Origin of the sequence: Bacillus sp. COPE52 (genome assembly GCF_003355115.1) — a bacterium.
GTDB lineage: Bacteria > Bacillota > Bacilli > Bacillales > Bacillaceae_G > Bacillus_A > Bacillus_A toyonensis.
The window spans coordinates 1,681,857-1,724,524 of the sequence record NZ_CP031292.1 but is presented as its reverse complement, the minus strand read 5'-3'; the positions used below and the strand labels follow the sequence as shown (position 1 = coordinate 1,724,524).

Annotated in this window: 43 protein-coding genes and 2 pseudogenes (1 of these 45 only partly in view); 16 read left to right on the top strand and 29 right to left on the bottom strand. The window is 34.1% G+C overall.

All coding sequences use genetic code 11. The features are described from left to right. Together DPQ31_RS08800 and DPQ31_RS08795 are read right to left on the bottom strand one after the other, a co-directional pair. Positions 1–266 (bottom strand): annotated as a pseudogene (locus tag DPQ31_RS08800) (lyase family protein); the annotation flags it as partial. A gap of 24 nt (positions 267–290) precedes the next feature. Then, positions 291–1,562 carry a cation:dicarboxylate symporter family transporter gene (locus DPQ31_RS08795; protein ID WP_000713298.1) on the bottom strand — a complete coding sequence of 424 codons (1,272 nt, stop codon included), beginning with the start codon at positions 1,560–1,562 and terminating at the stop codon, positions 291–293. A 376-nt stretch (positions 1,563–1,938) separates the two neighbouring features. On the opposite strand from DPQ31_RS08795, the gene pyrH reads away from it, so the two are divergent. Beyond that, positions 1,939–2,679, top strand: a complete 741-nt coding sequence (gene pyrH / locus DPQ31_RS08790) for a UMP kinase (RefSeq protein WP_001248057.1) — start codon at positions 1,939–1,941, stop codon at positions 2,677–2,679. A 53-nt stretch (positions 2,680–2,732) separates the two neighbouring features. On the opposite strand, the gene cls is transcribed toward pyrH, so the two are convergent. The 6 genes from cls to DPQ31_RS08760 form a co-directional block, all read right to left on the bottom strand. After that, positions 2,733–3,944 carry a cardiolipin synthase gene (gene cls / locus DPQ31_RS08785; protein WP_208731794.1) on the bottom strand — a complete coding sequence of 404 codons (1,212 nt, stop codon included), beginning with the start codon at positions 3,942–3,944 and terminating at the stop codon, positions 2,733–2,735. Positions 3,945–4,054: 110 nt separating this feature from the next. After that, the gene (locus tag DPQ31_RS08780; RefSeq protein ID WP_208731793.1) at positions 4,055–5,200 is read right to left on the bottom strand and encodes an ABC transporter permease; all 1,146 of its coding nucleotides are present in this window, start codon (positions 5,198–5,200) and stop codon (positions 4,055–4,057) included. 1 nt (position 5,201) lies between these two features. Continuing rightward, positions 5,202–6,311, bottom strand: coding sequence for an ABC transporter permease (locus DPQ31_RS08775; RefSeq protein ID WP_208731792.1), 1,110 nt, complete (start codon positions 6,309–6,311; stop codon positions 5,202–5,204). Positions 6,312–6,348: 37 nt separating this feature from the next. Then, complete coding sequence (locus DPQ31_RS08770; protein ID WP_064449823.1) at positions 6,349–7,287, bottom strand: ABC transporter ATP-binding protein; 939 nt, start codon at positions 7,285–7,287, stop codon at positions 6,349–6,351. 136 nt (positions 7,288–7,423) lie between these two features. Further along, on the bottom strand, positions 7,424–8,524 hold the full coding sequence (locus DPQ31_RS08765; protein WP_208731791.1) for a sensor histidine kinase: 1,101 nt from the start codon (positions 8,522–8,524) through the stop codon (positions 7,424–7,426). A 4-nt stretch (positions 8,525–8,528) separates the two neighbouring features. Continuing rightward, a complete protein-coding gene (locus tag DPQ31_RS08760) occupies positions 8,529–9,167 on the bottom strand; it encodes a response regulator transcription factor (RefSeq protein ID WP_208732089.1) in 639 nt (212 codons plus the stop codon). 220 nt (positions 9,168–9,387) lie between these two features. On the opposite strand from DPQ31_RS08760, the gene DPQ31_RS08755 reads away from it, so the two are divergent. The 4 genes from DPQ31_RS08755 to exsE are packed head-to-tail and all read left to right on the top strand — an operon-like array spanning position 9,388 to position 12,389. Continuing rightward, positions 9,388–9,933 carry an RNA polymerase sigma factor gene (locus DPQ31_RS08755; RefSeq protein WP_255258374.1) on the top strand — a complete coding sequence of 182 codons (546 nt, stop codon included), beginning with the start codon at positions 9,388–9,390 and terminating at the stop codon, positions 9,931–9,933. Further along, on the top strand, positions 9,930–10,373 hold the full coding sequence (locus DPQ31_RS08750) for a hypothetical protein (RefSeq protein WP_000972343.1): 444 nt from the start codon (positions 9,930–9,932) through the stop codon (positions 10,371–10,373). The genes DPQ31_RS08755 and DPQ31_RS08750 overlap by 4 nt, the downstream gene beginning before the upstream one ends. Beyond that, positions 10,366–11,436 (top strand): hypothetical protein, encoded by a 1,071-nt coding sequence (locus DPQ31_RS08745; protein ID WP_001039103.1) that lies wholly within the window; start codon positions 10,366–10,368, stop codon positions 11,434–11,436. The genes DPQ31_RS08750 and DPQ31_RS08745 overlap by 8 nt, the downstream gene beginning before the upstream one ends. Next, positions 11,433–12,389, top strand: coding sequence for an exosporium protein ExsE (gene exsE / locus DPQ31_RS08740; RefSeq protein WP_208731790.1), 957 nt, complete (start codon positions 11,433–11,435; stop codon positions 12,387–12,389). Before DPQ31_RS08745 ends, exsE begins: the two co-directional genes overlap by 4 nt. Before the next feature lie 32 nt (positions 12,390–12,421). Here the strand turns inward: exsE and DPQ31_RS08735 are convergent, their stop codons facing one another. Further along, positions 12,422–13,669, bottom strand: coding sequence for a DUF445 domain-containing protein (locus tag DPQ31_RS08735; protein ID WP_000058290.1), 1,248 nt, complete (start codon positions 13,667–13,669; stop codon positions 12,422–12,424). Between the two features lie 158 nt (positions 13,670–13,827). Then, positions 13,828–15,162: a D-serine ammonia-lyase gene (locus DPQ31_RS08730; RefSeq protein ID WP_208731789.1), complete on the bottom strand. Its 1,335-nt coding sequence runs from the start codon at positions 15,160–15,162 to the stop codon at positions 13,828–13,830. Between the two features lie 149 nt (positions 15,163–15,311). On the opposite strand from DPQ31_RS08730, the gene DPQ31_RS08725 reads away from it, so the two are divergent. Further along, entirely contained in the window at positions 15,312–15,857 is a 546-nt protein-coding gene (locus tag DPQ31_RS08725) for a helix-turn-helix domain-containing protein (protein ID WP_000427659.1), read from the top strand. 51 nt (positions 15,858–15,908) lie between these two features. On the opposite strand, the gene DPQ31_RS08720 is transcribed toward DPQ31_RS08725, so the two are convergent. From DPQ31_RS08720 to DPQ31_RS08695, 6 genes are all read right to left on the bottom strand, one after another. Further along, positions 15,909–16,589, bottom strand: coding sequence for a prolipoprotein diacylglyceryl transferase family protein (locus DPQ31_RS08720; protein WP_208731788.1), 681 nt, complete (start codon positions 16,587–16,589; stop codon positions 15,909–15,911). A 17-nt stretch (positions 16,590–16,606) separates the two neighbouring features. Then, a complete protein-coding gene (locus tag DPQ31_RS08715; protein ID WP_000733179.1) occupies positions 16,607–17,161 on the bottom strand; it encodes a TlpA family protein disulfide reductase in 555 nt (184 codons plus the stop codon). A gap of 19 nt (positions 17,162–17,180) precedes the next feature. After that, entirely contained in the window at positions 17,181–17,894 is a 714-nt protein-coding gene (ccdA, locus tag DPQ31_RS08710; RefSeq protein ID WP_000990446.1) for a cytochrome c-type biogenesis protein CcdA, read from the bottom strand. A 54-nt stretch (positions 17,895–17,948) separates the two neighbouring features. Continuing rightward, positions 17,949–18,761: a M56 family metallopeptidase gene (locus DPQ31_RS08705; protein ID WP_097999710.1), complete on the bottom strand. Its 813-nt coding sequence runs from the start codon at positions 18,759–18,761 to the stop codon at positions 17,949–17,951. A gap of 1 nt (position 18,762) precedes the next feature. Continuing rightward, complete coding sequence (locus tag DPQ31_RS08700) at positions 18,763–19,179, bottom strand: BlaI/MecI/CopY family transcriptional regulator (protein WP_000495072.1); 417 nt, start codon at positions 19,177–19,179, stop codon at positions 18,763–18,765. Between the two features lie 97 nt (positions 19,180–19,276). Then, positions 19,277–19,675, bottom strand: a complete 399-nt coding sequence (locus tag DPQ31_RS08695; protein ID WP_140158541.1) for a DUF3942 family protein — start codon at positions 19,673–19,675, stop codon at positions 19,277–19,279. 392 nt (positions 19,676–20,067) lie between these two features. Here DPQ31_RS08695 and DPQ31_RS08690 point away from each other — a divergent pair, with 392 nt between their 5' ends. Next, entirely contained in the window at positions 20,068–20,766 is a 699-nt protein-coding gene (locus tag DPQ31_RS08690) for a peptidase E (protein WP_208731787.1), read from the top strand. A 134-nt stretch (positions 20,767–20,900) separates the two neighbouring features. Here DPQ31_RS08690 and DPQ31_RS08685 read toward each other — a convergent pair whose 3' ends face one another. Continuing rightward, a complete protein-coding gene (locus DPQ31_RS08685; RefSeq protein ID WP_208731786.1) occupies positions 20,901–22,310 on the bottom strand; it encodes an MATE family efflux transporter in 1,410 nt (469 codons plus the stop codon). A 97-nt stretch (positions 22,311–22,407) separates the two neighbouring features. Then, positions 22,408–23,172, bottom strand: a complete 765-nt coding sequence (locus DPQ31_RS08680) for a DUF2087 domain-containing protein (protein ID WP_199631604.1) — start codon at positions 23,170–23,172, stop codon at positions 22,408–22,410. Between the two features lie 668 nt (positions 23,173–23,840). On the opposite strand from DPQ31_RS08680, the gene DPQ31_RS08675 reads away from it, so the two are divergent. After that, positions 23,841–24,227, top strand: coding sequence for a PH domain-containing protein (locus DPQ31_RS08675; RefSeq protein WP_208732088.1), 387 nt, complete (start codon positions 23,841–23,843; stop codon positions 24,225–24,227). Between the two features lie 106 nt (positions 24,228–24,333). On the opposite strand, the gene fumC is transcribed toward DPQ31_RS08675, so the two are convergent. Beyond that, entirely contained in the window at positions 24,334–25,722 is a 1,389-nt protein-coding gene (fumC, locus tag DPQ31_RS08670) for a class II fumarate hydratase (RefSeq protein ID WP_208731785.1), read from the bottom strand. Positions 25,723–25,913: 191 nt separating this feature from the next. Here fumC and DPQ31_RS08665 point away from each other — a divergent pair, with 191 nt between their 5' ends. Continuing rightward, complete coding sequence (locus DPQ31_RS08665) at positions 25,914–26,624, top strand: SDR family NAD(P)-dependent oxidoreductase (protein ID WP_208731784.1); 711 nt, start codon at positions 25,914–25,916, stop codon at positions 26,622–26,624. Between the two features lie 16 nt (positions 26,625–26,640). Next, complete coding sequence (locus tag DPQ31_RS08660; protein WP_208731783.1) at positions 26,641–27,021, top strand: MerR family transcriptional regulator; 381 nt, start codon at positions 26,641–26,643, stop codon at positions 27,019–27,021. Positions 27,022–27,060: 39 nt separating this feature from the next. On the opposite strand, the gene nhaC is transcribed toward DPQ31_RS08660, so the two are convergent. From nhaC to DPQ31_RS08640, 4 genes are all read right to left on the bottom strand, one after another. Beyond that, positions 27,061–28,464, bottom strand: coding sequence for a Na+/H+ antiporter NhaC (gene nhaC, locus DPQ31_RS08655; protein ID WP_000843971.1), 1,404 nt, complete (start codon positions 28,462–28,464; stop codon positions 27,061–27,063). 333 nt (positions 28,465–28,797) lie between these two features. Beyond that, positions 28,798–29,457 carry a class I SAM-dependent methyltransferase gene (locus DPQ31_RS08650; RefSeq protein ID WP_001104662.1) on the bottom strand — a complete coding sequence of 220 codons (660 nt, stop codon included), beginning with the start codon at positions 29,455–29,457 and terminating at the stop codon, positions 28,798–28,800. 112 nt (positions 29,458–29,569) lie between these two features. After that, positions 29,570–30,454 (bottom strand): TIGR03943 family putative permease subunit, encoded by an 885-nt coding sequence (locus tag DPQ31_RS08645; RefSeq protein ID WP_208731782.1) that lies wholly within the window; start codon positions 30,452–30,454, stop codon positions 29,570–29,572. 13 nt (positions 30,455–30,467) lie between these two features. After that, on the bottom strand, positions 30,468–31,460 hold the full coding sequence (locus DPQ31_RS08640) for a permease (protein ID WP_176281000.1): 993 nt from the start codon (positions 31,458–31,460) through the stop codon (positions 30,468–30,470). A 168-nt stretch (positions 31,461–31,628) separates the two neighbouring features. Here DPQ31_RS08640 and DPQ31_RS08635 point away from each other — a divergent pair, with 168 nt between their 5' ends. After that, positions 31,629–32,816: a GTP-binding protein gene (locus tag DPQ31_RS08635; RefSeq protein ID WP_087970129.1), complete on the top strand. Its 1,188-nt coding sequence runs from the start codon at positions 31,629–31,631 to the stop codon at positions 32,814–32,816. 38 nt (positions 32,817–32,854) lie between these two features. Here the strand turns inward: DPQ31_RS08635 and DPQ31_RS08630 are convergent. Beyond that, positions 32,855–33,167, bottom strand: a pseudogene (locus DPQ31_RS08630) (DUF3784 domain-containing protein). A gap of 167 nt (positions 33,168–33,334) precedes the next feature. Here DPQ31_RS08630 and DPQ31_RS08625 point away from each other — a divergent pair. Both DPQ31_RS08625 and DPQ31_RS08620 read left to right on the top strand, forming a co-directional pair. Continuing rightward, positions 33,335–34,300, top strand: coding sequence for a DMT family transporter (locus DPQ31_RS08625; protein ID WP_208731781.1), 966 nt, complete (start codon positions 33,335–33,337; stop codon positions 34,298–34,300). Between the two features lie 16 nt (positions 34,301–34,316). Further along, complete coding sequence (locus DPQ31_RS08620) at positions 34,317–34,991, top strand: GntR family transcriptional regulator (protein ID WP_199631601.1); 675 nt, start codon at positions 34,317–34,319, stop codon at positions 34,989–34,991. Between the two features lie 52 nt (positions 34,992–35,043). Here the strand turns inward: DPQ31_RS08620 and fbpA are convergent, their stop codons facing one another. Next, positions 35,044–35,214 carry a Fur-regulated basic protein FbpA gene (gene fbpA, locus DPQ31_RS08615; protein ID WP_000098300.1) on the bottom strand — a complete coding sequence of 57 codons (171 nt, stop codon included), beginning with the start codon at positions 35,212–35,214 and terminating at the stop codon, positions 35,044–35,046. A 193-nt stretch (positions 35,215–35,407) separates the two neighbouring features. Next, a complete protein-coding gene (locus DPQ31_RS08610; RefSeq protein ID WP_199631600.1) occupies positions 35,408–36,307 on the bottom strand; it encodes a cation diffusion facilitator family transporter in 900 nt (299 codons plus the stop codon). 211 nt (positions 36,308–36,518) lie between these two features. Between DPQ31_RS08610 and DPQ31_RS08605 the strand changes: the two genes are divergently transcribed. After that, positions 36,519–37,592: a WD40/YVTN/BNR-like repeat-containing protein gene (locus DPQ31_RS08605; protein ID WP_208731780.1), complete on the top strand. Its 1,074-nt coding sequence runs from the start codon at positions 36,519–36,521 to the stop codon at positions 37,590–37,592. Between the two features lie 40 nt (positions 37,593–37,632). On the opposite strand, the gene DPQ31_RS08600 is transcribed toward DPQ31_RS08605, so the two are convergent. Next, positions 37,633–38,733, bottom strand: a complete 1,101-nt coding sequence (locus tag DPQ31_RS08600) for a DUF4179 domain-containing protein (protein WP_199631598.1) — start codon at positions 38,731–38,733, stop codon at positions 37,633–37,635. Then, positions 38,730–39,296 (bottom strand): sigma-70 family RNA polymerase sigma factor, encoded by a 567-nt coding sequence (locus DPQ31_RS08595; protein WP_098054887.1) that lies wholly within the window; start codon positions 39,294–39,296, stop codon positions 38,730–38,732. The genes DPQ31_RS08600 and DPQ31_RS08595 overlap by 4 nt, the downstream gene beginning before the upstream one ends. A gap of 270 nt (positions 39,297–39,566) precedes the next feature. Between DPQ31_RS08595 and asnB the strand changes: the two genes are divergently transcribed. Continuing rightward, positions 39,567–41,390: an asparagine synthase (glutamine-hydrolyzing) gene (gene asnB, locus DPQ31_RS08590; RefSeq protein ID WP_199633621.1), complete on the top strand. Its 1,824-nt coding sequence runs from the start codon at positions 39,567–39,569 to the stop codon at positions 41,388–41,390. 45 nt (positions 41,391–41,435) lie between these two features. Here the strand turns inward: asnB and DPQ31_RS08585 are convergent, their stop codons facing one another. After that, on the bottom strand, positions 41,436–42,263 hold the full coding sequence (locus DPQ31_RS08585; protein ID WP_002047737.1) for a PP2C family serine/threonine-protein phosphatase: 828 nt from the start codon (positions 42,261–42,263) through the stop codon (positions 41,436–41,438). 124 nt (positions 42,264–42,387) lie between these two features. Between DPQ31_RS08585 and DPQ31_RS08580 the strand changes: the two genes are divergently transcribed. Then, positions 42,388–42,668, top strand: the 5' portion of a protein-coding gene (locus DPQ31_RS08580; protein ID WP_000651923.1) for a MarR family winged helix-turn-helix transcriptional regulator. The gene runs 130 nt beyond the window's last position; only the first 281 of its 411 coding nucleotides appear in the window; it begins with the start codon at positions 42,388–42,390; the stop codon falls past the right edge of the window.

The following is a 42,668-nucleotide window of genomic DNA, read 5'->3' as shown; positions in this document are numbered from 1 at the left end:
TCTAGAATTTCTTGAGCAGCTTCTGCGATCGCGCCGCCTTTATTCAATTCCAATCTACCTACATCTGTATTTGCAAGTGCTGCTGCTTTTTTTACAACTGCGAATGCTTGAATTAAACCTTCATGAATTTTGTAACCTGTAATTGGGAAGTTTTCTACTGCACGCATTGTTTGTACGCCGTAGTATGCATAATTTGGTACTTCTTTTTCACCTAAAAAATCTTTTTCAATTCGCACACCATTTTTAACTTCAGTTAATGTTGCCATGATTATTCACTCCTTAACGATTTCTTATGCTGCTTTTGTTTCTTTGACTGTTTCTACATATTGTTTTGCTTTCTCATTATCGAATTCGCCTTCCCACTTCGACATAACAATGGCCGCTAATGCATTTCCTAATACATTGACAGATGAGCGAATCATATCTAAAATGCGGTCAATTCCCGCAATTAACGCGATACCTTCTAGTGGTAACCCCATTGAACCTAACGTTGCTAATACAACAACGAACGATGCACCTGGAACTCCCGCCATACCTTTGGATGTTAACATGAGAACGAATAATAACGTTATTTGCTCCGTCAGTGACATGTGTACACCATACATTTGTGCAACAAACAATGCCGCTAACGCTTGATAAATAGCCGATCCAGTCAAGTTAAATGTATAACCTGTCGGAATTACGAAAGAGGCAACTGCCTTTGGACAACCGAACTCTTCCATTTTTCTCATTATATTAGGTAAAACAGCTTCTGAACTTGCTGTCGTAAATGAAAGAATAAGTTCTTCTTTTAAAATTTTTATTAATGTAAAAATGTTTACGCCAACCATTCGTGCATTAATACCTAATACAATCACAACGAATAGTATAACAGTTACGTATACAGCTAGCACTAGTTTTCCTAACGGAAGTAGTGTTGCTACACCAAATTTCGCAACCGTAACAGCAATTAATGCGAATACACCGAATGGTGCAAACTTCATAACTTGATTTGTAACCCAAAACATTGCTTCGAGTACACCTTCAAAAAAGTTAAAGACAGGCTTTCCTTTTTCTCCAATTGCCGCAACTCCTAAACCAAATAACACGGAGAAGAATATAATCGGTAATAAGTCACCTTGTGAGATAGATTCAAATACGTTTTTCGGTACAATATGAACAATCGTTTCAGCAAATCCTTTCTTCTCTGTTGCATCTGCAGTTTGTTTATAAGAAGAAATATCACTTTGCTGTAAATTGCTCATATCAACGCCAGTACCTGGTTGGAATATATTCGCTGCAAGTAATCCCATTAAAATAGCAATCGTCGTAATAATTTCGAAATAAAGAATTGTCTTACCGCCCAGTTTCCCAAGCTTTTTCATATCTCCCACGCCAGCTACCGCAACAATTAATGCTGAAATAACAATTGGTACTACAATCATCTTAATTAAATGAATAAATATATCCCCAATTGGTGTGATATAAGAAATCGCCGTTTTATTGCCATAAAAGACTGCCCCTACTACAATCCCTAAAACAAGCGCGACAAAAATTTGTGTTGCCAATCCGAATTTTTTCATTTATGTTCATCCCCTTCATGCGAACGCTTTCAATTTGAATTTATAAAAGCTACTCACACATCATATAAGCGAACCTACAAAATCATACAAAAACCTACAAGTTTGTCACAAAAAATTCAAATATTTTTCTTCTATTTTTCATTGACACCATTTTGTTAAAAAACGATAAAATATACTTGATAAGTAATCAGATTGTTTCGTATAATCAAAAAGATATATACTTAAAACAAATCGAAATGAAAAGGAGTGGATAGTATGAAAAACTACACAAAGCAATTCGTCCTATCTTCTTCTTTTCTTTTTCATTTTCTTAAAAAGGAACAAAGGCATTCGCCTTTGTTCCTTTTTTATTGCGATCTATATAGGGGGAATTGTTATGAGACCATATAAAAGAGTTTTAATAAAACTAAGCGGCGGCGCTCTTGCCGATCAAACTGGAAATAGCTTTAACTCCAAACGATTAGAACATATCGCAAACGAAATTTTATCCATTGTTGATTTAGGTATCGAAGTATCCATCGTTATCGGTGGCGGTAACATTTTCAGAGGTCATCTAGCTGAAGAATGGGGAATTGATCGTGTAGAAGCTGATAATATTGGTACGTTAGGTACGATCATTAATAGCTTAATGCTCCGCGGTGTTTTAACTAGTAAAACAAATAAAGAAGTACGCGTTATGACTTCCATCCCTTTTAACGCAGTAGCTGAACCATATATTCGCTTGCGTGCAGTCCATCATTTAGATAACGGTTATGTCGTTATTTTTGGAGGCGGTAACGGGCAACCTTTCGTTACGACAGATTACCCAAGTGTACAGAGAGCAATCGAAATGAATAGTGACGCCATATTAGTCGCAAAACAAGGAGTAGACGGTGTCTTTACAAGTGACCCAAAACATAACAAATCAGCGAAAATGTATCGAAAGCTGAACTATAACGATGTTGTTAGACAAAACATACAAGTCATGGACCAAGCCGCTTTATTGCTTGCTCGGGACTACAATTTACCAGCACATGTCTTTAACTTCGATGAGCCTGGGGTGATGAAGAAAATATGTTTAGGGGAACATGTGGGGACGTTGATTAATGATGATGTTTCGATGCTTGTGCATGAATAATAGTTATTTCTCATGAAAAGGGTGTCTATAAAAGACACCCTTTTCATTAACCTTTATAAATAAAAATCAGCCAATCCCCCCAACTTCTCCTTACAACGCTCCCAAAATGATAACTTCTCAAAAAATTCTTTCGTCATTTCTTTCGAATCATGAAAATCTTGCGTTAACGCCTCATTCACTTCTGAGACCATAGATCCACCATGAATATACAAATTCATCTCATCATTAATATAGAAGCTACGTGCAGTAAAGTTCGTTGTACCGATAACAGTTAATTCATTATCAATTAACATTAACTTCCCATGAAACATCCCTTTTTTATACCCATATACAGTAATCCCATTATTAACAGCTTGACGTATGTATGGATACGCCGCTTCTTTTATAAGAGGTAGATCTGGTTTATATGACCAAAGTATTTTTACTGTAACACCACGCTTTTGTGCTGCGATTAAAGCATTCATTAACTCTTTATTTTTCGCTATAAAATACGGCGTCGTAATGACAACCGAATGCTTTGCTTGGTTTATTAACTCTACATATTTTTCGGCGACGTTATGCCCATTGTAACTGGCCATCGTATGTAACGTGTTCCCTTTACTAGCTTTATTCGTACTTCTCTTTATATTTTCTTTCGTATCTCGTTTCCAATCTAAAGCAAACTGTTCTTCTAAATCTTTTGCTCCTTCTCCTTTAAGCCGCACATGATAGTCACGCCAATATCCAAATCGCTTATCTTTTCCTAAGTACTCATCTCCTATATTAAAACCACCTGTATATCCAATCTCCCCATCAATTGTCGTAATACGGCGATGATTACGATGGTGAAGTGAATAAAATCCGAATGGCAATTCAGGTTTTCTACTATACGTAAAATGTACACCACTTTCCCGCAATTCATTTATCATCTTTCCTTCAAATGATAAATCATTAATGCGATCAACTGATAAATAGACGTTTACTCCTTCTTTTGCCTTCTCTTTTAATAAGTTTAAAAACGTATGGCTACTTTTATCATCCGACAAAATAAAAAAATACGTGTAAATAGATTGCTTTGCTTCTCTTATGTCAGTAAATAACTGTTTATAAAACGACTTCCCTTTTACATATAATTGAAAATCACTATAATGAGGTGCATACTCTGTCGGCATGTTTTTCCCAGCTTCCATTTTCCTACCTAAGGTAACATCGATATGCATCCATATTAAAATAAAAACGAAAATAGCAATAACAATAGAAGTAACTCGCAATATTTTTTTAATCATTTTGATTTCCTTCCGATCATTTTCTTTCCACCTTTCTATTTTGTCATTCAAGTTTAGATTTCATGCTTCATACAAAAAAGGATGTGACTTAACGTCACATCCTTTTCACATTAAACAAAATTCCTCGCATCATTATTTCTTCCAAACTTATAAATAGCAATTAAGAAGAATGCGACCGCAAAGGCGAATAAGATTAAAATATTTAAATACAACTCAGAGAATGGAATTCCTTGTTGTATTTTTGATACTGTATCTAACAACCAGCGTTGTGGAAGAAAATCAGCTACTTTTTGTACCGCTTTCGGCATAATGTCATACGGAAAATAACATCCAGCCAGTAAACATGTCGGTACAATAATCATATTTTGCAGTGCATTTGCCGATGCTGAGTTTTTCGAAAAAGCGACAAGGACTAACGATATTCCAATCGCTATTAAAACAAATAGCATGAGTACACCAATCATCACTATGAAAGGCATATTGATATTCGTATGAAATACATTCGTCAGGAATAAGATTGTAATTAGAATTTGTACTGTTAGTATCATCATATTTACCCCGACATTAGATAATATAAATTTCTTTCCATCTATCGGCGTTGATAATAGTCTAAAATACGTTCTATTTTCTTTTTCTTTTAAAATATAACCTGATAAGTTCGCTGCTGAAAATAGCATAAACATAATAAGATAACCCATCGTTTGGTTTGTCATATCTTTATTTTTCGAAGTATCTTCTAGCGTCTCCGTTTTCATTTTAAATGAACCTTTTTGATATCCTGCGTACATACTATCAAATGCACTTTGATCTGTTCCTGCTACTTTACTAATAGCTGCTACATTATCAATATAGTTGTATAAATAAGATTTTATAAATCCTGTTACTTGATCACCTTTAATCGATGAAATTTCAATATGCTCTGGTTTCCCTTCTCGAACACTTTCGGAAAAACCAGCCTCTAACGTAATCACACCATCAAGTTTTTTGGAAGTGAGTTTTTCTTCTACTTCAGACTCCTTAACCTTACTCACATTTACATGATTTAATCCTTCTAAAAACTTTATCGTATCATTTGCTATCGGCTCATTTTCTTTATTTACAATCCCGATATTTAACGTGCCTTGCCCCGCATTTCCGTATATCGAAAAAGAGATGAGCGTTCCGATTATCGGCAAACTAATAATAATGAATAATCCTTTTTTATTTTTCAAAAGAACAGTTAGTGTTTTTTGTATAAGCCATAAAATATCTTTCATACTATAGCCCCTCCCGTCTGCGTAATGCAATAATCGCAATGATTAAAAAGAGTGCTGAAATTCCAAGGTTTAAAGATATTACCGGTAGTGCAGCTCCTACATCATTCGCATAAATAATTTTCATAACAGCTGTATTTGCCCACGTTAATGGTGATAAATTCGTAACGACATTTTCTTCTACTACAAAGTATGCTCCGCCAAAAATAGAAGCTAATTGCACTATAACTAAAACAATTGCTCTAGATGCTTCACCTGTATTCGTAATATACCCGATCCCTAAACCGAAGCTAATTGCCAGAAAAACCTCTGTTAATAAAATAAGAAATATAATTCCAAGATGGTCGCCCCAATTCGCTTGAAAAACAAATTTACTAAATAACATGACGAGTAATATGCACAGGGCATTTGCTACTAGACTACCTAGCACCTTCCCAATGAAAATTTCAGCCTTACTTATAGGTGCAGCAATGAGACGATCTCCTGTTTTACGTATTCGTTCTCCTCGAATTAAAGAACTCGCTCCCATCGCAGCATATAGTGCAATCATCGTCGTCATTACAACCGCATAATAATCCATAGAACCTGGTTTTTTCGCAGCTTGTAAAGATGTTTCTTTTATATAATCATTATGATTTCCGTTTGAAATAACTGCGCTAACCTTACTAGGATCTACTTTTGCAACTTCGACCGCTACATTGTACTTATCAACAAATGTTGTAAGCATTCCCTCTACAATACTTCCCTCTATACTACTTCTGTCACTTCCGTAAAATTTCGCACCATCTTTATTTAACTCTACATAAGCAGCATATTTATTTTGCTTCACTGCCTCTTTCCCATCTATACCTTCAGAAGCTTTTTTAAAATGAATGCCCGATTTATCGACTTCTTTCGTAAATGTTTCAAATGATTGAGAAAACGTGCTACTCGCTTCGTCTTTGTATAGCACTTGAATATCTTTAATAGAATGACTATCACTATTAAATGCATTCGTTAACGCTGTTCCTAACACAAGCATAAGCACAATAGGAAATGCTAACATAAGAACTAAAGTTCTTACGTCCCTGAAATCTCTTTTAATATGCATAACTGCAATATTGAAGATGTTCAATTGATGAACCTCCCTTTACCTTTTCTTCATTTACCTTTTATTTATCTCGTAAGTTTCTTCCAGTCAACGTAAGGAATACTGTTTCTAAGTTCGGAGCCTGCTCCTCTAACGAACGAATTTCAATGTCATGATTAATGAAATGCTGAATAATTTTATTTAAATTATTTACTCCTGCATCCGAGTTTACCTTAATTACGTTCTCTTCAATTTGAACAGCTTTCACACCGTTTATCTCTTTTAATTTTTCTACATCTAAATTTTCTACTGATTTTACTTCAATCCAAATGTCTTTCGTATCGGTAATAATCGCTTTTAACTGTTCTTTCGTTCCTTCTGCAATTACTTTACCGTGATCAACAATTGCTATTTTCGTACAAATTTCTTCTACTTCTTCCATGTAGTGGCTCGTGTAAATAATGGTACTTCCCATTTCATTTAATTTTCGAACAGACTGGAGAATATAGTTTCTTGACTGTGGATCAATTCCAACTGTCGGCTCATCCATAATAATTAACTTCGGTCTATGAGCGATTGCACAAGCGATATTCAGTCTTCGTTTCATCCCACCAGAAAAGTTTTTCGGGTAACTTTTATGTTTATCACTAAGCCCTACAAATTGAAGTGCTTCCTCTACTCTCGCTTTTAGCTCGGCTCCTCGTAATCCATACAATCCAGCAAAGAATTTCACATTTTCATAGGCAGTTAACTCTTCATAAATCGCAATATCTTGCGGAACGATACCAATATTCATTTTCGCAAATCGATTATGTTTCTTTATATTTTTTCCTAGTATGCTAATTTCACCTTCATTACTTCTTAGCAAACCAGCAATCATATTAATCGTTGTACTCTTACCTGCACCATTTGATCCTAAAAAGCCAAATATTTCTCCTTCTTTAATAGATAAAGACATATTATCTACCGCGATGAAATCACCAAATTTTTTCGTTAAATTTTTAATTTCTAATGTATTCATCATTTCACCCCTATTTCGGTTTCTCTGCTTTTAGTATAAACAAAAAGAATGAACCTGCTCAGTGCAGAAGTTCATTCTTTTCACATGAGATTATTCACTTTTTTCATATGAGATGATTCATCCTCGTCCCATTCTTTTATATCGGCAGCAACATTGTTACTGAAAAACCACTTGTCCCATCTACAATAATTTTTCCATTTACAGATGCTGTTCGCTCCTCCATCCCCATAATACCGAGACCTTTTTTTACAAGTGCTGCACCTTTTCCGTTATCCTTCACTTGCACTTTCACCATCTTGTTAAGTACATGAATATCGATTGAAATGACTGTCGCATCAGCATATTTCATCGCATTTGTTAATGCCTCCGTAACATTTTCACCGATAATCTTCCACTGAATCGGTGAAATCATATCTAAATTCCCTTTATATACGAAAGGAATATTTACATCATGCTTACCGGCAAATTCCTCTATGAATAATTTCATACGATGAATACCAATTTGTTCAGTTGGTGGCTTCATATTTTTTAATGTAATCCGAATACTTTCAATTCCATCTTTCGAAATATGAATGGCATTTTGTAATAACTCCGCAGATTTTTCTTTATCTATTTCAAGCAATCTCTTTGCTGCTTCCATTTGAATAAGCGCACCTGTCATCGAGTGACCGATTTTGTCATGAATTTCTTGAGATAGTCGATTCCTCTCTTCTAACTTAAACGTGTACTCTGATTGTCTTATGTATTCTTTATTTTCATGTAAGCTTTTCGTCAGTCGCTGCATATCTTTTCGCATCTTATCATTTTGTGATTCCAGCTTTACTACACGCGATATATATCGATCTGCCATAGTTAAAACGAGAAAAGAAAATGCAACAATTAATCCATACGTCATTCGAATATTTTCATCTGTAATAATAATAGGTATCATCATAATGATAAAAAGTTGCCATTTCTTCTCTATATAATGAAATGTCACTTCGTATACATTCAAAGGTAAAAACAAAATAAAAAACGGATGAACCTTCCATGTCAATAACATAACTACACCAATTGACACACAAGTTAATATTTTTTTGTACGTATCTTTTTTAAATATAGAGATCAGCACGTTTATAGAAAGATATAAAAGCAAAGTAAGTATAACCCACGGTAAGTTCGTAACGTTTGAATGGATGTAACTGAACACAATATATATAAAGACAATTAATTTACTTACAATTAACCAAAATTCCATATCATTAATCTACTTTCCCTGTTAAGTAATAAATCGCGATTTGTGTGCGATGTTCAAGTCCAGTTTTCCCTAAAACTGATGTAATATAGTTTGCAATCGTTCCTTCTGATATAAAAAGTTGCTTCGAAATTTCTTTATTCGAGAAACCTTTCGCAATTAATGCGATAATACTAAGCTCTCTTTCTGTAAAAAGACTTGTATCTATTTTACATTCTTCCTCTTTACTTTCCATTAAATTAGATTTAATTTTATCAAGTACTACATCTTGCATAACAGTCTGACCGTTATACACTCCTTTTATCGCATCACGAATACGTTCCGGATCATTATTTTTTAATAAATAACCTTTTGCTCCGTTTTTTACTGCGTCCAATATATATTCATCATCATCAAACGTCGTTAAAATAAGCGGCTTCGTTTTCGTCTCTTCACAAATTAACTTTGTCGCCTCTACCCCGTTCATGTTTGGCATGCGGACATCTAAAAGCACAATATCGACTTCATGTTTCTTACAATATGCTACAGCTTCTTTTCCATCATTTACAGTATCTAACACTTCAAACTCTTCGTATGTATTTAAAATAATTTTCATGCCTTCTCTAATAAAAGAATTATCATCTGCTATTAATATTTTAATTTTCATGTTTGTTAGTATGGACGTCCTCCTACTAACATTCACATCCTTTCTCCGCGTAACATTTCCTCTTTGCTCATTATATACTCCTTTTTACCATTTTTTCACACCTTTTTTCATATAGCCTCCTTTCTAAAAATATATTATTCTTTTTTTACAACATGTGTAGGGTGACTTATCATTTCTTACGTCTATATAATAGAATGCGTCAAAAAGGAGGGAGAGACCCATTGAGGAAAAACAATTAATTGAAAAAGCACAGCAAGGAAGCGAACATGCTTTTCGTATCCTTGTACAAACGTATCGTCATTATATTTTTCAAGTTATCTTTTCTATTTTAAGACATGAAGAAGATGCGAAAGATGTTACACAAGAAGTATTCGTAAAAATTCACGCCTCTCTCCCAAATTATCAATTTCGCGGATTAAAAACGTGGATGGCGCGTATTGCCACCAATCACGCTATTGATTATAAAAGGAAGAAAGCTAGAGAACACGAAGAACTCTCCTTATGTAAAGAAACTGAGGAAAATATAAAATCCTCTCATAACATTGAAGCTTTACTATTGACGAAAGAGCAAAAATTACTCATTGCTCAAAAACTAAGAGAACTTCCTGAAAATTACCGTGATGTCGTTCTCTCGCATTATTTAGAAGAAAAAAGTTATCAAGAAATTGCTTTGCAGGAAAACATCGAAGTGAAAACAGTCGAAATGAAACTGTATCGGGCAAGAAAATGGATTAAAAAACATTGGAAGGAGGAAGAGTTTCTATGATGCATTATTCAAAAGAAGATTGGCGCAATTATACATTAGATTTTATAGAAAGCAATGAACGTGAATCTATGGAAGAACATCTTTTTGAATGTGATTATTGTTTAGCACTTTATATGGAAAGTATTGATGAACAACATGAAAACCTTCCAATGATAAATGATGATTCATTTACGAACGAAGTTATGACGCAAATTAATTTTGAAACGCTACAGTCTAATGAATATATAAAAACAAACTCACTAAAACGCACAATTATTCACTACATAATTGCGACTGCGGCTACAATTATTTTTATGGTAAGTGGTTTATTCCAATATATTTTTACAGCGACATCAAATTTCGAGAAATCTTCAAAACATAACGAGTCTTCTATCTCACAACAAATTGTAAACAAATCGGTAGACACATCAACAAAGGACGGAGGTTCAAAGCATGAATAAAAACCCCTTTTTAGCACTTGTATTAGGGCTAATTCCTGGGCTTGGACATTTATATTTAAAGAAGTTTGGACGGTTTATTTTATATAGCGGAGGGGCTGTATTTCTATTTATCTTTGCAGCATTTTGCACAATAGCATTAGGAGAGCGTGATATTGCTTTTCTTTCTCTATTTTTACTAGTCGTGTTATGGGCGATCAATTTATTAGATTTAGTTATCACTATTATTAATCAATCGAAAAAACAAGCGGCCGGAGAATTTACAGAGTCCTCTAAAGAGAGCGAACGATTTTATATCATTCTTCTATCAATTATCCCTGGACTTGGTCATTTTCAATTAGGACTTATGCAACGTGGCCTTACATTTTTAGTAGCTTGTACAGGAATCGGAAGTATGATCATTTTCGTTGCCCTTTTAACATCTCAAGAAAGTTTCCTTATCTTTCTCGTGACGTTACCTGTTTTATGGATTTATAATTTCTTCGATGTTGTTCAACAACTACAGAAAAAAGAACGCGGAGAGCAACTAGATGACCGTACTATTTTTGAAGAGTTTGAAGAGCACCGAGAACAAGGAAAGAAAAATAAAACATTCGCTTCCATTTTAGCGATGTTTCCTGGAGCAGGACATATGTATTTAGGCTTACAGCGCCGTGGTCTTCAGCTTATGGCAGCCTTTTTACTATCCATTTATTTGCTCGACTTATTAAGACTTTCTGCGTTTTTATTTTTAGTACCAATCATTTGGTTCTATAGCTTTTTTGATGCGTTACAGCAAACTGCAAAATACGGAAAAGAACGTGTTAATGACGAACCTATCATAGATTATTTTATAAATCATCAAAGATGGATCGGTATCGGATTAATTGTATTAGGTGGTTATTATTTATTAGATCAAACAGTCCTTCCTATTTTGAATGACTATTTTGCAACTATATTTAATATTCATCTTAGCGAACTATATTATCGCTATTTCCAAACGTCTATCGTTGCTCTCCTTTTAATTGGCGGCGGCTTTAAATTGTTACTTGGAAATAAAGAAAATAAAGGTGGTACAAACGAATGAGAACATGGCGCGTTGGAACATTCTCAATGGGGCTTTCCATTATTACATTAGGTTGCTTCTTACTATTTTCAGTCATTAAAGGCACCCAAGTATTGGATACATTAACAGCATGGTGGCCTGTTTTACTTATTATACTTGGCGCTGAAATTTTACTATACCTTCTATTTTCTAAAAAGGAACAATCATTTATTAAATATGATATTTTTAGTATTTTCTTTATCGGCGTTTTAGGAAGTGTTGGAATTGCTTTTTACTGTTTATTATCTACTGGATTACTAGACGAAGTTCGTCATTCTATGAATACAACGAGGCAAACGAGTAATATTCCAGACGGACCACTTGATATACCTGAATCTATCAAAAAAATCGTAGTAGATGCAGGACATCAGCCTCTAACGATAGAGGGAAATAATACAAATCAAATTCATCTTTTGGGAACGTATGAAATGACGACGAAAGCAAATGAAAAACTCGATTTAAAACGAGATGATTTCCTTTCCGTTCAAACGGCTGGAGAAACGATGCATATCACATTAAAATCATTACCTGTTCAGCATACGTTATTCAACTCGGCACCACAGGTGAAACCAACGCTTGTTCTTCCGCAAAATAAAAATGTGGAAATCCGTGCTTCAAATAACGAACTATCTCTTTATCCAGGTCAATTACAAAATAATTGGTTTGTACAAGAAAGCTCAAGAGTGTCTGTCCATCTTGCAAAAGAGAGTGATGTATCTTTAACAGCAGTAACAAATCAAAAAGAAACACATGGAAACACACCTTGGGAACAAGTTGAAGATTTAACGAAAAAAGAAAATAATACTTCAGAAGAAAATCCAGAATTAATCGACCGAGAACATTGGTATAAAAATTCGATTAAAACTGGAAATGGAACGTACAAATTAAATATTGAGAAAGCTTATAATTTGAATATGAACGTTATCGAAAAATAAGAAAAACCTTCCACAAATGTGGAAGGTTTTTCTCATATAATCGCTTTAATTCCTTCTAAAATTAAGCCAATCATAAATCCGCAAACAGCCCCGTTCACTCGGATCCACTGCAAATCTTTACCGACGTTATTTTCGATCATTTCAATTAATGTTTTATCGTCTAGTTTATCAAGGTTTTCTTGTACAAGTTTTCCAATTTTCGAATGATTCTTTTCAACAAGTGTGACAACTTGCTTTTGTAACCAATCTTCTATTTTTTGAACCGTCACTTCGTCTTCTTTTATTTTATTCATTTGCGTTTGTAAAAATGGAATAACATATGTATCAGCAAATTCTTCTTTGTTTACAAAGGTAACTGCTCTTTGTTGTACTTGCTCCAGCATCTCTTTTATTTTGTCAGTAGCATCCCAATTCGCAATCCATTTTTCTTTCCAATTTTCTAATTCCTGTAGTAAAGCTTCATTTTCTTTTACATTTATAATTTCTTGGCGAATTTTTGATAAGATAAGTTGTCTTGTGCCATTATCTGCATCTTGTAAGCTGTTAATATTGCTAATAATAAATTTCTGCAAAATGCCGCCAATTTTATCTTCATCTACAATATTCATAAACGATTTCAAAGTAAACTGTAAGAATCCATCTACTTTTATGTTTTCCATCGCCTTCATACCTAAGCTTCCAAGCTGGTAACGAGCTTCATCTTGCGCTGTCCAATCTTTCACTTTTACTAATATGTAATCAAGTGTCTTTTCATCATATTCTTGCACAACTAATTGATCAACAAGCACTTGTAAGATGTTACTCGTATTAATTGTATGCAAATATGTTTTAAGTTCTTTTTCAATAATAACAGCTAACTTTTCTGTATCTATTGAAACAATCGCTTTTTCAGCAATCGTTACAATTCCCTTTTTCACAGCATCAGACTGCATTTCTCTCTCAGCAATTTGTAGCACCATTTGCGCTAACTGCATTTCTTTTACTTTATTCGTAATACTTTCTTTCGTCAGCCACTCATTTTCTAGCGTGTGAATGAGCCCTTTCGTTACTCGTTTACGGTTTTTAGGTAACAAAGCTGTATGCGGAATTGGGATTCCCATCGGATGACGAAATAATGCTGTAACCGCGAACCAATCCGCAAGTCCGCCAACTAACCCAGCTTCAAATCCCCCTTGTATAATCTCTCCAGCTATCGTTCCTTGAAAAGGGATAGAAGCAGCAAAACCTACTCCCATAACCCCAAGCGAAATACCCGCTATATATTTAGTCTGTAATGACATCGTATACACACATCCTCTTATTATGTAAAATAAAGCTGTTTTGTTATATTTATTCGATATTAGTAATCCTTCATATCTATACTATAAAGAACTATTGTGAAAATAACAAAGATTTTTATGTACATGAAAAAATGAGGCTACAACTAGCCTCATTTTCCTTATATTATTAATCCCAAACCTTTCTTATAATACCCATTCATCACATCTTCTGGAACCATGCTCCCACCAGTTCCCCACACAATATGAGTACCTTTTTTCACCGTCTCTGTTAACTGTTGCTTTTGTAAATACTCGTTTTCATTTTTACATACATTCACTGGCCCAACCATACCAGCTAATGCAGAAGGCTCTAAATTAATATTTTCCTTATCAGCCAGTTCTTTTAATAATCTATATAACTCTTCATCACTTACTGTGTAATTTCCGTTCAAAAATGGTTCTATCGTTTTACCGACAAATCCAGACGGTCTTCCTACTGCCAGTCCGTCCGCGTCTGTTATATTATCAATCCCGATATCTTGAACGGCGATTTTATCATGAAGTCCTGTCATTAACCCGAGTAACATACATGGAGAATGTGTTGGCTCTGCAAAGAAACAATGGACGTTGTCTTTATACAATAACTTTAAACCAAATGCTACTCCGCCAGGTCCCCCACCTACTCCACACGGAAGATAAACGAATAAAGGATGTTCTTCATCTACTATAATCTCTAACTCTTCTAATTGCTTTTGTAAACGAGATGCTGCTACTGCGTATCCTAAAAATAAATCATGTGAGTTTTCATCATCTACAAAATGACAGCTAGGATCTGCATCTGCTTGCTGACGCCCCTCTTCTACTGCTTTACTATAATCAGCTTCATATTCAATAACATTTACACCTTTATTTCTTAATAAATCTTTTTTCCATTCTTTTGCGTCTGCTGACATATGGACAGTTACGTTAAAACCTAGTTTCGCACTCATAATCCCAATACTTAGCCCTAAATTACCTGTAGAACCTACCGCAATTGAGTATTTTGCAAAAAACTCTCTACATGTATCACTATCTAAAATAGAATAATTATCTTCCTCTGTTAACATTCCATGCTGCAGAGCTAATTGTTCAGCATGTTTCAACACTTCATAAATCCCGCCCCTAGCTTTAATTGATCCTGATATTGGAAGATGACTATCACATTTTAATAGTAATTTTCCTAGTATAGGTTGCCCGTAATTTTTCTCTAAAGACTGTTTCATTGAAGGTATCTTCACTAAAGGCGATTCTATAATACCATTCGTTTCTTGCGTTTCAGGAAAAACTTTCGCAATATATGGTGCAAAACGCTTTAATCTCTCTTCCGCGTCTTTGACATCTTCTTCATTAAGTGGTGAAGCTGTTATTGCTGTTTCATATTTTTCTATATTCGGGTTTATCCAAAATATTTCTTCTGTTGCAATAAGCTTGTTAACTAATGGATACTCTGCTTTTAATACCTCTATTTCCTTCATTCCGTTTCCTCCTCATATCCTTGTAGCTTGCTATACAATAAATTATAATTAAATTAATTTTAATATAGTTTAACATAAATTATTCATTTTAGTTAATTTTAATTTAATTTATTTAAATATAATTTAATAATCATTAAGGAGAATGTTTTATGGAAAATATAGATATTGGTAAAAAGATTGAAAAGCAAAGAAAAGAAAAAGGTTTAACTAGTAAACAACTAGCAAATATGGCTGAAATTACACCATCTATGTTAAGTCAAATTGAGCGTGGTTCTGCTAACCCTTCCATTCAAACGTTAAAGGTACTCGCAAAGGCACTGGATGTTCCAACATTTAGTTTTCTACTTGAAGAAACAAATACAGACGATTTAATCGTGCGCTCTCATAAACGAAAAAAAATGATTATCGATAATTTATCATATGAAATGCTATCGCCTGATTTCACAGGTAATTTAGCAACAGCAATTATGACTGTTCCCCCAAATACTTCTTCATCAGATAATATTCTAGAACATAAAGGTGAAGAATTAGCATTTGTATTAGACGGAACAATTACATTGTATTTAAATGAAGAAGAGTACACATTAGAAACTGGTGATAGTGTAAAAATACCTGCTTATTTAAAGCATAAATGGGTAAATCAATTCGAGAAAAATGCAATTGTCTTATTTTCTGTTACCCCGCCGATTTTTTAATATATAAAATAAAAATAGCCACGCACGGATACTCTCCGTACATGGCTATTTTTATTTTTTCGGCATGAACAAAATGCCTAAACTAATAACACAAAAACTAAGTATTTGCTGTATTGACAGGCCAAATAGAACCGAGTTTTGTTCACTAATAAGCGAAATAACAATATGAGCAGTCCCCTCACAAATTAGAAAAACACTTATATTTTTTCCAGTTCCTAATCTTTCATTTTTCATCCATAACAAACCAATTACACAAAGGGCGGGGATGATCTCGTATGCGAAAATAGGATGATATAAAAATGTAGATTCATATATTTTCATTCCCCATGGTAGTGTCGTTTGTACACCTACTTCTCGATGGAATAGAAAATAAAAGATACTGCTCACGCACAATGCAAAAGGCAATGTATCAAGTAAAATACGAAGCGAAAATTGCTCCTTTTTACTTTTCCAAACAATGTATGCACTCGCAATTATGCCCCCTATTAAAATGTGCTGCATGCTTCCTACAGCTAGTAATGCTTGCAATGGCGACCTAAAAGCCCATACTGGATTTAAAATTGCCGGTGCAAATTTCCATACAAATACGATAATAAGAAACGCATTTGTTACAGCATCCATCATTTTTTCATACGGTACATTTTGATGCTTCATCTTTCGTTTCATCAGCATAAATCCAAATAGACTTCCAATTATAAGAGATACGGGTTGTAACCTCATGATCCACTCCATCGCTGCAAAATCCCCTCTTAACCCTCAATTAATTTTTGAAATTTCTTTTCTAATTGATCTGGAGGTAATACCCCTCGTACATGATCTACTATAATTCCATCTTTATTAACAAAAAATGTCGTTGGTAAAGAAAATACTTTATAATCTAATCCAGCTACTCCATCCATATCTAGAAGAACTGGAAACTCAAATCCATAGCGATCCGCAAATGCAGTTGCTTCTTGTACTGGGTCACTAACAGTTGCATTTACTGCAAAGATTTCAATATCCTTTTTATATTTGTCATAAAAACGAACTAAGTCAGGTGCCTCCATTTCACATGGTCCACACCACGATGCCCAAAAATTAATAATATATGGTTTTCCCTTCGCATCATTTAGCGAATACAACTTTCCATCTAATCCTTTTAATGTTATATTTGGTGCTTTAAATCCTATTTGTGGTAATACTTCTTTCTCTTTTAACTCCGCTTGTTTCGCTTTTCTTTCCTTTTCTTCTTTCTTTGAATTATAAAAGTTAACACCCGCCCAAACGAGTGCTCCTACTAATATAATAGCAATTAGTTTCTTCACTTTTCTTCCTCCTCATTTTTTAAAATCCTGTAAATCCACCAAATAGGCGAATAAAGAACGCTGTAATTTTCGTCATTTGATTTGTATACAATAAAACACCTGTTACAATCATCATTACGCCGCCAATTTTCATCATGACATTGGCATATGTAACAATCCACTTTACCTTTCCGATAAAGAATGCCATCACGAAAAATGGAACTGCAAATCCAAGCGTATACGCTGTAATATAAAGAAGTGCCCCTTCAGGATTCGTCGCACCAAGCATGAGTACAGCTGAAAATATCGGCCCAACACATGGCGTCCATCCCGCTGCATATGTCATACCGACTAATATCGAACGAATATATCCAGTCGATTTACTTCTATACTGCACCTTTTTCTCTGCCATAAGCCACTTAGGCTGAAACAATCCAGTCATAAATAACCCCATCAAAACAATAAAAACCCCACCAATTTGTTGAATCAATTTTTGGTTAGATGAGAATGTTATTCCAATCCAGCTTACCGACAAACCTAACGCATAAAATATAACCGAAAATCCAATCATAAAAAATACGGTATGTATAATCGCTGATTTTTGCATAATCCCACGATTCTCTTTTAAATCTTGAATTGAAACACCTGTAATATAAGATAAATAAGATGGATATAGAGGTAAAGAGCATGGCGATATAAATGACAATACTCCCGCCCCAGCTACAAGCCAAATTGTTAAATCTGCTGCGTTCATTTTTTTCCCCCTAAAAACACTACACCTAGTAGTGTTAATTGTTAAAAAAAGAGGCTATATGCACTCTCCGACAATAAGTACAATCGACATACAGAATAAACCTAGCGTTACATATACCGAATTTGTATGTAACGGGATAGTAAGCTTCACAACTTTTTCATTTAACACTTGCTCAATTCGTAAATTTATTGCTGTTTTTGCAAATGAAGCTGTCACACATCGATTTTCCATTGTCTTTATTTTAATTAATTTTAATAACGCGCTACCTAACTCGAATGAGGATTTCATTTTTTGCATCGCATATTTATCTGCTGCTAACTCTTGATACGTATGGTATCGCTGTAGCAGCCCTTTTAGTATCGGGATGTACAACATTCCTTCTGCTAATAACGTAAAACAAAATAATTTTAGTGGATCCCGATTGTTTTGATGATATTCTTCATGAAAAACAATCGCATCAATTTCTTCCTCTGAAAACGTGTGAAGTATCCCTTCTGACATGACAACTTTCGGACGAAATAATCCAATTGTAAATGCTGCAATTTCCTCGGTCGGTAATATATATATTTGTTTTCCTTTTCTAATAAAAGGTACAAGTACTTTTTGTAATTTTTTACTATAGAAAAATTGCCGCCAAACTTTTTTGCACACTATCAGTACAGTAAGTAATAATAATCCAGCTATTATGATACGAATCAACGATAGTTCTTTCATATGTTTTTCTAACTGAAACAAGCAAAACTTTGAAAGAAAGAACGCCTTATTTTGAAAAAGAAATGGATATGTAACGTAATACGTTAACATACAAAAAAAGAGAGTACTAACAATTACTGCTAACAATACGATTTTACGCATTTGCCATTTCATTTTATCGATCCTCTTTTTTTAACTGACTCAATTTATCTTCTAATTTTTTTAGTAAAGTCGGATCAGCCTGCTCTAACTCATCTAACATATGATTTACAACTAAATCTCCAAATTCCCCCATTAATTCCTGCGTCATTTTCTTCGTTTGATTGGATAAGAATTCTTCTTTTGTTTGTACAGCATGATATATGCCACTTCTTCTCACAGTCTGTTTTTCTAAGTGTAGTTTCTCTACTAACCTGTTCATAACTGTCATAACAGTATTAAAGTTCACCGGTGATTCTTCACTTAATTTCTGCTGTACTTCTTTAATGGTAATACCTTCAGTGGACCAAACAATCTCCATTATTTTCGCTTCAAGCGGTCCAAAGAAGTGATTTAACCCTTGCTCATTTAACTTATAATTTTGAGTAAACATAGTATGGCTCCTTTCACACTACAGATTGTAGTACAAATTAAATGAAAGGTCAAACACGAATAGTATAAACTGCTATCCACTAATTATGAATATCCATTCATTGTAAACCTAACTTCTCTCCAAATGTATCAAAGAGATACTGCTCTAATATTTGTACACTAAACTTCTCATTACGCCCAAGTGCAAATAATTCCCGATTTTTCGCTACGATAGTGTCTAACGGAATAGCTACATTATCCACTATTTTTGTAATTTCAATTATATTACTTTTCACATTGACTTCCGTTTTAAATTCAACGTTCTCCAATACTATATGTGAACGTCTTCCTGATGCAAAAAAAGTAAAGTTAGGATTTTTAACGACGCCAATTTCACTCTCTAATGCATATAAATAATGAAAAATTATATCTCTATGTCCATCTTTTATTATTTTTTCATCCTTCTCATCATCTAAGTATTCTTTCAACTTCGTTGTAAATTCAAATCGAAAATCCACTTTTTTCACGCTCCTTTTTTCATTCTATACCGAATAAATATATTAATATAATTTTACCATATTGCAATACAAGTTCCTATAAAAAGTAAAAAATACGTTTGTAAAATCCCTAGTATTTCCGACGCCTTTATAAAATATATACACTCATTCAATATTAATTAATGAGTCGTTATATCCATTTAACCATATTGTTTCCATATTTTGAAACAATAGTATGCAATATTATATATCAATAAACTGTTTCTAATTCATCACTCTATATAGTCATCGTTCCCTTTACTATTCCAATATATTTAAACTGTATTTTCTCTTTATTCATTACATTAGAGAAGGAATGTAACTCTCTTCTATCGAATTTTTACATAACAAAAATGATTAGGTGGTGCTTTACTATGAAATTAGCTGTCATTGGTGGTGGTGATTTACAAGATTTAAATCACTTTCATATTAATGAACGACTTATAGAATTAACAAATAAACAGTACCCAAAAATATTATTCATTCCAACAGCCAGTCATGATGATGAAAGCTATATAAAATTATTTTTAGACACGTTTGAAAACCAATTCCATTGTGATGTACAAATTTTACGTACTATAACCGATACACCTTCTAAGTATGAAATAGATGAGATGATTCATTCAGCCGATTTCATTTACCTTGGTGGTGGAAACTATGTTGAAATGCTTACACAATGGAAAGAACATAAACTAGATGAGAAATTACTATTGGCTCTCGAGCAAGGAACACTCATTGCAGGGTATAGTGCTGGTGCTATGTGTTGGTTCACATCTAGTATTCGATCAGATTATGAAGGTTCTGGTTATGTAGAAAGTAACGGATGGGGGATTGTTAACAAAAGGTTTTGCCCACATTATAATCAATTAAATAGAATGAATGCTTTTCATTCCTTTTTACAAAATCACCAAGGTAATATAGAGGGGATTGCACTAGAAGATGATTGCGCTTTATATATTACAGAAGAATCCTTTGAAATTATCGGTGCACCAGAAAAAGCGTGGGAGTTTTATATGAGTGATAGAAAACTTATTAGACAACATTTTGATATCACTTTAAAAAGCTATTTATAAAGTGAAACTTTAATCAGTGGGAGTTTTCTTCATCCCCACTAATTATTAGCCCTCATCAATCAGGCTTTTGCGAGATAAACATACGCTTCAAAAAAATGTCCCTAAGTATAATAACTTAGGGACATTTTCACTATTTAACTAACTAATCGTGTAATTCGTTTCTTCTGCCATGAAAGCTTATAATATGCATACTGTAATATGAGACTAACAATAAATGCTGCTGGGTATCCAATCCATATCCCTTCAATTCCAAGGCTTGTATGGTAAGAAAGATAATATGCTACTGGTACTTCAACTAGCCAAATTGATACAACACCAATAACAGTTGGCCATAATACTGTACCACTCGCTCGCATTGTCGCACTAATAATTTGTGCATGACCGAAAATTAAATAACTCCATAATGTAATCATAACTAAACTATGAGCAATATCAATTGTAGTTTGACTCGTTAAAAATAGTGATAAAATGTCTCTTGAGAACAAGTAAATAAGAGATATTAACACACCACCGATAACATAGTTCATAATAATTCCAGCTTTTACAACTTTCTGCAATCGATCAAATTGATTTGCACCAATTGATTGTGCCGCAAAAATAGAGACTGTAATGCCAAGGCTAACCGCTGGCATTTGTACATAACTGGCAACTTGATTCACGACGCCATAAGCAGCTGTTGCATCCGAACCATAACGATTTACAAACGCGATTACCGCAATTTCTGATAATGAAACTAATATCATATTAATACTCGCTGGAATACCGAGTCGTAGCAATAGCTTTAACAACTCACCATCCATTCGAAGGTATTTCCTTACCGTTCCATCTAGTTGTAGTGGATGATTTTTCTTCTTTAAATACACTAGCATGACAATAAACGTAATAACTGTCGATATAACAGAAGCATATGCTGCTCCATACACATCTAATTTCGGAGCTCCTAACCAGCCAAAAATAAGAATTGGCAATACGATCATATTTAGCGCTGTACTTACAATTAAAAAGTAAAATGGCGTTTTAGAATCTCCTGTCCCTCTCATAAATGTTGTGTATGCAAAATATAAAAATAATACTGGCATCGATATAAATAAAATTCTTGCATAATGTACACTTATTTCAATTATATTTTCTGGCGTTCCCATTAGACGCATAATATCCATTGCAAAAATACTGCCTATTATCGCCAATGCAACTCCGATAATAAACGTAAATGTAAGTGTCGTACCAACGATAGCTTTTAAACGATCTTCATTTTTAGCGCCAAACGCCTGACCAATTAAAATAGAACTACCCGACCCAATTCCAATTACGAATGAAACGAGTAGGAAAAATAAAGGAAAGAATGCTGATATAGCTGCTAAATCATTGACACCAAGCCATCTCCCTACTACGACCATACCAAATAATTGTCCAACTGATTGAAGTACATTACTTAATAATAACGGTACTAAAAACATAGACATCGATTTCCAAATCGGTTTACTCTCACTTTCTAACTTATGTGACTCCACACCTTCTTTATTGTTATCTGTAGGTGGTTTCAAATTTCATTTCTCCTTTTATTAAAAATCTTTTTTCCATCTCTATCTCTTTGTATAGTTGTTATAATGATTTGCTTCTATTCATTTTCTTTCCGCATTATTATAACTTCACCCAATATTGACTTCCATCTACTGTTCTATCTAAAAATCCATATTCAATTAAATATCTTCTTAAAGTCACGAAATCTGGATATACATTTTCTAAAATTGTATTCACTTCTTTTTCGGAATACTTTTGATTACTATCAAACTTTTTCACTAAGTGACGTAATATAATTAATTTACGCTTTTGCTTCTTCGGAAATTTAGAAAGCTGTCCATCTAATCCATCTATAAAATGAGTTTTTAATACTTCGTCATTTTCTTCTTCCGTAATATTGTATCGATCATCCACCATCGTTGCTGTTCTATGAATTGGTACAAATTTCGTTTGTACCTTCGATTTTTCTTCTGATAATTCCATTAACGCTAAAAATACTTTTGCTTGCTTCATCTTCTCTCGCAATGTAAAACGATGATTACGAATCGTCGATGTGCTACCGCCGTCCATCTCTTTTACAATTTCTTTATCATTCAGTCCCATATGGAAAAACTGAACCATCTTCTTTTGTAAATCGGTTAAACCAGTAAACTTCTTATCAAGATTTAATAAATAATCAAACATAGACGTATGCTCACTATGCATATGCAATTGGACAAACTTCTCTGCTTCATACAAAACTTGATTATGTTGATAAATAACTCCCTTAATAAACGCTTCTCCACATGCTAAACAAATATACTCCTCTGCTTCCTCATCAAACACATACCCTTTTTTCAATTCCTCTACCGACGCATCCCAAAACTTCTCTGAAATATCGTTCACACTAAACACTCCTTCAAAATGTTTATTAAAAAACAAACGAATTACAATTACGTTTATTATCACTTCATCATCTTAACATACATAAATCAGACATTTCAATGTTTCGTTTACCTATTTTGCAAACTTTTATAAAATCATCTATAAATTTCTCAAATAACCGCTAACTATAATGAAATTATTATTCCATGGAGAAACTGTAATAACTTAATTAAAGTGATATCCGAAATGAAACAAACCCTCTATTTACCCCCTATCAAATATTCCATTTTAACTACAAAAAAGGCGCTTCCTTTTATGGAAGCACCCTTTCATCTTTTATATTTTTTGTAAACAACCTCTACTAAAACTTTACTTGTCTCTATAAATACATGTTTTCGGTTTCCATCCTCAACCATTTTATTTGAACAGCCACTCATAATCATTATACAACTAAATATGACTAGCGCTACATTTCTATTCTTATAAGCCACTTCATGCCACTCCACTATAAAAAAACTTCATTTACATTTATCCTATCAAAAAATTTTACACGAATAACAAACCCAAAAAATATGCAATCTTGCATATTTTCGCGTTTCATTAAGATATTGTGATTTAATTTATTTGAAGAACACTTTTATCGAGGTGACTTACTTGAAATTTAAAGCAAAAAAAATCCATTTCACGTCATTTTCATTATATTATTTATAATTATTTTTTTCATTTCACTATTCTTCCAAAATGAAAATTCTATTTTTTTTACTCTTATGATGCTGTTAAATATCGTGAATCTTTCTTCATTCTATTTTTCACACTATAATATAACGAAATCATCAATTGTTGTAAAACACGGGTTCATACTGTGCACTGAAATTCCATTTGAAGACATTCGTCACATTAAATACTCTGGCAAAAAACTCCGTTCAGAAAAATGGACTCGACAGCAATTAGAAATTGATTACAATTTATTTGATTCCGTGAAAACTTTCGTACCACAAGACGAAGAAAAATTCATTTCACTCTTAAAAGAGAACTGCCCACATATAAAAGTAATCCATTCGACCACTACCAAATAATATTTCAGAACTTACAGTTGTGCAGTTGAAGAAAACATAAAAAGGGATTAAAATTTATATGTAAAAAAAAGCCCAGATTCGAAATTTCGAATCTGGGCTTCTTCTATTATTCTTTTGGAGCGATCATTTTTTTCGGATCTACAATTTCGTCAAATTGCTCTTCTGTTAATAATCCCGATTGCAATGCTGCCTCTTTTAAAGTTAAACCATCTTTATGAGCATGTTTTGCAATTTTCGCTGCATTTTCATACCCAATATGAGGGTTTAATGCTGTAACAAGCATTAATGAACGATTCACGTTTTCGTTAATTACTTCTTCATCCGCTTCAATACCAACTGCACAATTATCATTAAACGAAACAATTGCATTTGCTAATAAGTGCGCTGATTGTAAGAAGTTATAAGCAATAACTGGTTTAAATACGTTTAACTCAAAATTCCCTTGGCTCGCAGCAAATCCGATTGTTGTATCATTTCCCATCACTTGCGCCACAACCATTGTTAACGCCTCACTTTGTGTAGGGTTTACTTTACCTGGCATGATCGAGCTTCCTGGCTCATTTGCTGGAATAATAATTTCTCCAAGACCACTACGTGGACCACTTGCAAGCCAACGTACATCGTTAGCAATCTTCATTAAATCAGCCGCTAATGCCTTTAATGCACCATGAGTATATACAACTTCATCATGGCTCGTTAATGCATGGAACTTATTTGGTGCAGAAATAAAGTTCTTACCTGTAAATTGGCTAATTTCCTCAGATACCATATCACCAAATTTAGGATGAGCATTAATACCCGTTCCAACTGCAGTACCACCAATTGCTAACTCTTTCATATATGTATTGCTCTCAGCAATCATACGCTCAGTTTTTTCAAGCATACGGTGCCATCCACTAATTTCTTGTCCCAAAGTTAACGGTGTTGCATCTTGTAAATGTGTACGACCGATTTTTATAATATGTTCAAATGCAGTTGCTTTTTCTGCTAAAGTTTCTTTTAACTTCGTAATTGCTGGTAATACGTGATTTTCTACCGCAATTACACATGCTACATGAAGCGCTGTTGGAAATGTATCGTTTGAACTTTGAGACATGTTCACATCATCATTCGGATGAATATGTACGTCAGATCCCTTTTCTTTCAAAATTTGATTCCCGCGGTTTGCAATTACTTCATTCACATTCATGTTAGATTGTGTACCACTACCCGTTTGCCATACGACAAGTGGAAAATGCTCATTCCATTTCCCTTCAATCACTTCATCAGCAGCTTCCACAATTGCTTTTGCTTTCTCTTCTGATAACTTCCCTAGTTTTTGATTGCTAAGGGCCGCACTTTTCTTTAAAATCGCAAATGCTTTTACAATTTCAAGCGGCATTTGCTCTGTTCCAATTGGGAAGTTCTCTTTACTTCTTTGTGTTTGCGCTGCCCATAATTTATCAGCCGGAACTTTTATTTCTCCTAATGTGTCTCTTTCAATTCTGTACTCCATTTTTTCATCCCCTTGAAAATTTAATACCTACATTTCTTATATTAACAGACTTCCCTTCAAATGATAAGAATTCTCACTCGTATATATAAATATTTGATATTTATTTTTTAAAATTCCTCTTGACCTAAACTTAAGTTTAGGCTGTATCCTTTCCATTGTGACCTACTAAAAAGATACTGGAGGAATTCAATATGAAAAAATACGCTTTTGTAACAGGTGCAAATAAAGGAATTGGATATGAACTCGTTCGCCAATTAGCAGAGAAAGGCTATCACGTATTTTTAGGTGCTCGCAATGAACAACTTGGTCAAGAAGCTGTGAAATCTTTAAATATTTCCAACGTTTCTTATGTTCAAGTAGATATTTCAAATTCACAATCCATTCAAAAAGCAATGAAAAAAATGTATGAAACGACTGATCACTTAGATTTACTAATCAATAACGCAGGTATAGCACTAGACTTCAATATGCTACCTAGCAAATTAAATATTGAAATTTTACGTCAAGAATTTGAAATTAACTTTTTTGGAACTTTCCAAATGATGCAAGCCTTTTTACCATCATTAAAGAAGTCAAACAACAGCAAAATAATAAATGTAACAACTGACATGGCTTCACAAACAATGTTCGCTAATGGTGAAACACATCCAATTAATGCTTTAGGATATAATTCTTCAAAAACAGCTATTAACGCTTTAACATTAGCTTTTAGCAAAGAATTTTGTACTAACGGTCCAGCAGTTTTCGGGGTAACACCTGGTTTTACAACTACCGACCTTAATGGAAATGCACCTGGTGGCCATACAACCAATGAAAGTGCTAAGATTATTATTAAATATGCATTAAGTGAAACAAACTATAATGGTAAAATATTAAATAAAAACGGAATTATACCCTGGTAACAAGAGGATGAATCACATGTATTATACAATTGGTCAAGTCGCCAAAATGCACCACTTAACTATTTCTCAAATACATTATTACGATAGACAAGGACTGTTCCCTTTTCTTCAAAGAAATGAAAAAGGAGATCGAGTTTTTAACGAAGAAGCACTCAAATATTTAGAGATGATTTTATGTTTAAAAGAAACTGGTATGCCTATTCAAAAAATAAAACAATTTATCGACTGGTCCATGGATGGAGAATCTACTACCCTTCAACGATTAGAATTAATGAAACAACAAAAGATAAATGTTTTACAGCACATTCAAGATACTGAAAAGAACTTAAAAAAGATACAACAAAAAATCACTAAATATGAGCATGAAATAACCTCAATAGCTCAAAATACAAAATAAAAAATCACCTTCTACAATGTGTAGAAGGTGATTTTTCATTTATGATGCTTGCTTTCCTTTATCCGCATCATCTACATACCAAATGAACTTGCCTGTATATCCGTAAATAACTGCTAAAATTAACGATACAAAACTTAACCACATAAATGGAATATATGATAACGTTGCTACACCTAAAATACCAGCCATAAAAATACCATTATCCGACCATGGAACCATACCTGAAGTTAACGTTCCACCTACTTCTGAGTTACGTGCTAATACACGACGGTCTATTTTTAGTTTATCATAGCTATCTTCCATAATTTTCGGCGTTAAAATAAGTGATACGTACATCGCACAACCAAATACGTTCGCTAAAAATGCAACGATTAATGTAGACAACGTTACATTACCTGCAGAATTTAATTTCTTCTCAAATTTCGATACGATTACTTTAAGAACACCTAGCTTTTCAAGTAATCCACCAAAACCTAAGCCAAATATAATAACGGCTACTGAGCCAAGCATACCGTTAATTCCACCACGGTTTAATAACTTATCGACAAACTCAACACCAGATTGAATTGAGAATCCATTATAAGCTGTTCCAATTGCCTCTCCAAAGTTCATCCCTTGGAAAAGAGTTGCCCAAATTGCACCGATTAAAGCTCCCATTGCAATTGTTGGCATCGACGGTTTCTTCATTGCTAATAGAACGATAACAATGACCGCTGGAACAAGCATCCATATTTTAATATCAAATTGCTTTAATAAAGCTTCTTTTAAAAACTCTACTCGGTTCAAATCTACATTATCCCCGCCGTACATCCAGCCAGCTACAGTAAACATAATACTAGTAATAATATACGCCGGAACGTCTAATACAAGCATAGCTCGAACGTGAGCAATAACATCTACTTTTGCCATAGAAGCTGCAAGAACTGTACTATCAGAAAGTGGTGATAATTTATCTCCGAAATAAGCTCCCGAAAGAACTGCACCAGCAACAAGCGGAAGTGGTAATCCAAGACCTTCACCAATCGCCATCATAGCTATACCAGCTGTTCCAACTGTTCCCCATGATGTTCCTGTCGCGATAGAAGTTATGGAACAAATAATTAAAGTTGCCAGTAAGAATATGCTTGGGTGGATAAATTCTAATCCATAATAAATTAATGTTGGTACAACCCCACCAGCAATCCACGTCCCAATTAAAGCCCCTACTGCAACTAAAATAAGAATTGCTTCTAATCCATTAGAAATTCCTTTTGTAATTGCATCTTGCAATTCTTGATAACGAAATCCTAACCTTAATCCAAGCGCAATAACTAAAAACCATGAAATAAACAGCGCTAATTGAATTGGGAGATCAAAAATCGTTTGGAAGGAAAAGACGACAGCAAGAAATAGCATTAAAAGAACGATAATTTCTGGTATCGATGGTAATCTTACACTTTTCATTTTTTTCTCTCCTTACAAGTCGATAACATGATGTATGTCGTCTTACATGTATGTAGTATACAATTAGCGAAGACAAAACAAAATTTTCATATTATTTCGATTTATTTTTCCAGTATAATATATTGGACACCTTTTCTATTGTAAAAGTAGATGTTACTTTTCGCAATGGAAAATATAAAAAATGTTACATTTTTATTTAGATAGAATAATCTAAGAATAACTTTTTTAATATTTGCCACAATAAGATTTTTTACTATTATCTTCACCTTTTAAGGACTACCATTTTTCTCCCCCAAAAAAGCACACATCATTAAAATGATGCATGCTCCACTTTTATTTATACAAATTTTGTATTTCTTCTTTATTTTTAAGTATCTCCGAAAACTTATCACTACACCCTTTTGGAAATAATACTCCGAGTCCATATGAATGTCCAAACTGAAAATGAGGGTGCTTCGCCTTGATCTCATCCCAAAACTTATACACGCCAAAATCACCACTTCTCACTTCAATATCATGAAATAATACAATACCGTTTTTGGCGACTTTAGGTAACCACGTTTTATAATCATGAGAAACAGCTTCATACGTATGGTAGCCATCAATATGCAAAAGATTTATCGTTTCATCTTGAAACTGATCTATAGCATCATCAAAAGTAGACCGAATTAATTTTCCTATATTAAGGTAGTTAGCGCTCACAACTTTTTCTACTATTTGAAAAACCCCTTCTCCATATGGACCTGTATGCCCATCTCCAGCCCAAGTATCTACAGCAAAACATTTTGTAGTTAACCCACCATCTTTTACTCCCTGACAAAAACTGAAGAAGGAAGCACCTAGATGTGTGCCTAACTCAACTAAAGTTGCTGGTTTTTCAAATCGTACTAAGTCATATGCGAAATTTAAATGCCCACTCCACGCAGATTGTGACCGAATAATAGGACTAAATTTTTCAAAGTCAAACGATGGTTTATGAGTAACCCAGTTCATTGCATATCTCCTTATACACATATTTTTAACAAACCAAATTACTCTTATCTTTATTTTTTTATCGTCATGATTATGATTCTATTTCATGAAAATATAAAGAATTTATTCTTTTCTATTGAGGTAAAGCATCATATACATATGGGTCAGTTGGCTTATTAATTTTCTCGATTTTGCTTACTTTTACAAGTGGAAAGACTGTTCCTTTATATGTCGTTTCATCTAATAATCCTGTTATTTCCACCCATGTTTCTTCTGGAATTTTTTCAACGTTTCGCCCAGTGACAATCATCCCCCAGACTGATGCATCCGCAATACAACAAGTTATGCCATATCGAGCCACTACTGCTTTATTACCCGTCACATCTTTATCCTTATATATAAACCCTAAGAATGTAATTTCTTTCCCTTTAAACCAATTAACATTTTGACCAATTACATTCATTGTTTGAACATAATCCTTATCCTTTACTTGTAGTTTACTCTGTCCTAACATACTTTTTACTACTTGCTCTTCCGTTTCATAAGTCGTTGATAAATTTGATGTTTCTTCTGGATCAACTGATACTTCTCGCCCATCAAAATTAACCTGTTTCCCCTCTTTTTCGTTCCTTTCCAGACTTCTCGCCTGTACACTTTGATTCATACCCCTTTTTCCTGCTAAACTTCCATCAATTGTTACACTTCCAAAGAGAAAAGCACTAACTATCGGAACAACAAATAAAACATATACAAAGAAACTTTTTATCCCTGATTTTGATGTTTTATGATGTTTACAACAATTACAATCATGCTGTTTTTCTCTTCCATCTCCCCAAACTTGTACAGTACCCAAAATTAAAATTACTACAAAAGCTATATACGTAAATTTGATCATTTTTGGAGCGATAAAATTATAAATATTCCCTGTTACAAGTAGTTTAAATAAGAGCATTGCTAAACCAATTAAAATAATGCCACGTATATAGCGATGATACGCCTTCTGCTCCTCTTTCTCCATTCTTTCTCACCTCCTATAACATTATGATTTGCACGATGGTATACACAGATACAATGACAATTCCCATCAAAAAGAATACAAATCTCTTTTGAAAATACGCAAATAGCATTAACGTATTTTTCATATCAAGCATAGGCCCAAGCGCAAGAAATGCGAGAAGTGCCTTTACCGAGAAAACATGTCCAAAAGATGCCGCTATAAAAGCATCGGCTGCAGAGCAAATTGATAAAACATAACCAAATCCCATCATAATAACGGGAGCAATTACTTCATTATGTGCTACTGCATCCAGTACATTCCGATCAAAAAACGTTTGAAATACACTTGCTAAAAAAGCACCAATCAATAAATACTTACCAGTATCAAAAAACTCATCTACAGTGTGATTCATAACATCTTTCCAACTCTTTTTTTTGCTTGTTTGAACTGAAACCTCTATGTCTTTTAAAACATTTCTTTCGCGATAGCGAAAATACACAATTAGACCTATGAATAGAGCAACTAGAATTGTTATCCCAAAGCGTGCATATACAACGTAATCATTTTTTTGAAACGCATATACAGTAGATAAAAGAACAACTGGATTCATAATGGGTGCACTCAGTAAAATAACAATGCCTACATGAAGTGGTAACCCCTTTTGAATGAGCCTTCTTACAATTGGTATAATGACGCATTCACACATTGGAAAAAGAACTCCCACAAATACTGCTGGAATCATTGCAACAATCGGAGATTTCGGCATTATTTTTTGAATCATATCTTCCGTCACAAACACTTGAATAAATGAAGAAACAATTACCCCTAATAAAATAAAGGGGATTGCTTCAAAAATGATACTTAAAAACACCGTATTCACATTCAACCATTCTTGCGACATATTTTTGTGCAAATTTACTAGACTTGTAAAATCTACAAAAAATAATAAAAAGAGAAACATAGCGATAAGAGCTATGCCTACTAATTCTTTTGAAACTCTATTAAAGACCAAGCTTCTCGCCTCCATTTTATTTATTTGTAAACATGCGCTTGTCCAAATGTTTCATACTACAGCATAAATTTTATAGTCTATTTCTGTTCTTAAATCGTAATCATTATGATTTATTATTGATTTTTCCTTTCCCATCATTTATTATAAAACGTAATGGTTACGATTTAAAGGAGAGATTATTTCATGAAAAAAGTACCTATCACTGTATTAAGTGGTTTTTTAGGATCTGGAAAAACTACCTTACTACATCACATTTTGACTAATAAGAACAACTTAAAAGTAGCTGTTATCGTTAATGATATGAGCGAAGTAAACATTGATGCGTCCCTTATAAAAAAAGGTGGTTTTTCACGCACAGAGGAAAAACTAGTAGAAATTCAAAATGGTTGTATTTGTTGTACACTACGAGAAGATTTAATGATAGAAGTGAATCGTCTTGTTGAAAATGGTGATATTGACTATATTATTATTGAATCTTCTGGTATAAGTGAGCCTATTCCAGTTGCCCAAACCTTTACTTATACAGATGAAGTTCTTAACATTGATTTAACGAAAAATTGTCACCTCGATACGATGGTTACAGTTGTAGATGCACATAGATTTTGGGATGATTTTGCAGATGGAGAAAGTTTGCTAGACCGAAAACAGGCAATCGATGAAACTGATACTCGGGAAGTTATTGATTTATTAATAGATCAAATTGAGTTTGCAAATGTAATTATTCTTAATAAGATAGACCTACTAGAAAAAGAAGATGTGATAGAACTCCATCATTTACTAAAGAAATTAAATCCTAGCGCCAAGGTTATTGAATCTTCATTTAGCAAAGTACCATTGCAAGAAGTTTTAAACACAAATTTATTTAATTATGAAGAGGCCAGTCAATCGGCTGGCTGGATGCAAGAATTAAATAGTGACCATCATACACCTGAAACGGAAGAATACGGTATTCATTCCTTTGTGTACCGTCGTAAATATCCTTTTCATCCTGAACGCCTTATGAATTGGCTAGAAAAATGGCCATTAGATGTTGTAAGAGCGAAAGGATTTTTCTGGCTCGCCTCTCGTAATACTATGATAGGGCTTCTATCACAAGCTGGTTCCTCTATTACAATTCAAGGTGCTGGTGAATGGATAGCGGCATTACCTGAGGCGGAAAAAAATCAAATCATTACAGAAGAACCAGAAGTATTGAAAAACTGGGATGAACAATATGGAGATCGAATAACTGAACTCGTATTTATCGGAATTGACATGGATCGTTCTTTAATTGAACAATCATTAGATAGTTGTCTATTAACAGAAAAAGAAATGAAACAAGATTGGAATAACTTTGTTGATCCTATTCCAGCTTTTACTTATACTTCATAACAAAGTGAAAAAAGGCTTCCGTAGCATGGAGCCTTTTTTCACTTTGTAGTACTCTTATTTAACATATTTGCTTTCATAAGAAACACCATTGTACCGAAAACAATTAAGGTAGCATATACGACACCAACTACATCACCTATTTTTTCTAAGCCAAACGGTAATAGTATAGTAGCAACTCCGACTATATAGGAAAATACTCCTGAAAGCTTCGCTAATTTATTTTTATCTCCAACAAACGTTTCTTCTTGATATCCTGCCAACAAAAACAATCTCTTTTTCACATGTATTTGATACCCTAAAAAAAATGATAAGTAATCCAACAAATAAACAAACCAAAAATCCTGCTAGCATTTCAATACCACCCTCTCTACAATATTTTACCACGTACAAAAAAAATTTCGTCTCCATTATTAATAACTTTTCATCTAATTAGAAGTTTCAGTTTATTGATGCTCTTTTTTGTGATATATTGCATATTGTATCCAATATATATTTTTGGAAGGAGGATTATATGTCTTATGGATCCAAATCGATTAAAAGGAATTATAATGGTTATAATCGGTGCTTGTTTATGGGGCTTGTCCGGAACAGCTGCGCAACAACTTTTTCAATATGAAAATGTTTCAACCGAATGGTTAGTTACGATCCGTTTGCTTATATCTGGGGTTATTCTACTCATTATTTCATCATTCGGAACGAGAAAAAAAGAGATTTTTACCATCTGGAAGCAAAAATCCGACGCTAGTAAAATGATTTTGTTCGGTCTTTTCGGCATGCTTGCTGTACAGTATACGTACTTCGCCTCTATTAAAGAAGGAAACGCTGCTGTTGCAACTTTGTTACAATATTTAGCCCCTATATTTATCACTGTATACTTACTTTTCAAATGGAACGTTCGTCCATCAAAAATTGATTATATTTCAATTACACTCTCATTAGTAGGGACTTTTCTCTTATTAACAAACGGGTCTATGCATAACTTAGCTGTATCTACTCCAGCTATCGTTTGGGGCATTTTATCTGGACTATCTCTTGCATTTTATAGTTTGTATTCAAAAAAATTGTTAGAAAAGTGGTCTTCATCTGTTATCGTTGGCTGGGGTATGATTATTGGGGGTATTGGTGTAACGATTTTACACTTTGTTTCCACAAACGAATTCATTTTATTATCCACTATAAAGTATGTAAAACTAAGTACCCTCCCGCTCATTACATTTGTAGTCATTTTCGGGACACTCATAGCATTTTATTTATACTTAGATAGTATAAGATACCTTACGCCGAAAGAAACAACGTTATTTGGTTGTACAGAGCCGCTCGCAGCTATTATTTCTTCCGTACTTATTTTGCACGTACCGTTTCAATCTTTTCAGTTATTAGGTGCTTTTTGTGTCATTGTAATGGTGCTTATATTAAGCCAAAAGCCGGATGAAGGAAAACCGAAGCTAAAACTTATGAGTAGAAAAAAACAAAACATACAATGAAAGGATTGAATTATTTATGCCTGTCCCTCAAAATTATAAAAAACCTGGAAGAGTTTCCGCAAAGTCACTCGTTTTAACCCAACTACAAGATTGGATTATAGAAGGTGTATTACAACCAGATGAAAAAATTAATGATGGGGAATTGGCGGAAGCACTAGGTGTAAGCAGAACACCAGTTAGAGAAGCTTTACAAATTTTAGAGCTTTCTGGGCTAGTAGAAATGATTCCCGGTCAAAAAACGAAAATTGCTCCTATTAAATTAGAAGACGTATCTATCATTTATGAGACGCTGGCCGGTCTTCACTCAATTATAGGAAAACAAGCACTTCAAAAAGTTACAGATTCTGATATTAAACTACTTTCCGAGATAAATGATACTTTTCAACAATCTATACATGAAAAAGATTCAAAAAAAGCTTTAAAACTAGATATACAATTTCACAATACAATTACTTCTATTGCTAAAAACCGATATATTGAACCTTTTCTAGAAAATATGCAGCTTCACGTTTTACGACTTGAATATTTGTTTTTCCAAAACTTTGTGCCTGCAAGTCAATCTATTAAAGAACATCACTCTATCATTCAAGCACTTCAAAAGCAGGACGAAAAACAAATGGAACAAATGATGGCTCAAAACTGGCTCCGTCCCATGAAAGAAATACAAAAAATGATTTCTATGAAAGAATAAGAAAGCTGGTTACACAAAAGTGTAACCAGCTCCCTCTTTACTAATCTATATGCTATGCCTGAATATTCGCGTAATCTTCAATATCTTCGTACTCTTTTTCTAATTCCTCTAAAGATAGCTCGTATAATTGTCTGTCGCGAATCTTAAACACCCCTGCTCCAATTAACTCATCAATTAAATGCCTCTTACGATTTTCAACAGCAAAACGGAGTTGACTACTCATCTTTTAAAAAACTCCTTTCTACGATCATTGAAAATGATAATCTTTATCAATTACCACTTTTGATTATAAAAGATGATTCTTAATAAGTAAAGTAATCTTATGAAATATTTACCTTACAAAGTATTTGTGGCCACATTATATATATGTATGCCCTGCGAAAAATGTTATGACACTTTTTCTGATCCTTTTTCTTTCATACTTTGCAAGTTGTCTCGCTATGATAAAACTCACCTTCTATTTCTACTTGGATGGTGACATGTTCTACATGAAACTTCTCCTTTAATACATCCATAGCCTCTTTTAATACACTTTGCGTTTCATTACCTTTTATAATCAGGTGGCAAGTTAATACTTGAAAATCCGATGTGACAGACCATATGTGCAAATCATGAACTTCTTTTACAACCGCAATCGTTAATAATGTATTTTTCACCTCATCCATATCTATGTGCTGCGGTGCACCTTCCATTAATATATGGACTGTATCACGTGTTACACGCCACCCACTAATAATGACTAAAATAGACACAAGAATACTAGCAATTGCGTCTGCAACATTCCATCCGAAAAATTTAATAAGTAACGCAGCAATAATCGCTCCAACTGACCCTAATAGATCACCTAGTACGTGTAAGAAAGCACTTCTTAAGTTCAAATTACCTTTCACATCTCCGCCTCTCATTAATATCCAAGCTGATAAAATATTAATAAGCAAACCAAGTACAGCAATAATGAGCATCCCATTACTAGCAATCTCAACTGGTTCTTTAAAACGACGAATTGCTTCAATAAAAATGTATATAGAAATGACGATAAGAACGACACCGTTACATAATGCCGCTAACATTTCGACGCGCTTATACCCGTATGTTTTTGCAGTCGTCGCTGCTTTTTCTCCAAGCTTAAACGCAAGTAAACTTAAAGCCAAGGATACTGCATCACTTAACATATGCCCCGCGTCAGATAATAGTGCTAAACTATTTGTTACAAATCCGCCAATAACTTCAGCAACCATAAAGCTTGTTGTTAGTAAGAATGCAAGTAGTAACGCCTTTTTATTTTTAGAATGCCCGTGATCATGTGAATGTCCCATACTTATACTCCTTTAAGTGCCATATCTGTATGTTAGTATGAAACAAACTCCCCATCTTTATCCCGAATTGACCGCCCGTAAACCCCGCTTCCTCTGTATACACACTTCGCTACTTTTTAAACAATCCCTTTTTCTCAAATAAAAACAAGACTACTTCTTTTTTATTTTCATATTGTTTACTATTGAAAGAAATCTTAAGGAGGTTACGAAAATGAAACGTTTATTTCTCTGTATGGAGCGTGAACTTGTTGTAGTGAAAGAACAAGATGGTAACTACGAAACGACTTGTCACTTGCAAAATATGCAACCTACCTGTATTGCCGTTGATCCATTCCAACAAAATCGCATATATTGCGGAACATTTGGACGAGGTTTATGGTTAAGCGACGATGGCGGAGATTCGTGGAGACCAATTGGGGATTCCTATCGTTACTTTGATTTCCCTAAAGATGATGGTATTTTACACTCCTCTATCACTTCTATAACGATAAGCCCTAATGAACAAGTTAGCGGATATGGAGTCGTTTATGTAGGGACTGAACCGAGCGCTTTATTCCGTTCAGAAAACGGTGGTGAAACGTGGACGGAACTTAAAAATATGAAATCATTATTATCTTCTTATACGTGGGCTTTCCCGCCTAGACCTTTTACTCATCACGTACGCTGGATTACAGTTGATCCAAACAATCCCAATACAATTCACGTTTCAATCGAAGCTGGTGCTGTAATTCAAAGTAACGATAAAGGGCATACATGGATTGATAAAAAATTCGGTGCTCCTATCGACGCCCATCAATTACTCATGCACCCCGAAGCCCCCAATCGCCTTTATGCATCATGTGGTGACGGATTTATGGGCGGACCTGATCGTGCCTATCTTGAAAGTTATAACAGTGGAAATAGCTGGATCTCATGTAGTGAAGGACTTGAGCATCATTATTTATACAGCATGGCTATCGATCCAGCTGATTGCGATACTGTTCTCGTTTCTGCTGCGCCAAGTGCCGATCTCGCTCATCACCGTATTCCTTATGAATCTTATATATATCGAAAAACGAAAGATACTCCTTTTGAGCAAGTACAGCAAGGACTGCCGTCTGCAATCGGTACAGTCATTTCGATGTTTGCGACAAATCCAGCAGAACCACATACGTTTTACACTTTAAATAACAATGGCGTCTTTCAATCCAATGATAGCGGCGAATCGTGGGAACAACTAAACATTCCGTGGAAAGATGAGTATAAAACGCAGCATCCGCATGCTTTACTCGTAACTAGTTTTTAACGAAAAAGAGACTGCCTAATGTTTTTAGGCAGTCTCTCTTTTATTTCTTTAAATCAATTACGATATCATCTAGAACAATATCTTTACTCTTCGCTTCTTTTTTCGGCACTTCAATTTTCTTCTCTTTTCCATTCACATACTCCACTCCACCATGATTTTCAGGTGTATGAACTCGTAAGTGTACGCGAGGTGTAACGATAAGCTTTGTTGCATTTTCGTTCAATTTTTGAAATGTAGCACTCCATCGAATATTGTAAGGATCGTTGCCACTTCCTCCATTTCCTTCACCCGAATAATCATTCCCTAGATCATCCTTAACCGTCAATTCAACATCTACACTATCCCATTCTTTCCTCGCACCCTTAGAAACTTCTTGATTGTAATAAAGAATAAACGAAACCGGCGACATTGCGACCTTTTCCATATTTGCCTTTATACCTTCTTTTTCCGAACTTCCACCAATTGTTCTCTCTTTACTATCCATTGATTTTACAGTTAACGCGAAATTCCAATTACCTTGTATTGATTTTTCCCTATCTGGCATCTCTATTCCCTCTATATTCCATCTAAAATTTACTTTGTCCTTTTTATTACTATCATGGTGCGTCGTTGTTACCATACCTACATACTTTTTTTCAGTAACTTTAGTCATTTTCCCACTTCCTGAACTACCATGGGCGTCCATTATATCCAATCCGCCTAATATAATAGGATCATCCCCTAAGTCTTGCTCACTTTCCAGTGAATACGTTATAGATAATGTTCTGCCATCAGAAATTACATCATTAATTATAACCTTAACCCCATTACTCTCTCTCGTCATATTCAATTCAGTCGAAAACTCTTTATAATTTTCATATAGCCCTGTTCTACCATTATCTAAAAATCGGAATATGTCCCCTACTATTGGTAGTCCTCCAGCGTATGTAGGAAATCCTATGCCTAGCATGGCAACCGATACGCCGACTAAAATAGATGCAGCAGCGACACCCTTTTTCCAACTTTTCATCTTTTTCTTCGTACGTATCGATTGTTTTACATTGCGCTTCACTTTTTCTTTTTCAATTTCAGAAGCCTCAATTTCCTCAAGTTCTTTTTCATCTATATCAATATCATTTAATAGTTCATAAATGTCTTTCATATTGCACTACCTCCAAAACTAATTTTCGTAGCATTTTGTTGTAGTTTCTTTTTTCCACGGTACACACGATTATCTATTGCCGCCCTGGTTAATCCTAATTTCTCTCCGATTTCCTCTGTCTTCATACCGAGGAGATATTTCATAATGAATACCTTTTGATCTAACGGTTCTAATTGATTAATAAGCTGCATTAATTCTTCTCTATCTTCCATAACGATTAGTTCGTCTTCAGCTGACCTTTCCGTACTGATATGAAACTCATCTGAACCAATTTCTACTTTTTTAGTTGCTTTCCGGTAATAATCAATCGCCTTAAATTTCGCAATTGCCGCTATCCATTTTTTAAAGTCACTCGGCTCTCCGTGAAATTTATTTGCGTTATTCCAAATGGAAAGAAATATATCGTTTACACATTCCTCTATGAGTCCATCATTTTGAACCGGAAGAAGAACTTTGTGCGTGATTCCTTTTATGAGTGGTAAGTATGTATCGACAACGAATTCTAGTGCATCTTCTTTTTGCCGTTGTAATCTTTTTATAAAATTTTTCTCATTTGATTTCATGTAGCGATTCCCCTTATTTTTTTGTAAAAGCTTTTACACCCTATATAACGTCTTACAAAATATTTTCTCTCATCTTTTTTTATTTTTTGTATGTTACGGAATACTTTCCCTAAGCCATTGTCTCACATAACTATGTATTACAAGAAAATTTTCTCAAGTCTGCCTTTTAATTAATGTAGTACACTATTTATATAGCTATTTTTTAACTTAGTGTACATTTTATTTCATTAATCTACTTTTTAACATTTTAAATTAGGAGATGAGATGTGTATGTGTGGAATTACAGGTTGGGTAAATTGGAATAAGGATCTTTCCAATGAACATGGTATTTTAGAAAAGATGGCAAATAGTATTCAGCATCGTGGTCCTGATGCTGAAGGATTTTGGTTTTCACCACGTGCGGCCTTTGCACACCGGCGATTAATTGTAATTGATCCAGAAGGCGGGACACAACCAAAAACATTCCGTACTGGTGATTATACGTATGCTCTTACTTATAATGGAGAAATTTATAATTTCCGTGAGCTGAGAGAGCAACTTCAAAAATGTGGACATACATTTGAAACTCATTCAGATACAGAAGTGTTACTACATGCTTATTTAGAATGGAAAGAAGACTGCGTACAACATTTAAATGGAATTTTCGCTTTCGCCTTATGGGATGATCAGAAACAACAATTGTTTTTAGCACGCGATCATTTAGGTGTAAAACCACTTTTTTATACAGAAAGAAATGAAAGTATTATTTTCGGATCTGAAATTAAAGCATTATTAGCGCATCCATCTGTCCCTGCTGAAATTGATACGGATGGAATAAATGAAATATTTGGATTAGGGTTATTTCGAACTCCAGGATGTGGTGTGTTTAAGCATATTCAAGAAGTACGTGCTGGACATTCTATAACATTTACACGTGATAAAAAAGTAGTTACGAAGTATTGGAACTTAGAAAGTAAGATCCATATAGACTCTATAGAAGATACATCTTCTCATATTTTATCTATTTTACAAGATACAGTAAAAAGACAATTAATTGCCGATGTTCCGCTCGTTTGTATGTTATCAGGCGGATTAGATTCTAGTGGTATTACTGCACTTGCGGGGAAAGAATTTGCAGAGGAACACAAAACACTTCACACATATTCAATCGACTTTTTAAATAGCGCGAAAGATTTCGAACTGACATTTGCTCGAACTGGTCTAGATGCTCCTTGGGTAAAACGTGTTTCTGAACATGTAGGGACGTCGCATCATGACATTATTGTGAATGCTGAAGAATTAGCAAATCACTTATTCGTTCCCCTTCATGCGAAAGACTTACCAAGTGCAGGCGAAATGGAAACTTCACTATATTTACTATTTTGCGAAATGAAAAAAGATGCAACTGTAGCTTTATCCGGGGAATCTGCCGATGAAGTATTCGGTGGGTATCCTTGGTTTCATCAAGAAGAACTATTATATGTAGATAAGTTTCCGTGGTTAACAAACTGGAAAAACACATCTTCTCTATTATTAAACGACGTATCAAAGCAATGTAATCCTGAGCATTATATTCATACACGATTCCATGAAGCAGTTCTTGAAGTACCTACTCTTGAAGGGGAAAGTAAAAAATCCGCGAAACAACGCCAAATGTTTTATTTATTTTTAACGAGATTTCTCCCGTTCTTACTTGATCGTAAAGACCGTATGAGCATGTCTGTAGGATTTGAAGTTCGTGTGCCGTTTTGCGATTATAGATTAGTTGAATATTTATGGAACGTTCCTTTCAACATAAAAAGTATTGATAATATTGAAAAAGGCATTTTACGTAGAGCACTAAAACCAGCTTTACCTGACGATATACGAAATAGAAGAAAAAGCGCTTATCCAACTTCACAAGACCCACACTACTTACAAACGATTCGTAATTTAACACTTGATATGTGTAGTAATAAAAACAATCCTATTTTCTCACTCATTAACCATTCCATTCTACTTTCAATTGCTGATCAAAGTAATAAAGAGATTAACACTTTTGAAGCGAGGAGTGCTATGGAGTATATGCTACAAGTAAATGAATGGTTGAAAACGTATCATATTCATATTGCTTAACAAAAAGGAGTTCAAGGACAACAAACCTTGAACTCCTTTTTGTTATTAATTAGCGCATTGTTTATTTTCAGTATCGATAGACCATCCGATAATCGTGGCACAATCTCTACCTTTCCACTGCAGTACATTTGTTAATACCGGCTCAATTTGTAAGCTATTTCCGTCGTGTAATATTTCTACTAAAGATTGATCATCATCAAACCTTCGTTTATCACACTCTAAAATACCGTCCGTTGCCATTACAATGTGATTCGTACCTTTTTCTAATCCCCTCACACCTGAAGTAAAACAAGGTGTATTTGCTGCGAAAATATTTTTCCTGCCAATATATTCGTAATTCTTCCGTTTATTTAATCGTCCTTTTCCATTCTTCGTTTGCTCAGAATGGAATAAGTATGCGAAACAATCACCAACTGATAGCCAATATAAGAACTCGCCTTTTCGCAAACAAATTAAACATGCAAGTTCTTCATCATTTTGATCACATTTTTCAATAAATAACTCATCTGTGAATAACGCTAATAAGTACATATGTGTATGATGAAAAGCTAAATGTATTGGGTATGAAAATAATTCTTTTAGTTTCTCTTTTCTTTCTGAAATTGCTTCTATTATATAATGGATATTTTTCGTTTTATGATGTGTATCAAAAATCATAACAAATTCAAATTGTAATTCAGGATCCCACCAAGCAAGCACCGCATCTCCTCTTTCATATGCATCACTTTCTTGGTTTCCACCGTATACGCCGACTGAAAGAGGACCACATTTTTCAACATGTATTTCATCTACATACATCTGTTCATGACTAATCCATTTAAATGTATTCACAGCTATCATCCTCTCTCTTGCTAAATGTATACCTTTACACATAGATTACCTTATATTTCAATAAAAATAAACTTTTTCAATATTTTTTATCCAAATAAAAGGATTTTATTTCTGTATTAACGAATATATCTTATTATACGATATAAAAATAGGGGGATTTATTATTATGAAAGACATCAATCAACATTGGGAGAGCATTTATTATCACTTACGATGTGAATATGAGGACAACCTTTCCCACCAAGCAATTCGTATTTTACAAATCGTTTCCCGTGAGAAAAATATAACAATTGGAAAAGTTGCTTCTGAGCTTAGTCTCTCTCATAACACAGCATCTGAACACGTAAAGCGCCTTATTCAAAAGGATTTCCTCCTTAAAGAGAGAAATAAACAAGATGAAAGGGTCGTAAATCTTACATTAACAACCGAAGGAATGGAAGTATTAGA

What these genes read in the sequence shown, in the direction of transcription:
- DPQ31_RS08795 (WP_000713298.1), bottom strand. Translation starts at nt 1,562, where the DNA reads ATGAAAAAATTCGGATTGGCAACACAAATTTTTGTCGCGCTTGTTTTA.
- pyrH (WP_001248057.1), top strand. Translation starts at nt 1,939, where the DNA reads ATGAGACCATATAAAAGAGTTTTAATAAAACTAAGCGGCGGCGCTCTT.
- cls (WP_208731794.1), bottom strand. Translation starts at nt 3,944, where the DNA reads ATGATTAAAAAAATATTGCGAGTTACTTCTATTGTTATTGCTATTTTC.
- DPQ31_RS08780 (WP_208731793.1), bottom strand. Translation starts at nt 5,200, where the DNA reads ATGAAAGATATTTTATGGCTTATACAAAAAACACTAACTGTTCTTTTG.
- DPQ31_RS08770 (WP_064449823.1), bottom strand. Translation starts at nt 7,287, where the DNA reads ATGAATACATTAGAAATTAAAAATTTAACGAAAAAATTTGGTGATTTC.
- DPQ31_RS08765 (WP_208731791.1), bottom strand. Translation starts at nt 8,524, where the DNA reads ATGGAATTTTGGTTAATTGTAAGTAAATTAATTGTCTTTATATATATT.
- DPQ31_RS08760 (WP_208732089.1), bottom strand. Translation starts at nt 9,167, where the DNA reads ATGAAAATTAAAATATTAATAGCAGATGATAATTCTTTTATTAGAGAA.
- DPQ31_RS08750 (WP_000972343.1), top strand. Translation starts at nt 9,930, where the DNA reads ATGATGCATTATTCAAAAGAAGATTGGCGCAATTATACATTAGATTTT.
- DPQ31_RS08745 (WP_001039103.1), top strand. Translation starts at nt 10,366, where the DNA reads ATGAATAAAAACCCCTTTTTAGCACTTGTATTAGGGCTAATTCCTGGG.
- exsE (WP_208731790.1), top strand. Translation starts at nt 11,433, where the DNA reads ATGAGAACATGGCGCGTTGGAACATTCTCAATGGGGCTTTCCATTATT.
- DPQ31_RS08735 (WP_000058290.1), bottom strand. Translation starts at nt 13,669, where the DNA reads ATGTCATTACAGACTAAATATATAGCGGGTATTTCGCTTGGGGTTATG.
- DPQ31_RS08730 (WP_208731789.1), bottom strand. Translation starts at nt 15,162, where the DNA reads ATGAAGGAAATAGAGGTATTAAAAGCAGAGTATCCATTAGTTAACAAG.
- DPQ31_RS08725 (WP_000427659.1), top strand. Translation starts at nt 15,312, where the DNA reads ATGGAAAATATAGATATTGGTAAAAAGATTGAAAAGCAAAGAAAAGAA.
- DPQ31_RS08720 (WP_208731788.1), bottom strand. Translation starts at nt 16,589, where the DNA reads ATGGAGTGGATCATGAGGTTACAACCCGTATCTCTTATAATTGGAAGT.
- ccdA (WP_000990446.1), bottom strand. Translation starts at nt 17,894, where the DNA reads ATGAACGCAGCAGATTTAACAATTTGGCTTGTAGCTGGGGCGGGAGTA.
- DPQ31_RS08705 (WP_097999710.1), bottom strand. Translation starts at nt 18,761, where the DNA reads ATGAAATGGCAAATGCGTAAAATCGTATTGTTAGCAGTAATTGTTAGT.
- DPQ31_RS08700 (WP_000495072.1), bottom strand. Translation starts at nt 19,179, where the DNA reads ATGTTTACTCAAAATTATAAGTTAAATGAGCAAGGGTTAAATCACTTC.
- DPQ31_RS08690 (WP_208731787.1), top strand. Translation starts at nt 20,068, where the DNA reads ATGAAATTAGCTGTCATTGGTGGTGGTGATTTACAAGATTTAAATCAC.
- fumC (WP_208731785.1), bottom strand. Translation starts at nt 25,722, where the DNA reads ATGGAGTACAGAATTGAAAGAGACACATTAGGAGAAATAAAAGTTCCG.
- DPQ31_RS08665 (WP_208731784.1), top strand. Translation starts at nt 25,914, where the DNA reads ATGAAAAAATACGCTTTTGTAACAGGTGCAAATAAAGGAATTGGATAT.
- DPQ31_RS08660 (WP_208731783.1), top strand. Translation starts at nt 26,641, where the DNA reads ATGTATTATACAATTGGTCAAGTCGCCAAAATGCACCACTTAACTATT.
- nhaC (WP_000843971.1), bottom strand. Translation starts at nt 28,464, where the DNA reads ATGAAAAGTGTAAGATTACCATCGATACCAGAAATTATCGTTCTTTTA.
- DPQ31_RS08650 (WP_001104662.1), bottom strand. Translation starts at nt 29,457, where the DNA reads ATGAACTGGGTTACTCATAAACCATCGTTTGACTTTGAAAAATTTAGT.
- DPQ31_RS08645 (WP_208731782.1), bottom strand. Translation starts at nt 30,454, where the DNA reads ATGGAGAAAGAGGAGCAGAAGGCGTATCATCGCTATATACGTGGCATT.
- DPQ31_RS08640 (WP_176281000.1), bottom strand. Translation starts at nt 31,460, where the DNA reads ATGGAGGCGAGAAGCTTGGTCTTTAATAGAGTTTCAAAAGAATTAGTA.
- DPQ31_RS08635 (WP_087970129.1), top strand. Translation starts at nt 31,629, where the DNA reads ATGAAAAAAGTACCTATCACTGTATTAAGTGGTTTTTTAGGATCTGGA.
- DPQ31_RS08625 (WP_208731781.1), top strand. Translation starts at nt 33,335, where the DNA reads ATGGATCCAAATCGATTAAAAGGAATTATAATGGTTATAATCGGTGCT.
- DPQ31_RS08620 (WP_199631601.1), top strand. Translation starts at nt 34,317, where the DNA reads ATGCCTGTCCCTCAAAATTATAAAAAACCTGGAAGAGTTTCCGCAAAG.
- fbpA (WP_000098300.1), bottom strand. Translation starts at nt 35,214, where the DNA reads ATGAGTAGTCAACTCCGTTTTGCTGTTGAAAATCGTAAGAGGCATTTA.
- DPQ31_RS08610 (WP_199631600.1), bottom strand. Translation starts at nt 36,307, where the DNA reads ATGGGACATTCACATGATCACGGGCATTCTAAAAATAAAAAGGCGTTA.
- DPQ31_RS08605 (WP_208731780.1), top strand. Translation starts at nt 36,519, where the DNA reads ATGAAACGTTTATTTCTCTGTATGGAGCGTGAACTTGTTGTAGTGAAA.
- DPQ31_RS08600 (WP_199631598.1), bottom strand. Translation starts at nt 38,733, where the DNA reads ATGAAAGACATTTATGAACTATTAAATGATATTGATATAGATGAAAAA.
- DPQ31_RS08595 (WP_098054887.1), bottom strand. Translation starts at nt 39,296, where the DNA reads ATGAAATCAAATGAGAAAAATTTTATAAAAAGATTACAACGGCAAAAA.
- asnB (WP_199633621.1), top strand. Translation starts at nt 39,567, where the DNA reads ATGTGTGGAATTACAGGTTGGGTAAATTGGAATAAGGATCTTTCCAAT.
- DPQ31_RS08585 (WP_002047737.1), bottom strand. Translation starts at nt 42,263, where the DNA reads ATGTGTAAAGGTATACATTTAGCAAGAGAGAGGATGATAGCTGTGAAT.